Origin of the sequence: Pseudomonas morbosilactucae, assembly GCF_023241665.1 — a bacterium.
Classification (GTDB): Bacteria; Pseudomonadota; Gammaproteobacteria; order Pseudomonadales; family Pseudomonadaceae; genus Aquipseudomonas; species Aquipseudomonas morbosilactucae.
This window is the reverse complement of record NZ_JALQCX010000042.1, coordinates 1-57,671: the sequence shown is the minus strand read 5'-3', so window position 1 is coordinate 57,671 and position 57,671 is coordinate 1. Positions and strand designations below refer to the sequence as shown.

Sequence of the window (57,671 nt, the reverse complement as noted above, 5' to 3'; positions counted from 1 at the left end):
CGCTGCAGGTGCTGGTTCAGGGCATCGTTGAGGCGGCGCTGCTGTGTGGCGTTGAACAGGGCGCTGTGGGCCGGGTCCAGGTGCAGCAACCAGCTGTCGCCGTCCACGGCCATCAGGGTGCAGTTGGCGGCGATGCTGCCGGTCATGCCGGAAATCGGCAACTTCGGGAACAGCTCCAGCCACTCCAGGGCCAGGCCGGTTGCAGGCTGCGCAGCAGGCAAGGGTTCAGGCTCGGGCTCCGGATCCGCCGCATGCTCGCTGGCCAGTTCGTCCAGGTAGCTGTAGGCCGAGTCCATGTCCGGCTCGATGTAGTCCTCGTCCAGAGGCGGCTCGTCGTCCAGGTCGATGCCCGGGGTGGCGGCATCGACGTCGGCAACGCTCGGCTCTGGCACCGGCGCATTGACCCACTCCGGCGCGTCCGGCACCACGCTGTCCGGGGTCGGCGTCGGCATCGGCGTCAATTCGGGCTGCTCGGCGGTGGTCTCCAGCACTGGCTCGACCGCCGGCTGCTGCTCAACCACTGGCTCGACCGGGTCGTTCCAAGGCAGGTCGACCACGGCTTCGACCACCGGGGCCGGCTCGACCCGCTCTGGCTCGACCGGAGGCTCAGGGGCCACCGCAACCTGCGGCCGAGGCTCGGGCACAGATGCGGGTACCGGCTCAGCGGCAACAGGAGCCACAGGAACAGCAGGTGCGGCAACCGGCGCTGCGGCCGCCACCACTGGCGCAGCGGACGCTGCCCCCGCCACGGCTTGGGCGGAATCAACTGTGGCTTGGCTGATCCCCACTGGCTTTAGCGGCTGCCTCGGCGCGTCCGTGGCATCTGCCGGGCGGAACGCCAGCATGCGCAACAGGACCATCTCGAAACCGCCACGGGGGTCGGGTGCTAACGGCAAGTCGCGACGCCCGATCAAACCCATCTGGTAATAGAACTGCACATCCTCGGCCGGCAGCGCCTGGGCCAGGGCCAACACCCGATCACGATCGCCATGACCGTTATCCACGCCTTCAGGCAGCGCCTGGGCAATGGCCACCCGGTGCAGCACATTGAGAATTTCTGAAAGCACGCCATTCCAGTCCGGCCCCTGCTCCGCCAGGTGGCGCACGGCCTCCAGCAGGGCTTTGGCGTCGCCGTTGATCAACGCGTGCAACACATCGAAGACCTGACCATGGTCCAGGGTCCCGAGCATGGCCCGCACATCGGCCGCCATGACCTTGCCCTCACCGAAGGCAATCGCCTGGTCGGTGAGGCTCATGGCGTCGCGCATCGAACCGTCCGCTGCGCGCCCCAGCAACCACAGGGCGTCGTCTTCGAACGGTACGTTCTCCACCCCCAGCACGTGGGTCAAATGCTCGACCACACGCTCGGGCGTCATGTTCTTCAGAGAAAATTGCAGGCAGCGCGACAGAATGGTCGCCGGCAGCTTTTGCGGGTCGGTGGTCGCCAGGATGAATTTAACGTAGGGCGGCGGCTCTTCCAGGGTCTTCAACAGGGCGTTGAACGAGTGACTGGACAGCATGTGCACTTCGTCGATCAGGTAGACCTTGAAGCGCCCGCGGCTGGGGGCGTACTGCACGTTGTCCAGCAGCTCGCGGGTGTCCTCGACCTTGGTCCGGCTCGCGGCGTCGATCTCGATCAGGTCGACAAAACGCCCTTCATCGATCTCGCGACACACCGAGCACGTGCCACAAGGGGTGGACGTAATACCTGTTTCACAATTCAGGCATTTGGCAATGATCCGCGCAATGGTGGTCTTGCCCACCCCGCGGGTGCCGGTAAACAGATAGGCGTGGTGCAGCCGCTGGCTGTCCAAGGCATTGATCAGAGCCTTGAGCACATGGGTCTGGCCGACCATTTCGCGGAACGAGCGCGGACGCCATTTACGTGCAAGAACCTGATAACTCATCGAAAACCGTCGCAACTGGGAAGCGGAAGCCGGTAATGCTAGCGGAGCAAGGGGCAAATTGCATCCGGCGCGCTCGTCTAATCTGACTAAGCTGCACTTTGCACGGCAAGGATCGGTGCTTTTAACCACGGAGCGTGTATGCGTTTGACTTGGGGGGCTCTTTTACTGATCAGTGCCTGGACCTCGGCCGACGAAATGCCCCTGCGTTTCGTGATCTCGGACAGCTGGGCCATGCCGGTGGTGCAGATCGAGCAGGGCCAACCGACCCAGGGCATCCTGCACGACATGATGATCAGCCTAGCTCGCCAAGTCGGCATGTCGGCGCAGTTCCACGTCCTGGCCCGCGCCCGGGTGCAAAACGCCATGGAGCAGGGTGAGGTCGATGTGCGCTGCTATGCCGCGCAGTCCTGGCTGCCGAACCAGTCTGGCGACTACATCTGGAGCATCCCGCTGTTCATGCAGCGCAACTTGCTGGTCAGCCATGGCGCGCACCCGCAAAAGGTGAGCCTTGCCGGGCTGGAGCGACAGCGTATCGGCACAGTGCTCAGCTACACCTACACCACCCTGCAGCCGCTGTTCGACCGCGACCAATTGATCCGTGACGACGCGCGCAACGAGGAGCAGGTGCTGCAAAAACTCGAGATAGGCCGCTACGCCTATGCGGTCAGCAGCCTCTGGACCCTGGAGTGGTACAACCGCGGGCGCGCCCCTGACAAACAACTGCGCGGCGTGGCCCTGCTTCAGGAACAGGCGGTGGGCTGCTATGTGCGCAATGACCCGGCGCTGCCCGTGCAACGCCTGTTGCGCACGCTGCTGCGAATGAAAATGTCCGGGGAAATCGACGACATCGTCCAGCGCTACACCGGCCATCGCGAGCCTCCCCATTTCGCCCCTTGAGCCCGGGCCGCTGATGACTTGCGACTCCTGACAGGAACTGACAGGTCCGCCCCTTAAGCTGCCGACCTACCCACAAGCCACCTGGAACAGGCAGCCACCATGCTCAACCTCACTCACCTATTGCTCTACGTCGACAGCCCGGCCACCAGCGCCCACTTCTATAGCCGCCTGCTGGATCGGCCGCCGGTGGACCTGTCGCCGACCTTTGCCCTGTTCATCCTCGACTCCGGGCTCAAGCTTGGGTTGTGGTCACGCCATACCGTGCAACCTGCCGCCCAGGCCGCCGGGGGCGGGGGCGAACTGGCGTTGGCGTTGGACAGCCGCGAAGCGGTCGACACTCTGTATCAGCAATGGAAAGCCTTGGGCATGACCATCGCCCAGCCACCCAATACCCAGGACTTCGGCTACAGCCTGGTCGCCCTCGACCCCGACGGCCATCGCTTGCGTGCCATGTTCCTCACCCTCGACTGAAGCGCCTGCACAGGCCCATGGAGAACGCAGTGTTGCCCCCGACAACACTGCGCTGGCCCCTCCCCCAACGACCGCGCACAGAGCCAAAAAGGCCCTGCACCACGCCCTCCTGCATGCAATAAATGGAAACACATCATTGAGCCCCAGCGACGTCATCGTTATCCTTCCCGTCGACTTGTCACAAAATGTAAGGGAATACGATGAAATACCTACGCCTTTTTATGGTGATGGCGGCCCTGTTTTGCGCGCCGTTTTTTGCCCACGCTGCCAAGCCAGCCGAGAGCGACACCACCGAGACCCAGACTGAAGAACAGTTTTTGGCCTCACTCTCCCCCCGCCACGGCACCGTCAAACTGCCCGGCGATATTGCCAGCCTCGAGCTGAGCAAAGAGTTCTACTACCTCGCCCCCAAAGACACCGAACGCCTGCTGACCGAAGGCTGGGGCAACCCACCGGGCTTCACCACCCTGGGCATGATCGTGCCCAGCGGCGTCAGCCCACTGTCGGCAGAAGGCTGGGGCGTGATCATCAGCTACAAGAATGACGGCCATATCTCGGACGACGACGCCGCCAAGATCGACTACAACGACCTGCTCAAGCAGATGCAGGAAGAGGACGAGGAAGACAACAAACAGCGTCAGGAACAGGGCTACGGCGCCATCCACCTGCTGGGCTGGGCCGAACAGCCGAGCTATGACGCGCAGTCCCACAAGATGTACTGGGCCCGCGAACTCAAGGCCGAAGGCGCCGAGAACAACACCTTGAACTACAGCATCCGCGTGCTGGGTCGCGAGGGCGTGCTGGAGCTCAACGCCGTGGCGTCCATGGACGACCTGGCCACCATCAAGCGGGAAATTCCCAAGGTCCTGGCCTTCACCAACTTCACCGACGGCAACCGCTACGCCGACTACAACCCCAGCACCGACAAGCTCGCCTCCTACGGCCTGGCGGCCCTCGTAGCCGGCGGCATCGCCAGTAAGGCGGGGTTGTTTGCCAAGCTGGGTGTCCTGCTGCTGGCCGGCAAGAAGTTCATCATCATCGGCGTGGTCGCCATCGCCGCCTTCGTCGGCCGGCTGTTCAAGAAAAAGAGCTGAACCGCCCCGCCGCAACGACAACGCCCCGCCTATGCGGGGGCGTTGTTCATTCAGACCCTGGTGCTAACGCACCTCCAACGCCTCGGCCTCGCGAATGGCCCCCGGCAAGGTGCTCGAGACACCTGCAGCCCGCGGCCGCCCGAACCGGCTCCGCCGCCAGCGCCCCTCCAACTGCAGCGCCATCACACTGCCCAGCACCACCGCCGCCCCCAGCAGCACGCTGGATGACACCCGCTCTCCGAGGACCGTCGACGCCAGCGCCATCGCCATGGGCGGAATCAGGTACATGGCAATCGATGCCCGGCTGACCTCGACCCGCGCCAACACATAGGCCCAGGCGAGGTACGCCAGCGCACTGGGAAACACCCCCAGCAACAGCACCGCCAGGTTCACCCGCCAGGACGCCTGGGCCACCGCCTGGGTCAAGCCCGGCGCATACACGCTCAACAACAGCGTGCCGGACCAGACCATGTAGCAGACCGTGGTCAGCAGCCCATAGCGCCCGGAAAAACGCCGCTGCAAGACGAAGTACAGCCCCCAGGAAAACGCCGCCACCAACACCAGCAAGCCACGGGGTTCAATCGAGCCCAGGCCCCGATCCCCGGCGACCACCACCACGGCGCCCAACAGCCCAACCCCCACGCATACCCAGCGCCATACGCTGACTGACTCCTTGAGCCAGAAAAAAGCAATCACCGTGCTGAAGATCGGCGCCGACTGGGCCAACACGCTGGAGGCCCCGGCACTCAAGCCCTGCTGGCCGTAGTTGAGGCTGACGTGGTGCAAGGCAATGGCAAAGAACCCCAGCACCAGCAGCCAAGGCAGGTCGCGCCAAGCGGGCAGCGAGATGTTCGACAGCAGTGCAATGCCGCCCATCAACAGCGAAGCGATCAGAAAGCGCAGTAGCGCCAAGTGCCCGGGGCTGTAGCCCTCAAGGCCGATATGGATGCCCACCGGCGAATAGGCCCAACACAGGATCACCGCAGCGGTGGCCAGCAACAGCTTGAACAGGGGCGAGATCGTCACGACACAGGCATCCACAGGGCAGGAGAAGAACTGCAGTGTCCCGCCCTCCACAGCTCACCACAATTAACGGATACTGCGACCATTGATCACGAGAAATGAGCAATGGAACTGACCCAACTGAAAATGGTGAAAGCCGTTGCCCGCACCGGCAGCATCGCCCGCGCGGCAGAACACCTGCATTGCGTCCCCTCCAACATCACCAACCGCCTCAAGCAGTTGGAAAGCGAACTGGGCACCCCCCTGTTCACCCGGGTGGGCCGTGGGCTGAAAATCAGCCCCGCCGGGGAAATCTTCCTTGGCTACAGCGAACGCATCCTGGCCCTGGTGGATGAAGCCAAACGCGCCGTCGACAGCCAGGCCGAACCCAGTGGTCCGCTGCGCCTGGGCTCCATAGAATCCTGCGCGGGGGGGCGCCTGCCGCCCTTGTTGGCCGAATTCCACCGGCGTTACCCGCAGGTGACTGTGGAACTGGTCACCGGCACCTGGTCGCAACTCTTTGAAGAACTGCAACACCAGCGCATCGATGGCGCCCTGGTCGCCATCGACAGCTTGCCGGCAAAGCTGCAACAGACGGTGCTGTACCGCGAGCCGCTGGTGCTGATCTCCAGCACCAACGCTGCGCCGATCCGCACCCCCAGCGACCTGCAAGGGCAACACCTATTCATGTGGCCGGCGGGCTGCCCCTATCGCCGCGCCCTGGAGCAGTGGCTGGGCAAGCACGACCTGAACCTGCCGATCACCGGCTATGCCAGTTGGGGCACCATCATCGGCTGCGTCAGCGCGGGGGCCGGGGTTTCGCTGATCCCCGAAGGCGTGCTGGAGCGCTACTCGCAATCGGCGACCCTGACCGTGCAACGTTTCAACGACTTGCTGCCGGTGGATAACCGTTTTGTCTGGCATCGCGACGTGCAAGGGCACCGCGCCCGGGATGCCTTTGCCCAGTTATTGCGGGAAAAGCTCGAGGCCTGATCCAGCCCCAGCCTGCCATCAGAAGCAACTGAGCGTTTCGGCACAATGGTCGAGCGTACCGGCACAACGCGGGGTTTGCCCTCTCCATACACTCGTCTTTCCTCCTACCCCGCAAGACGAGTTCCTTATGAAAAACCGCCTTTTGCTCAGCGCGCTTCCCATGGTTTTGAGCCTCAGCGCTCATGCGGCCGACTTCACCCTGAGCAGCCGCGACATCCGCGATGGCCAGCCCTTGAGCAGCCGTGAAGTGTTCCAGGGGTTCGGCTGCGACGGCGCCAACACCTCCCCGCAACTGTCGTGGAACAACCCACCGCCCGGCACCCAAAGCTTCGCGATCACCGCCTACGACCCTGACGCCCCCACCGGCAGCGGCTGGTGGCACTGGACCGTGGTCAACCTGCCCGCCAGCACCTCGCAACTGCCCAGCGGCGCCGGCAATGTAAGCGGCGAACACCTGCCAGCCGGAGCCGTGCAAGGCCGCACCGATTACGGCCAGCCGGGCTTTGGCGGCGCCTGCCCGCCCGTGGGCGATAAGCCCCACCGCTATCAGTTCACCGTCTGGGCCTTGAAGGTCGATAAACTGCCCCTCGACGCCAACGCCAGCGGCGCGCTGGTGGGCTACATGCTCAACGCCAACGCACTGGCCAAGGCCACCCTCACCGCCACTTACGGACGCTAAACCCATGAACGCCCCGGTCGGACTGCTGCATCGTGAAAGCCGTATCGATGCCTGTGTCATACGGGCCCGACAGCCCCATGCACTGCAACGGGTGCCGATTTTCTCCAGCGCCCTGTGCCGCGTCCGCCAAGGTGAAAAATGCATGAACTGGGACGACCGCGAAATGCGGGTCGGGCATCAGCACCTGATCCTGCTACCGGCGGGGCGTGAAGTGGGCATCAGCAATTACCCGGGGCCGCAAGGCCACTACATCGCCGATGTGGTGGTCTTTCCCACCGCAGCCTTACGAGCGTTCAGCGCGCGCTACAGCCAGCAAATCATTCCACGGCCCGGGCAAACCGCCAGCGCGGACCTGTGCGTGCCGCTGGATCGGCACACCACCCTTGCCTGGGAAAACCTCCTACACGGCATCGCCGCCGACGCACCGGACGCCCTGCGCAGCCACTACGGCGAAGCGGTGCTGCTGGCCCTGGCCCTGGGCGGCTACGCCGGGCCGCTGCTGCTGGACCGCCACGACCCGCTGTGTGAGCGCGTGCAGCACATCATCCTGAGCAACCCCGCCCGAGACTGGACCGTGGCCAACGTCGCCGAACGCCTTAACCTCGGCGCTTCGACCCTGCGCCGCCAACTGACCAACGAGCACGCCAGCTTCAGCAGCATCCTGGAGAACGTCAGACTGGGCATGGCACTGCACTGGCTACAAACTACGCCACGCCCCATCGGCGACATCGCCGCCGCCAGCGGCTACGCCTCGGCGTCGAGGTTTGCCGTGCGTTTTCGCAAGCATTACGGACTGTCGCCAAGGGAGTTGCGGGCAGCGCTTTAAAGCCGGTGGGCTGCGAGGTTCGAACGAAGGAAATCAAAGGCCTATGCCTGAATGACAGGCACACAAAAACCGCACGCTGATGGGGATCAGGTACAGGGTTTTAAATTCAGAAAAGGAAATGTGTTGCTGATGGGCGTTATGGAGGCAACCCCACCAGCCACACCCCGGCACACAATGTTCCCGCTGTGGCTGCTTCCTTCCGGATCTGACCAGGTTCACGGGTAATCGTTGCGGGGGGACCGATGGGGTCACCATCCTAGAGCTTCCAAGCGATGCTCTGTACGATTCTTCACCATCACGCGGATTCGAATTTGGCGTAATTGTAAGGCTTGTGAAGGGATGCCGCGCAAGCCATTTGTATCACCAATTTGCCTCCCTTTTGTACCACCTGAAGGCGCCTACCAGGCCCAACTAAACGGCGTGCAGCCGTTTCGACCAATGAGGAACAAGCTATGAATACCCCAATGCTTGAGGAGCGTGACCAAGAAGCAGAGCAGCGGGAGAACAAGGAGGCGCGTGCAAGAGCTGAGCATTTCGCGGAGTTGCTGGCGCCCTACCTTGCCGCCCAGTTCGGTTATAAGCGCAACTATGTGACGCTGGGTCTGGGGACTACGGTAAACGCAAGGACGCTCAAATACGACCTCTACCTCCGAGTTACACCGCCGAGGGGCCAATGGACAGGACACAACTGCTTGGTCATAGCCCGGATAGGCTTCACACCTACTCGTAAAGGCCACGGGCGGCGCTTCATGGCGTTCCTGACGGAGTGCGCAGACCGCGTCGGCTACAGCAGTATCGGAATAGAGTCGACCAATGCCGAATCTGAGGCGTTTGGGGAAAGGTTTGGATTACAGCGGCATGGTCACGGCAACAATCTTCTGGGGACTGTGCAATCAGTCAAAACCCGACTAAGCAAACACGGCAGCTGACCCTGTATAGAGCCGCCGAGACGCCATTTCATATCCGAACTCTTTGCTCCAATGGCAACAGCGACGCGTAGAGACTGTACGAGTCACCCCTATTCGCCCCCATGAAAATAAGAACTCTCCGTCGACCTTCAGAGACTCGACCCGCCGCTACGCAGGTTCAATCTTGATGCCTTCCTTATAGTCTTTCGTTTCACGGTAGGCAATGACGTAGCCGGGAAGAGCTGTAATTTGCCATTCAGCACCAAGAGCAGTCTTCACCCTTCGCAGAATATTCAGGACGGTGTCGCTGCTTGGGAGGTGAACAGTCGCGGCGACGAGGTCTGGATGTGGACTTTTGGACTTTGGCGTCTCGCCCTCAAACCTGATGTTGTAGTCGAGCTGCCCTTTGAGTTGTGCCAGGACGTCTGCCGCTGAAGCCGAACCATCTTTAATGTCCAGCTCAACTATCAAGTCAAGGTCTATGGGGTAGTTTTTATCAAAGTGACCGTCTTTAAGTATCGTGTGGTCACGGTTACGGCCGGGGTCGTTGGATCCGAACCCACTCAAGTTCCATACTGGAGGAGTGGGGCTGGCCTTGTAGTACTTGATAAGAAGTTCTTCTAAGTCCATAGCCGTAAAAACAAAGACCCGGACGGCCTTGAACCCAATGGTGTCGTGAGCAAGGTTGCGGCGTGAGCGAATTCTCACGGCGTGACGCAACAGCCGTGCGCGGAGGCCTGCTTGTGCATCAGTCTTCCCGATATAAACCAGTGTCCCATTGAAGAACAGCTGGTATACCCCCTGGGCGTCGTCAATCCCTTGGACGGTGGCTGCATCTAATGGGCCTTCGGGCATTTCCTCAAACAGCTTGACTAGCTGGCTAAGGAGCGCCGACGGCAAGTCGAACTCCAGTTCTTCAAAACATTGACGCATCGGCATGAATCCTCCATTTGTTGGAAGATTATGCCGACTTTCTTAGTGGAAGGCAGACTCTCTTAACTTTTTCCCGCTAGTGCGGCCGCTACAGATGATGCAACTACCTCAGCTAGCTGGACGGGCACCGCATTGCCAAGTTGTTTCATGGTGTCCGACCAGGAGCCATGAAAAACATAGTCGTCCGGGAAGGTCTGTATCCTCGCCGCCTCACGGACAGTGAAGTACCGTACGGAGCCGTCAGTACGAACGAGCATATTCTCACCACCCGGAACACCGTGATTCCCCGCTTTCAGAGTCTTCGCAGGTTCATCTAATGGGCTGCCTGTATGCCCCGGATAAGACCGAGCGCCGGGGTTGAATGTGTGGTTGGGCACAGGAAGCAGTGTCGGCTGTTCTGGATCTGGAAGCCCCGCAATAGCGTCTCGTACAGTTGTCCATCGAAGCTGTCTCTGCCTAGTTTCCAGGGACGTCGATAGCTGAGCAATTCGTTTTGTAAGCTTTTCTGGTGGGCGGGGCCGGGCGCGCTTGGAGACTCGGTGCTCGTCCCAATATGTTCCAGTCACCCATTTAGCGATGAGAAGCTCATCTTCTGAATGAGTAGGTTCAGGGAAGGACCACTGAATCCCTAGATCGGCTCTGAACCCTACAAGAAATACCCTTTCTCGCTTTTGGGGGACGCCGTAATCCGCTGCGTTCAAGAGGCGAAACACCACATGGTAGGTAGGCTTTACCTTGCCAGAAGTATGCAGCCCTTCCAAGCGTGCTAGGTGCTCATTCCAGGTCTCGTCTTTTTTTCTTGCGATGTCCGGGTAGCTTAGCTGGAGGTAAACGTATTCAAAGTAACTAGCGAAGCTCTGACGCAAGAGCCCTTTTACGTTTTCAAAGATGAAAGCGCGGGGTTTGGTCTCGCGCACTGCCTGGACAGCGGTAGGGAACATGTCCCTTTCATCCAAGTTGCCTCCGTGCTTTCCCCCAAGGGAGAAAGGCTGACAAGGTGGGCCGCCGGAAATGACTTCCACTTCGCCAGCGTATGGAGTGAAATCAAAGTCTCGCGCATCTCCTTCAAAGAGTAGGAAGTCCTGACCAGCCTCGACATAGTGCGCCTGATTTTCGCGAATCGTTTGGCACGCATCGTCATTCCATTCAACAACAGCCGAGTGCTGGAATCCTGCCCGGGTCATGCCCATAGCCAGTCCGCCAGCCCCTGCAAATAATTCGATGCTACTCATTACGGTCCTCGTTATTCCGGGCTGAGAGAGAGGGGGGCTTGAGGGCTTCCGCCGAACTTGCCTTTTACCCCTGCCCCCCGTGGCCTCTTGGGCGCGATTTCAATACGTGACAGCGCTTTCTTGAAGTCGAGTCTATGTTCGGCCATCTCCGCCATTAAGGCCGCGATAACTGCTAGGTGGGATGGGATTTCCCCGCGTACAGAACAGTTTGTAATTGAGTTGCGGTTCATCTCCAGCAACCCGGCAAACTCCTTGACGCTGATACCTGCCTTCCCTAACTGGCGTTGAAATTCTTCATATGTCATGGCGGCGAAGAATACAGACACTGAGAGATTAGGCACACATTTATATTCTGCACACACATATATTAATGTGCAACCTATTTGATTGTACGCTGCTGGCCGACGCCAGGTAGCATCCACCTTCTGTCTGTGAGACTGGTCAATGATGGCGCCGGACACCCAGCAAAGAGCCGCCCTGAGTGTTAGGTGGTGGACCCTATCCGCCAACTAATCCATGCACCATCTAACGCTTTGTTGAGATCGAACGGCTCAGGCTCATTTTTTACCGAAAAATCTGTCCGGCCTTTAGTATAGTAAGCATTAGCGTCTTACCCCCCCCTCCCCCTCGCTGGCCCGTACCTCCAGCTTCTTAGCTGAAGCTACATTTATGTCGATAGACGAAAGCGGTAGCGTGGGATTCATCATCCTGTCGTCGTAGCCACATCAGAGCCCCCACCTTCAACCAGCGTGGCCGAGCTGGATCATTAAGTACACCCCATGAGCCAGGTCTAGGCCGCGAACGAACCTACGAAAAAATGCGGCTTTCAGTTGGCTCAGATGTGTTGCCATTAACTGATCCATCCCGTAGCATTCCGAGCCAACACATTGAGCCAGGACTGCATCGCCATGACCACAACCATCGCCTATGTCCGCGTCAGCACCGACGACCAATCCACCAAAGCGCAGCGCCATGACATAGAAAAGGTCTACACAATTGCGCAGTGGTTCAACGACGAGGCAACTAGCGGAGCGACCAAGGCGATGCAGCGACCTGGCTTTGAAGCTCTGTACAAGTACGTCAGGAAAGGTGACACAGTCGTTGTCGCGGCCATCGACCGCCTGGGTCGGGACACCATTGACGTACTGACTACTGTGGAGATGCTTAAAGAGAAAGGGGTGGCGCTGGTCTCGATACGCGAAGGCTTCGACTTATCGACGCCCATAGGAGACGCGATGCTGGCTATGCTTGCCGCAGTCGCGAAGTTGGAGCGCTCGAACATCAAGGCGCGGCAGATGGCGGGTATCGAGCGAGCCCGAGCCCAAGGCAAGAAGCTTGGGGCGGTCAAGAAAATCGACGACCACGCCGTCGCCACTTGGAGACGCGAAAACAAAGCCAGCATCGCGGACACAGCAAAACATTGGAACATTTCCACAGCTGGAGTGAAACGCGCCTGCGTGTCCACTAAGGCTGTCGAGGCAACACAGCCCTGACCCCGTGCAGTTAAGAACTCGCGCCGCCCCCTTAACCAACATTGAACAGCCCACCCTCCGACTGCAATAGGTAATTACGGCCAGTCTAGGAGAAACCAGAGGCGCCCCTCAGGAATTACGGCCCATCCTTGTATAAGTAAGGCCTGTTGCCACACCGAGGCGCATTACGGCCAGTCTATGTACAACCAAGCCGGCGTTTCGCCAGGCTGCGCATAACCATCCCCATTCCCTGCGAACTATCAACCCTGCCTGGGCAACCACGGCGGGGCGTTTGCATTTGCTATCACAGGACATCCATCCCATGAAACACCCATCACCCCTGGTGCGCCTCAATCTGCACCTGCGCAAAGACCATCTCAACCGATTGACTCGCTTGGCTGCTGCCATCAGCAAACGGAAAGGGCGCGATACACGGCTCGCAGAATCCCTAGAGCTGGCCCTGGTTAGCGGCCTGACATGGACCGATCAAGATCTATTGGACTTGCTTCAGCCTGACCGGGAGGTACGCCATTGGTTTGCCCTTGGCCCTATCGTACGAGGGCGGTGAACCATGCCAGTGAAGAAAACACCTAAACGCACCGAAATGCTGAGTGCTGACGAGCTTCACGAGCTATCACGTCGAATAGAAGCCAACGCTGACGGAATAATCAATAAGCGACTTGCGAGCCGGCCGACCGCTTCGAAACGCTCACCGACGCTTATTGTCGCCGAAAAGAACCCGACAGAGCGGAGAGGCCGACCTTCAAAGCATATTCAAAATCCCTTTTATGGCTTTCTCGGCCCCACAACAATATATGGGCGTTATCCATTTTTCGTTCAGGACATCATGGAGGGCATTGCCCGTCTCGACTGGCACGACCGACGCATAGGTAAAGGTGGCTCCTCCAAGCCGCTCTCAGTGCGGAAGCTAATGGTCATCATCGAAGTATTGGAAGTCATCACTACCAATGACGTTTGTGAAGTTCTCGAGATTCAGACCCGGCATGCACAGCGTTACGTAAAGGCCATCGAATTAGCACTCCCGTTCCTTATGAAATCCCGACCACGCTCGCTTAAATACGAGATGGACCTCCCAGGCGATGCATTAGAGAACGCTGAGTATTGGGAGAAGCGCTGCGAATCCCATTCAGTAATAGACTGCCAAACTGTCATGCCCTCACCCGCTGAGTTGGCGAAACTGCGGCACGACCTGGGTGACGACGCCTTCGACCCATACTACTTAATTAACGCCGCATACTATAAGGAGAGGCAACAAGACCTCCTCATGGTAAGCCGTTCGGCAGAAGTGATTCCGTTAACCAACCTCCTTTCAGGGGCAGGCGTGGCACAGGCAGCAGCGTAGCGCTGCGTGGGGCCGTAGAGCCTGACCAACAATCCCGTCCAACCTAAGAAGGCAGGGTTAGTAGTCCAACTACGAAGAAAACAGCTTTAAGTCCCCTTTCTTGTTGGTCGACCTCGCTGAGCACCTGACAGCAGCTTCGCTACTGCCAGCTACCACGGTCGCCCTTGGGTCTTTCCCGCAATAGCCTGATAGCGGCCAACGTCCATTTCCTTTCAAACCTACACCAGCAGTGTCGGCAACCATCCGGTCTGCCTTGCTAAACACCACACCATCTACAGGACATCAATCCATGACCACGTACACCATCTACGTCGACGGCGCTTGCCCGAACAACGGTAAACCTAACGCCAAAGCCGGTTGGGGCGCCTACCTCACCAACCCGCATGGCGATACCTTGGAGCTAGCTGGTCCGGTCCCTGCTAACCAACCTCAGACCAATGGTCGAGCCGAACTGCTGGCACCATTAATGGCGCTCCGCCGATGCAAGCCGGGGGCAGCTATCAACATCGTTTCCGACAGCCAATACGTCGTCAAGGGAGCAATGGAATGGCTACAGGGCTGGAAGGCTAGAGGCTGGCGAAAAGCCGACAAGAAGGAGGTCGAACACCGCGACCTATGGGAACTCATTGACCAAGAAATGCAGAAGCGTGAGATACGCTTCCAGTGGGTCCGAGGTCATAGCGGCGACACAGGCAACGAACGCGCCGACACTCTCGCTTGTCGAGGAGCCAGCGGCGAGTGCATTTCGGAACTGACCAAGGCTGCTGCAACAACGTGACCACAGCCGGGATGGCAGGCCCTCGTGTCTCCATCCCCCTGACGTTTTAACCCATATTCACTTCTGACTAGCTATTTTCGCAAGGATTCGCCCCCCGCGTGGTTACCATGGGCCGGCAGAGAGCAGCGCATAAATGCCGCTGGCAACAGGCTGGAATTTGGCAAAATAGCAGTCGTTCATCAATGGCCGCTTTCGACCCAAGCTGCCGTTCGCCAGAGCCAGAAATTGGCCAAAACCAGTGCGAGGAGGACAACGGTAAAATTTCGAAACAGTGGCACCGACATGTGTATAGGAATGCAGTAACAATTGCGATTTCAAACCGAATCGGTGTAGACCTCCCCTTGTTGAACAAGCTTTCAACACTATCAATGGATGTTGACCAAGAACAAAATAAAGATAGATGCAAAAAACGGAAGCGTGATTTCTTGTAATCACGCCCCTATAAATTGCAGATTAGGAAATCCTAAGTAGTTTAAGTTGCGCAGCAGTTGGCTTCGTCTGTGTAAAGGCAAGTTCTTTGGTGAAAAGATCCTTCCAAAAATTTAACAATTTTTCAGGGAGGTATTTAATATTTCGTTCCAGCTCATAAAGTCCATCACCAATAGAGATTGCAGCTGCCGCTTCGATAAGCGCACTACAAACTTCAGGCGCAGAGGTCTGCCGCTGACCTTCCTGGCTCGAGACTATTGATCCTTTGAGCTTTACTAAGATGTCTCGCGCGACTGGATATTTGCCTTCTTTTACTAGTATTTTGGCTTTTAGAAGCTGAACTGGGGTGGATTCAGGCATGGCCGCAAGTATGCCTTTCACGGTTGCCATATCACCGGTAACAAAATGTAGTTCTGCTCTCATCATTGATGCTGCAGCGGCGCCCCGACGCGTTCGGTTACTCTCCAACTGACTAATCAATTCCAATATGAATTGCTCTTCATGTGCAACATAAGATTTTCCTTTTGCAAGGAGCACACGAATTAGCATCTGCATGATATAAGAATTGTTATCAGTATTTCGATGAGCAACTTTAATGAGCCGCTCAGCTACGTCTAAGTCTCCAGATGTATAGTGGAGAAAACTTAGCTCCCTGAGAATATGGATATCACCTTCGCCTTTGGAGTTGTATGCGACGGTTAGTTCCGCCAAAGCTTTATCAAACTCACCAGACAGCCGATAATTGAAGCCTTGAATGAAAGCATGTAGCCGTCTGGATTTTACAGAATTTTTATGCTGGGAAAAGGAACCTAGAACATCTGCCAATTCAAGTTGTTTATTTAGTCGTGCAGCAGACAGCCCCTTGAACCGGAGGACTTCAAGTGATGACTCGTCGGTGAGTGCAAGTCTATTCTTATAAGCAGTTTCGCATAGCATGTACGCAGTATCGTAATCTTGTTTGTCATAATATTCCCTAGCGAGTCTAAAGCACTGGGAAGGCAAGATCAGACTTTCTACCCCGACGATTGAATGCTCGCCTTTTCGAAGCCTAGCAATACAAAACTCTTCAATTGTAGAAACACTTGTTTTTTCATGCAGGTCTATATCTTTATTTGCATTTATGAGGTACGCAACGGCGGGTTTTAACGTATCCTTATATGCTTGGCTATTCAGTAAATCCCTCGCCGCTCGATTAAGATAGCCAGGTAGCTTTATAGAAATCGAATCTTGCAAGATGAATCCATAGGAAATCAATAAGCTAAGAGCGTTGTTTATTCCCTCCTCGGTTTCATCAGATATTGATTTCAATGACTCGATCAAGTCAACTTCCGATATGTAACCACTATATGCGATTATAGCAAGAGCCATGTTAGCCGTGCGGTTATCTGCAAGCGCCTTGAGCAGTTCAGCGGCTTGCGCCTGAATATCATTTGCTATATTAATCCGCTGCCGTGACAACTGACTTGGCTCAACCGTAGCAAGAGTTCTTGCAGCTATCTCAATTGATTTTGGCCGCCCTTCTACATATTCAATAAAGTTATCAACAACTTCTTGTGAGTCGTTGATTTTTAGATTACCGAGCCACCATGAGAATAGTAATTCTGACTCCTCTCGCGGTAGAGGTTCTATTTTTTGCAGACATATGACCTCCGCGGACTGAGGCGACAAAAACACGGGTCTCCTAGCGGAAATTAAAACTAACCTTGGGTAAGTATTACGTGGGAGCTCATGCACGACACCCTCAAGCCAGCTTGAAATTTTTCCGCTATCATCCAATCCGGCGGTGCCCACATCAACATACAGTGCTTGGCCAGCGTTTGTAGCCTCAACTATGTGATCCGCGACTAGCTTGTACCGATCTTGTGGCGTTAGATCTAAGAATTCTTTGGTCTTATGAGATAGTTCAATTGGCGATAACAGGGAGGTCACGCCTAAAACATGCCTATAGAGGTTGACTTCCGAGTCATGATTTTCCAGCGAGAACATTAGTTTTCGCTTGGAAACTCCAGGAAAACGCCTTTTGAAAAGTTCATTAACCAGTTGCTTTCTACCGTAGCCATCAATTCCACAAAGCATCAATGTAGTAGGCATCTTGCTCGGCTCTACTGAAACTTTCTTTTCCAGCTGCATCGCGTCTTGGTATCGGTAAAATGGCGGCTCATTCCCACTCTGACTTTCCCAGTCATCAAATGCACTTAGTATTCGACAGGATATATGATGAGCAGATGGATGCTCGATTATTACGTAGTCTTGAAGCCATTGAGGGACTTCTGAGCGCTCTCCCTCATCAATTATAAATACCATCGCGTGCCGAATCTTTGCCTTCATCCACTGACTGAAAGCAACCCGCAGCTCTCCCCTTACCCAATCAGAACTAAGTGCTTTCTTTGATGCAAAAAGAATGAAATGAGTACTTTCATTCAGAGCTTCAAAGATCTGCTCAGGCAGAAAAGATGTGTTATCAAAAGTAGCGACATCATAGTGGCATAAAGAAGCCCCAAGCTGCTCATAAACCTTGCCAACGATGTGTTTATCTGCAGAGCTGTGAGATAAGAAAAATTTCATTTTGGACTCCATTCTCTTGCCAGTGCTGTATTTTGTTTTTTGGAATTGGCAAATAATAGTGAACTGTGATGCCTTTTAGCTACTATTTAATGCACGTATTTGTCTTCAGCGCATACAAGGTGTGTTTCCCATTAGTGGAATTTACTAAGCGGGCGGAAGCTTTCTACCTGGCTCAGCCTGTGCCTCATGGACCGAGCCTGAGCACCTCCGATAGCTGGGTTGCCGTCGTCACTGTGAGCTGTAACACATCGGAAACACCTGTAAGCTGCTAGCCACTTCGTGAGTGACCGCTTTTAGCAGAACTCTGTTGGTCGTCACTGCGACGCCCGTTGGCCAAGGCGAATGCTACCGGTTAGTCAGCATGGATGCGATTGGCCTGCCAGGGGCAAGTCAGTGGTCAGGTGGAATTCAACTTCTCAGTATCCAAAGAATCCCATTTTTCCCGTATTAATCGGGACTCGTTCAGAACAGAGCGGCAGCGGGCCGTTAGATAATGCCTACAAATGCCGTAGCCGCATGATGGCATCTGTGATGCCTTTAGCATTCGTGTCCAGCGTTTCCATGGCCGCAATTGCGTTAGCGGCGACACTTCCCACTCCATTGTCAGAGAGCCACATGGTCACCTCCTCAATAGCCGCGCATATGGAGTGCTGGTTGTGGAGGAGTAGTGTGAGAGCGTCCGCTGTGACTATGTTGGCTTCAGAGTTATCTGGCATGTGTATCGTCCTTGATTAACTGGTGCAGGAAGACTAGCTGAACTCGCCGCTAGCTGGAGCCAATTCTCCAGATCCGCTGACACTAGGGTAATTGCACTTACTTGACCACCCATTTGCAATCGACCTCACCAGCCATAGGCACCGGATGTTACCGGCCGACGTAGTGCACGCCTTGGGCATCACCAATACATCAATCGCTGTCGCCCGCCTTCCCGACGCAGATAAATATCAGTTGGACCTTGGTTTGCGCCCCCCCCCCTTTCCCCCACGTCTCCAATGAATTCGGCCTCTACAGCCTCATCATGCACAGTGATAAGCCCCAGGCAAAGAAGGCAAAGGCTTTCCAGGATTGGGTAACACGCGCCGCTCTCCCGGCTATCCGCAAGGACGGTGCCTATATCATGGGAGAGGAGAAAGTAGCGGCCGGCAAACTGTCTGATGACGAGTTGGTCATGCGGGCCATGTCGATTATTTCCCGGAAGGTCGAACGTCTTACCTTGGAGCGTGACCGCCTGCCCCTCGACAATCAGCTACTGACCACCCATATGCAAATCCAGGCGCACGCCATCTTCAATGTAACCAGCGGCGCTATCGGCAAGGCAGTCGGAGCCCTTCGAAGCACCACCGTTACGGACTTAGCCAGGAAGCTGGACGGTGCGGACCTGCAGCAAATCCAGAAGACCCTGGGGTCCATCAACTACCAGTACCGCCATGCCGGCTCATGGGCGGTAAACGCCAAGTATCGGGACGTCTACTTCGCTGAGAAGGCCGCACCAGATGGCCGGAGCGTCATCGGTGCGCTGGAACGCGGGAAGCAAATGCTGACCCAGCTCTATCACGACGGCGACCGACACCCTGCTGACACCGGAGCCCCTAAGTTTTGGGACAGGGGAAACCGTCTATCTCCCCTTTCGGGCCAGCGACGCCATTGTCGCAGGGAGAACACAGTAAAAAAGTGGCTCATTTCCCCGCATTACCACCAACGGCTCTCCGTTGCACGCCTGCACCACAGCAGCGGGGTTTAATGTGAAGTTCTCCAGACTAACGGATAGAGCCGCATGTAGACGGGTAGGTGACACCCGAAGCTGTGCAGCTACCTCCAACACCCCATCAACCCCATCCGACAAAACATCACCCCCAATCCCGCACACCGAAGCTCCCTCCAGGCTCTCACGTCTCAACAGATCCAATTCTTCAACGTGGTGAGGCAAAGTATCTATCTCGTCCTCATCATCAACATCCGGGGGATAACTACATGAATCGCAGGGAAACTCTGCACGCATACGCTTCAAATAATCGTTACGGCTGTAAAGTTGCAACGTACCTCCGCATTGCACACACTTGCTGGTAGTCAATTTTGCACTACTAAATTGCCGGATACGATTCAGTAAGCCTTCAGGACTAAGGTCCACCTCTCGACACAACGTTTCAACAGCCTCTTCAAAAACGCTGCGCTCGCCCTGAGTCCAGTATCGAGTGGCGATGTCGCGAGTTTTCTCATCCGCACCACTGTAAAACCCAAGAGTAATACCTTCAGTTCGCATTCTTCAGCACCTTCCATTCATGTTCGTCAACACGGAAAACAGTGCCTCTACAAAGTAGCCGAACCGTCCCGAACCGCCACTGTCGTATTCACAATGATTCGAGGGTCACCAGCTCCATTACGGGCGCCAATACATCCGGCCTGAAGTCTTTGCCATATCGTCCAAACGTGATGCCTCCAGTCTGATGCCCCAGCAAACCACCGACCAGTGACTCAGCAACACCTTTCTGTTTGAGGTGGTCAGCCAACGTGTGACGGAAGCTGTGAAAGTCTTTCTTAGCGGCGTCATCGCGAAAGCCCAATTGCTCACGTACCCGAGTGAACCACTTCGACGGCGACGCACTATAGCCATGCTTCTTATGGCAGGTCAGTTCCGGGAATATACGCTCGCTCCCCGTCGCTTTGACCTTCGTTACGTACTCCAAAAAACCCAACGCCAGAATCCTAGAATGTATCGGCACAAGCCTTTCAGAGGACGCCGTCTTGAGCTTCTGGTCCGGCCTTGTAGCTCGTATGTGGATGCAGGCAATTCCGTCGATGGTCACTACGTCGTCAGTGTAAAGCTGGCACAGTTCGTTCAGCCTGGCCCCCGTGTAAAGCCCCAGGAGGGGCAGCCAGTATTGATTTGGCTTACGACCATGAGCCGGCGCATATGTGGCAGTGTTAAACAACGCCTTCAGGTCATCAGCACTGAAAGCGCTTCGCTCCTCGCTCACCTTGCGTCGTATACGCACACGTAGGCCATCGAACGGATTGCGGCTGCAGTAACCCTCCCTCACCGCATACGAAAAGAACGTCGTCAAGTTCTTCACGTAGTTGTTGAAGGTCGTGACGCTGATGGTGGTCGTCGCCTCCGCAATCGACTGTTCAAGGGGCTGGTCGGGCAACTGGTGCAGGCGCGGGGGAAGCTTCAACGCAGTCTCCCGGAACAGGTGGGCGTCCTTCCGGGTTATCTGGTCGATGGGCATGTCACCGATGATGCGGGTTAATAGCACTGCTACCGCACGCTTGTCGTCCAGCGACTTGACCGCAACACCCTCACGGCGCTGCTGGACTAGTTGTTCGTCGACCACCGCAAGGAAGCCAGGTGATTGTTGGACTGGCACCGTTGCTATCACGGAGGGGACAACTGTACTGGCCTGTACGTCGACTGGTGGCGCCTCACGCAAGACTTGAGGCAAAGGCATAGCAGCGCCAAGCAATTGCTGCTGACGCAACCACGACGCCCAGCAAGCAAGTCGCTTACCCCCAGCCTCCCACGCCCCGCGAAGAAGCTCAACAGAGGGTCTACTACCCTGGAACGCTTGCGTGAAAAGGCCTTGGACCTGAGTCAAAATGTCCCGCCCACGAATCAACGCCTCCCTCTTGCAGCGTGTCTGCAGGGAGCGGCGGATTTCTCTTTGGGGGAATAACGGACGAATGACATCCGGCACCACGATTCGGAAGTAATAGACCGAGTGGCGGGACAACATTAGGTAGGACGGGACGTTCGACACGGATGTATCACTCCTTGTACCACCACGTGGCAAAGGGTGAAAAACCGTTAAGAATCAGCTACTTAGGTAACTGGAGGCAACCCCACCAGCCACACCCCGGCACACAATGTTCCCGCTGTGGCTGCTTCCTTCCGGATCTGACCAGGTTCACGGGTAATCGTTGCGGGGGGACCGATGGGGTCACCATAACGACGCCCGCCTGACGGCGAGCCGCGCCATTGTACCTATCTGAGTTGAAGTTACAACCGCTGCTTGCAGATTAAAAAATCCGAGGGTGGTCAAGCACTTGGCCACTTCCCTTGGAACACCCCGCGATGCAGGGGCCAGCACCGGACAAGGGGGGCTGGCGCGGCTCCCCTTGTAGGGAAAGCACCTGAGGCACGGTGGAGTTTTCGCTTTGTTTTGTAGGGCGCTTCCGAGAGAATGCAAACCGCCTTTGAGCGCCTTGAACCCCTCTATTCGATCAGGCAGTCTCCCTGGGCCGCTGCACAATCAGCGGCCCGGATGTGGAAGTTCGGAACTGAGTAAGCATGAGCGCTCTTGAGCATTCTCTGACGATTTCTCGTCAGCGTCGCTTTATGGCGGTTGTGCGCGGGACACCTTCGGGTGTGCTGGGTTACTCAGTCCCGGTCTTCCACACCCTCGCACAACTGCCACCCCTCATGTGGAAGTGAGCTCGGCAGTCCTTTAATACTGAGTGAGTGACACACATGAAAAAGCTTGTCCCCGACCCACCCTTCTCCCTCCCTGCTCATCGTCGCGACCCCGAGCTGGACAGCGCCAATGCCATCTTGCTGCACACCCTCAAAGCCACCCGCGAGCGCCCTTTTGGCCTGCGTGACGCCCACGGCCAGGCGCTGTACACGGTGCAGCCGGGCATAAGTGCCGAAGATGCCTTGGCCCACGTGTCGCTGCTGCTCAAGTGCGCCGAGGAGGTGTCCGATGAAATTACCGAGCAGGCCAGCGGCATCGAGCGCGGCCTGATCTGGTCCATGGTGCATTCCGTGGAAATGGCCCGCGCCGTGGTGGATGCCTTGCTGGACAGCAACCGCCCCAACGGCTAAGCGCAGCACCCAGCACAGGAGCCGGCTTGCCCTTTCCGGCAGACCGGCCCCTTTGCTGCGCCTTCAGACCTGGGCCAATACCTCATCGGCCTTGCCGCCTTCGCCCTGGATCACCAGGTGAATAAAGTGCAGTTTGGCGATCACCGCCGACGGCAGCACAAAGGGGTAAAAGTCCGGCTGGCCCATGCTGCGGGACAGCTCGTTGAGCATCCCGGCCAGCTCGATCCAGGCATTGACGAACGACAGGAACGCCGGCCCGCCTGGGTGCTGCGGGTCGTAGAGGGTGCTCAAGGGAAAGGGCTGATAGTCGAAGTCCATTTCCCGGGCGCTCATGCCAAAGCCCAGGGCGGTGTCCACCGCATCCATCATGTGCAGATAGTGGGCCCAGGTTTCCGCCCAGTCTTCCCAGGGGTGCATGGTGGCGTAGGCACTGACGTAGCCCTGCTGCCAATCGCTCGGCGCGCCTTGTTGGTAATGCCGGTCGAGGGCTTCGGCGTAGCTTTGCCGCTCATCGCCGAACAGGTTGCGAAAGGGCTCCAGCCAATAGCCGTTGGCAATCAGCCGATCCCAGTAGTAATGCCCGACCTCGTGCCGGAAGTGCCCCAGCAGTGTGCGGTAAGGCTCACGCATCGCCACCCGCACTTGCTCGCGATGGGCGTCGTCGGCTTCCTTGATGTCCAGGGTGATCAGGCCGTTGGCGTGCCCGGTCATGGGCGCCTTGCCCTCCAGGTCGATGCCGACAAAGTCGAAGGCCAACCCGGTGTCTTCATCCTGGGTCTTGGGGACCACCTGCAGGCCGAGGCTAACCAGTTGCGCCACCAGGCGCCGCTTGGCGATTTCCACTTTGCGCCAGCGCTCGGGGTTTTCCGCCACTGACAGGTCGGGGATGGTTCGATTCAGGCTGCACGCCACGCACAAGCTGTCGCTGCCATGGGCTGGCAACAGCCAATTGCAGGCGGCCGGGGTATCGAGGTTGGCGCAACGGCGAAACAGGCCGGCCTCGGGGTCGGCATCCAGCCACCAGGTGCCAACCTCGGGCCCGGGCTGCAACGATGACAGTCGGCTCTGTTCCGGCTGATAGCCCAACAGCGCCGAACAGGCCAGGCACTGGCTGTTGCGAAAGAACAGCGACTGCCCGCAACGGCACTGCCAGATCTTGCTGTTACGCGAACTTTCGCCCATGAAGGGCGCGGCGATACGGGAACTGAGCTGCTCGAAAAAACGGTACATGGCGATCCCTCTCTGAGGCTTGCGAAGACTAGATCATCCCGACTGCCCCATCGTTCCATCGCGCTTGCCGGCGAAAGGTTTCGCCGGCAAGCCGCTGCCAGCAGATCACGCCGAGAGGGAGATCCCATGGTCGCCAAGGAAGGCAACAAAGGCCTCTTCATCCAGGACCTTGAGGCCCAGTTCATTGGCCTTGGCCAGCTTGGAGCCAGCACCTGGGCCAGCGACCACGCAATGGGTTTTTGCCGACACCGAACCCGCAACCTTGGCCCCCAGGCTCTCCAGCTTGTCCTTGGCCACGTCGCGGCTCATCAGTTCCAGGGAGCCGGTCAGCACCCAGGTCTGGCCCGCCAACGGCAGCCCTTCGACGACCTTTTTCTCGCTGCGCCAGTGCATGCCAAACGCCTGCAACTGCGCCTCGATGGCCAGGGCGTGGGAGGCATTGGCTTCGACGTCAAAGTAGTCACGCACGGCCTTGGCCTGCTTCTCGGGCAAGGTCTGGCGCATGTCCAGCCAGTCGGCAGCGATCACCCCTTGCAGAGTGCCGAACTTGTCCGCCAGCTTCTGAGCGGCGCCCGGGCCCACCGACGGAATGTTCAACTTGTCGAGCATGCCGCCCAGGGTGGCGCTGGCCGCAAAATCGGCGCCCAGCTCACCCTGGTCCTGCAACTCCAGCCCGCACTGCTCCTTGTCGAGCAAGGCCCCGATTACCTCTTGGTTATGGCTGTCTTCGAAGAAGCTGTGGATCTCATGAGCCACTTCCAGACCGACGTCCGGCAGGTAGGTCAACACTTCAGGCAACGCCTGCTGCACACGCTCCAGCGACGCCAGGGAGCGCGCCAGGACCTTGGCCGTTTCTTCGCCCACATCAGGAATGCCCAAGGCGTAGATAAAGCGCGCCAGGGTCGGCTTGCGGCTGTCGGCAATGGCCTTGAGCAGCTTGTTGCTGGAGACCTCGGCGAAGCCCTCCAGATCGATGATTTGCTCGTACTTGAGCCGGTAGAGGTCTGCGGGCGAGGCGATAAGCTTCTCGTCCACCAGTTGCTCGATGGTCTTGTCGCCCAGGCCTTCGATGTCCATGGCACGCCGGGACACAAAGTGAATGATCGCCTGCTTCAACTGGGCACCACAGGCCAGGCGCCCGACGCAGCGGTACACGGCGCCTTCGCTGACGGTTTCCTTGCCCTTGCTGCGTTTCACCAATTGGGTGCGTTCGACGTGGGAGCCGCACACCGGGCAGGTTTCCGGGGTCGGGACCGGCCGGGCGTCAGCAGGACGACGCTCGGGCACCACCTGCACCACCTTGGGAATCACATCGCCGGCGCGGCGGATGATCACCGTGTCGCCGATCATCAGGCCCAGGCGCGCCACTTCATCCATGTTGTGCAGGGTGGCGTTGGAAACGGTGACGCCGGCCACCTTGACCGGCTTCAAGCGCGCCACCGGGGTCACCGCGCCGGTACGCCCGACCTGGAATTCCACGTCCAGCAACTCGGTCATTTCTTCCATGGCCGGGAATTTGTGGGCAATCGCCCAACGTGGCTCGCGGGCGCGGAAGCCCAGTTCGCGCTGGGATGCCAGGCTGTTGACCTTGAACACCACACCGTCGATTTCATAGGGCAACGCGTTACGCCGCTCGCCGATGTCGCGGTAGTAATCCAGGCACTCGTCCACGCCCTTGGCCAGCTTCAGCTCACGGCTGACGGGCATGCCCCAGGCCTTTAACTGCTCCAGGTTGCCGATGTGGGTGTCGGCAATGTCTGCCGACACCTGGCCCAGGCCGTAGCAGCAGAACTCCAGAGGACGGCTGGCGGTGATCTTTGAATCCAGCTGGCGCAGGCTACCGGCGGCAGCGTTGCGCGGGTTGGCGAAGGTCTTGCCGCCCACTTCCAGTTGCGAGGCGTTCAGGCGCTCGAAACCGGCCTTGGACATGTAGACTTCGCCGCGCACTTCCAGGGTGGCCGGCCAGCCGCTGCCTTGCAGCTTGAGGGGAATGTTGCGCACGGTGCGCACGTTGACGCTGATGTCTTCGCCGGTGGTGCCATCGCCACGGGTGGCACCGCGCACCAGGGCGCCGTCCTGGTAGAGCAAGCTCACGGCCAGGCCATCGAGCTTGGGTTCACAGCTGTATTCCACCGCCGCGCCACCGCCAAACAAGTCGCCCGCCGGCAGGTCCAGCCCTTCGTTGACCCGGCGATCGAACTCGCGCATGTCCACTTCTTCGAAGGCGTTGCCCAGGCTGAGCATGGGCACTTCGTGGCGCACTTGAGTGAACGCCGAAAGCGCAGCGCTGCCGACACGCTGGGTGGGCGAATCGCTACTGACCAACTCGGGGTGCTCGGCCTCCAAGGCCTTGAGCTCATGGAACAACCGGTCGTACTCGGCGTCCGGAATGCTCGGCTCGTCCAGCACGTGGTAGCGGTAGTTGTGTTGGTCCAGCTCAGCGCGCAGCTCAAGAATGCGGGTTTCAGCGGCGGTCATGGGGTTCTCTCATAAAGCAAAAGAGCAGCCATGGCTGCTCGATTTGAAGATGGGGCAAAGGCTTCGCTGGCGAGCCAGTTCCTACACAAGCCAGCTCCTACAGGAGGCGCTGGCTGTGGAAGCTTAGCGCTTCTGGGTCAGGGCGCGGCGCTCGAATTCGACGATGCGCTGGCGGTAATGCTCGATGGTCTGCGCAGTCAGCACGCTGCGCTGGTCGTCCTTGAGCTCGCCATTGAGTTCCTGGGACAGCTTGCGCGCTGCGGCCACCATCACGTCGAAGGCTTGCTTCGGGTGACGCGGGCCCGGCAGGCCGAGGAAGAAACTCACGGCCGGGGTGCTGAAGTGGTCGATGTCGTCCAGGTCGAAGACGCCCGGCTTGACCGCGTTGGCCATGGAGAACAGGACTTCCCCATTGCCGGCCATGCTTTCGTGGCGGTGGAAGATGTCCATCTCGCCAAAACGCAGGCCGCTTTCGAGGATGTTCTGCAACAGCGCCGGGCCTTTGAAACCGGCGGCGTCGCGGCAGATCACGCTGATCACCAACACTTCTTCGGCTTGCGGCTGATCTTTCTCGGCGTGGCTTGACGCCTTGCCTTCGTCCGGGAAGTCATCGTCACGGCTGCTGAAGCTCGGGCCGTTGTCCAGATCCAGGTCCAGGTTCAGGTCACCCTGATGCGGCTCGCCACCCCGCTTGCCGCGCTTGGACGAAGACTCACGCGGCTCGCGGGCCGGCATGCTCACAGACGGCAAGTCATGCTCGTCGAGTTGCGGTTCCTTGTGGGTATCCAGCACGCGAGGCGGCCCCAGCAATTCGGCGCTGGTGTCCTCGTCCGGCAGGTTGGACAGGCTTCGGTCAAGACGGAATTTCAACTTGCCTTTGCCGCCGCGCATACGGCGCCAGCCATCAAAAAGAATACCGGCAATGACAATAATGCCGATGACGATCAGCCACTCGCGCAGACCGATTTCCATGTAATCCCGTGCCTCTATAAAAAATGCTGATAAATAAGGGGCTTAGCAAACTGCAAACCGCTTTAAAACGTGGCGCCAACTCTATGTTCTGAATGGCATTTTGCCCACGCATAGGAAAAATTGACATTAAACTAGCACGACCAAAGGCAACTTTACACCGTCTGTCACAACGGTTAAGGCCAATATGTCGATTGGCCAGCAATCCGGGCGGGTAAAAACTCCAGGCTGACCGTCCCCTCGCTCCCCCGGCCCTTTGGACTCAAGCGTCCACCATCGCCATCGCCTCCTCGACATCAACTGCTACAAGGCGCGAACAACCGGGCTCGTGCATCGTGACCCCCATCAACTGATCGGCCATTTCCATGGCGATCTTGTTGTGGGTGATATAGATGAACTGCACCGTTTGCGACATTTCTTTGACCAGTCGGGCATAACGTCCAACGTTAGCGTCATCCAGCGGCGCGTCAACTTCGTCGAGCATACAGAACGGCGCCGGGTTCAATTTGAAAATGGCAAATACCAGGGCCAATGCGGTCAGGGCCTTTTCGCCACCCGAGAGCAAATGAATGGTGCTGTTCTTCTTGCCTGGAGGACGCGCCATGATTGTTACCCCTGTATCGAGTAAATCTTCGCCCGTCAGTTCCAAATAAGCGCTGCCACCGCCGAAAACTTTTGGAAAGAGCGCCTGCAAACCGCCGTTAATCTGATCAAAGGTATCTTTGAAACGATTACGGGTTTCCTTGTCGATCTTGCGGATAACATTTTCCAGGGTCTCCAGGGCTTCCACCAGGTCAGCGTTCTGCGCGTCCAGGTAGCGCTTGCGCTCGGACTGCTGCTGATACTCGTCGATGGCCGCCAGGTTGATCGCGCCCAGGCGCTGGATGCGTGCAGCGATGCGTTCCAGTTCTTCCTCGGCGGCCTTTTCATTGGCCTCGGCGGTCAGGGTCGCAAGCACGCCTTCAAGGTCATAGCCGTCTTCCAGCAACTGGTCCTGCAAGGTCTTGCGGCGCACGCTCAGGGCTTGCCATTCCATGCGCTGCTGTTCGAGCTGGCCACGGATCAGTTGCGACTGCTGCTCGGCCTGATTGCGGCGCTTCTCGGCGTCGCGCAGTTCGCGGTCGGCGTCTTCCAGGGCGATTTGCGCGGTCTTGAGCTCGACGTCCACCGTCATGCGCTTTTCCAGCAGTTCTTCCAGCTTGAGGCGCAGCTCTTCCAGGGGCGCTTCGCCCTCTTCCAGGTTGAGGCTGAGCTGCTCGCGCTTCTCGGTCAGGCGTTCGGATTGCAGTTCAAGGCGTTCCAGGGCCTGGCGCGTGGAGTCGTGCTGGGCTTTGAGCGAACCCAAACGCACCGCCAGTTGATGGGCGTGATCCTTGTGTTGCCGGGCTTCCTGGCGCACCCGGTCCAGGCGCTCGCGCAGGCTGTCGCGCTGGGCCAGCAGCAGTTCGCGCTGCTCGGTGTCCAGGGCCATGCTGTCCAAGGCTTCCTGCAACTGCAGCCGAGCCTCGCCTATTTGTTCGTGTTCCAGGGCCCGCTGTTCGCCCAACTCGGTGAGTTCTTCATCCAGGCGGGTACGACGCAAACTCAGTTGCTCAGCCTTGGCCTTGCCGGCGGACAGCTTGGCCTTCAATTCACCCTGCTGACGGGCTTCGTCCTGCAGCAGGCGGCGCAAATGTTCGCGGCCGTTTTCCTGCTGACGTTGCTGCGCCCGCAGGTTTTGCAATTGGCTTTCCAGGGCTTCGACGCTGGCTTCGCGCTCATCGCGCTCCAGGCCCAGTTGCTGGATTTCCTGACCACGGGCCAGCACGCCGCTTTCCGCTTCACTGGCACGGCGCACCCGCAAAAAGTGCCGGCCGACCCAGAAGCCATCGCGACTGATCAGGCTCTCGCCCGCCGCCAGTTGCCCGCGCAAGGCCAGGGCCTGTTCCAAACTGTCCACCGGTTTGACCTGGCCCAGCCAGGGCGCCAGGTCCACCGGCGCATCGACCTTGTCCAGCAGGCTACCGGGGATGCGCGCGCCCTCCCCGGCCAGCGTCAGCAAGCGCAGATCGCCCTGCTCGAAACCGGCCAGGTCGATCCCGGCGAAGTCATCCACCAGCACCGCTTGCAGATCGGCACCGAGCACGGTTTCCACCGCCAGCTCCCAGCCGGCTTCGACCTGCATGCCATCGGCCAGGCGCGGGCGCTCGGACAACTGCTGGTCCTTCAACCATTGGGCAGTGCCGGTGCCCGGATCGAGCGCCGCCTGCTGCAACGCTTCAAGGGAGGCCAAGCGACCGTTGAGGCGTTGCAGTTCGCCCTGGGCCTGCTGCTGGGCCTGGGTGGCCCGCTGCAGTTCCTGGCGCAGCTGTTCCAGCCGCTCGACCTGGGCTTCTTCACTGGCTTGCAGGTCTTCCAGGGTCGCCTCGCTGGCGGCCAGCTCTTCATTGAGTTCGAGGATCGCCGCGTCTTCCGGGTCGGCGGACAGCAGGTCACGCTCTTCGGCGAGACGTCGCTGGCGTTCGGCCAGGCGCTCCATGCTGCCTTCCAGTTGCTGGATGCGCGATTGCTGCACCTGGGCCTGGCGCTGCGGTTCGGCGGAGCTGAGGTTGAAACTGTCCCACTGCTCCTGCCAGCCGTGCATGGTGGTTTCGGCTTCTTCCAGGGCGGCCGCGGCTTCTTCGGCCGCGGCGCTGGTGACTTCCTGTTCCGGCTCGAGCATTTCCAGCTCTTCGCCCAGGGTCGCCAGCAAAGTACGGTCATGGCCCAGGTGGGATTCGGTTTCCTGGCGCGCGCGCTCGGCTTCGCGCAGGTCGTCCTGCAACTGGCGCAAACGCTGCTGGCCGTGCTGGATGCTCTGCTCGACCCGGGCGATATCACCGCCCACCGAATAGAAGCGCCCCTGCACCAGATTGAAGCGTTCGGACAGTTCATGGTGCCCGTCACGAAAGCGTTCGATGGCGGCATCGGCGTTGCGCTGCTCGGCCACCAGGGCTTCGAAACTGACTTCCTGGTTGCCGATGATCGACTCGCGCTGCCCCACCTGTTCATTCAGCGCCTGCCAGCGCAGCGCCGACAGTTGGGCCTTGAGCTGACGCTCCTCGCCCTTGTATTCCTGGTACTTCTCGGCGGCCTGGGCCTGGCGATGCAGGCGCTCCAACTGGCGCTCCAGCTCTTCACGCAGGTCGGTCAGGCGCGCCAGGTTTTCATGGGTGCGGCGAATACGGTTCTCGGTTTCGCGGCGGCGCTCCTTGTACTTGGAGATGCCTGCGGCTTCCTCGATAAAGTTGCGCAAGTCCTCGGGCTTGGCTTCGATCAGCTTGGAGATCATGCCCTGCTCGATGATCGAGTAACTGCGCGGCCCCAGGCCGGTGCCGAGGAAAATATCGGTAATGTCACGACGCCGGCACTTGGTGCCGTTGAGGAAGTAGCTGTTCTGGCTGTCGCGGGTGACCTTGCGGCGGATGGAGATTTCCGCGTAGGCCGCGTACTCGCCGATCAGGGTACCGTCGGAGTTGTCGAACACCAGCTCGATGCTGGCCTGGCTCACCGGCTTGCGGCTGGTGGAGCCATTGAAGATGACGTCGGTCATCGACTCGCCGCGCAAATTCTTGGCCGAGCTCTCGCCCATCACCCAACGGACGGCGTCGATGATGTTCGACTTGCCGCAACCATTGGGCCCGACCACCGCCGCCATGTTACTGGGGAAGTTCACCGTGGTCGGGTCGACGAAGGACTTGAACCCCGCCAGCTTGATGCACTTGAGCCGCACGTTTAGGCGCCCGTCAACGCAGACACCACCAGATCGCAGCTGCGCTGGGCGTAGGCCGTGAGCACCTGGCGGATCTGCGGCAAATCACGGGCCATCACCGCGGCCAGCAGCTGTTCGAACAGCGCCAGGTACTCGCTCATCGAGGCCTTGCGCTGCTCCAGTGCCAGGTAATAGGCACGGCTCATGGCCGGCTGCAGGTTCTCGACGGTTTCCTGCAGATAAGGGTTGTTGGCGAAGGGATAGGCGGCGCGCATGACGTTGAAGCTGTCTTCGACGAACACCCGGATATCCTGGCGCTCGTAGGCCGCGATCAGGCGCTGCTGGATCTGCAGGAACGGCGTCATGTCCGCCTGCTGCACCCAACCGCTGGCCACCGAATTGCCCAGCAGGATGTACAGCTCGCTCATCAGCGCGCACAGGCTGCGCACCTTGTGCTCGGTGAGCTCGGTCACGTGGGCGCCACGGCGCGGCAGGATGGCGATCAGATGGCGGCGCTCGAGAATCAGCAAGGCTTCACGCACCGAGCCACGGCTGACATTGAGCGCCAGGGTGACCTTCTGTTCCTGGATGCGCTCCCCGGGCTTGAGATCGCCACGAATGATACGTTCGGCGAGGTGGTGGGCAATTTGCTCGGCGAGACTGTCCGGCGCCTTGAACGTCATGGTTTTCCTTGAAAATCTTCGATCAACACAAGCGGCGCAGTGTAGCGCAATTGATACCTGATGGCGGAGTGCCCGAAGCGCGTAAATTGGCATGGAATAAGCAAAAACATTCCATCCCGAGAGGGTCAATACTCTTTGCATGGAACCGTTGACCGACAAAATCAAATTTCCTGACCTTTGGGTCAGAAAACAATTGACCGAAAAGTCAGACCTGACTAAATTCGGCTCCAGTCGGTTAACAACAATAATGAGTCTGCGAGGCCTTCCGTGATCCAGTTTTTACTCAACCAGGAACTCCGTAGCGAGCACGCCCTGGACCCCAACCTGACCGTGCTCAATTACCTGCGCGAGCACTTGGGAAAATCCGGCACCAAAGAAGGCTGCGCCAGCGGTGACTGTGGCGCCTGCACCGTGGTGGTGGGCGAACTGCAAACGGACGCCGACGGCGCCGAGCACATCCGCTACCGCAGCCTCAACTCATGCCTGACCTTTGTCTCGGCCTTGCATGGCAAGCAACTGATCAGTGTCGAAGACCTCAAGCACCAGGGCCAACTGCACAGCGTGCAGCAGGCCATGGTGGAGTGCCACGGCTCGCAGTGCGGCTTCTGCACCCCGGGCTTTGTCATGTCGCTGTTCGCCCTGCAGAAAAACAGCGAGGCCCCGGACCGCCACAAAGCCCACGAGGCCCTGGCCGGCAACCTCTGCCGTTGTACGGGCTACCGGCCGATTCTCGACGCCGCCGAGCAGGCCTGCTGCGGCCGGCAACCGGACCAGTTCGACGCCCGCGAAGCCCAGACCATCGCCCGCCTCAAAGCCATCGCGCCCAAGGATACCGGCGAGCTCAACAGCGGCGACAAGCGCTGCCTGGTGCCGCTGACCGTGGCCGACCTGGCCGACCTGTATGACGCCTACCCCCAAGCCCGCCTGCTGGCCGGCGGCACCGACCTGGCCCTGGAAGTCACCCAGTTCCACCGCACCCTGCCGGTGATGATCTACGTCGGCAATATCGAAGAAATGAAGCGCGTCGAACGCTTTGACGACCGCCTGGAAATCGGCGCCGCCACGGCCCTGTCCGACTGCTACGAAGCCCTCAAGGCCGAGTACCCGGACTTCGGCGAACTGCTGCAACGCTTTGCCTCGCTGCAAATCCGCAACCAGGGCACCCTGGGCGGCAATATCGGCAACGCGTCCCCCATCGGTGACTCGCCGCCCCTGCTGATCGCCCTCGGCGCGCAGATCGTCCTGTGCAAGGGCGAGACCCGCCGCACCCTGGCCCTGGAAGACTATTTCATCGACTACCGGGTGACCGCACGCCAAGACAGCGAGTTTATCGAGAAGATCATCGTGCCCCGGGCCAGCGCCGAGCAGCTGTTCCGCGCCTACAAAGTGTCCAAGCGCCTGGATGATGATATTTCAGCGGTCTGCGCAGCCTTTAACCTGCGCCTCGAAGACGGCGTGATCGCCGATGCCCGGGTGGCGTTCGGCGGCATGGCGGCCACCCCCAAGCGTGCCCAGGCCTGCGAAGCCGTGCTGCGTGGCGCACCCTGGAACCACGCCACGGTAGAGCGCGCCTGTGCCGCCCTGGCCGAGGACTTCACACCGCTGTCGGACTTCCGCGCCAGCAAGGAATACCGCCTGCTCAGCGCCCAGAACCTGCTGCGCAAATACTTCATCGAACTGCAGACTCCGCACATCGAGACCCGGGTGACCGCTTATGTCTAATCATCACAAGGTCGAAAAGACCCAGGCCGAGCTGACCGCGCTGTTTCACCAGGACCTGACCACCGGCGTGGGCCGCAGCGTCAAGCACGACAGCGCCGACAAACACGTGTCCGGCGAAGCGGTGTACATCGATGACCGCCTGGAATTTCCCAACCAGTTGCACGTGTATGCGCGCTTGTCGGACCGGGCCCACGCGAAAATCCTCAGCATCGACACCGCGCCCTGCTACGCCTTCGATGGCGTGCGCATCGTCATCACCCACGAGGACATTCCCGGCCTGAAAGACATCGGCCCGCTGTTGCCCGGCGACCCGCTGCTGGCCATCGACACGGTGCAGTTCGTCGGCCAACCGGTGCTGGCCGTCGCCGCCAGGGACCTGGACACCGCACGCCAGGCCGCCATGGCCGCGGTCATCGAATACGAAGACCTGGAGCCCGTGCTGGACGTGGTCGAAGCGCTGCGCAAGCGCCATTTCGTGCTCGACAGCCACACCCACCAGCGCGGCGACTCCACCACCGCCCTGGCCAACGCTGCACACCGCCTCCAGGGCACGCTGCACATCGGCGGCCAGGAGCACTTCTACCTGGAGACGCAGATCTCCTCGGTGATGCCCACCGAAGACGGCGGCATGATCGTCTACTGCTCGACCCAGAACCCCACCGAAGTGCAGAAGCTGGTGGCGGAAGTGCTGGACGTGTCGATGAACAAAATCGTGGTCGACATGCGGCGCATGGGCGGCGGTTTCGGTGGCAAGGAAACCCAGGCCGCCAGCCCGGCCTGCCTGTGTGCGGTGATTGCCCGCCTCACCGGCCAACCGACCAAAATGCGCCTGCCGCGGGTCGAAGACATGCTAATGACCGGCAAGCGCCACCCCTTCTACATCGAGTACGACGTGGGCTTCGACAGCAACGGGCGCCTGCACGGGATCCAGCTGGAACTGGCCGGCAACTGCGGATGCTCGCCGGACCTGTCGGCCTCCATCGTCGACCGGGCGATGTTTCACGCCGACAACGCCTACTACCTGGGCGACGCCACCATCAACGGCCATCGCTGCAAGACCAACACCGCATCCAACACCGCCTATCGCGGCTTCGGCGGGCCCCAGGGCATGGTCGCCATCGAGGAGGTCATGGACGCCATCGCCCGGCATCTGCACCTCGACCCGCTGGCGGTGCGCAAGGCCAACTACTACGGCAAGACCGAGCGCAACGTTACCCACTACTACCAGACGGTGGAGCACAACATGCTCGAGGAAATGACCGCCGAGCTGGAGGCCAGCAGCCAGTACGCCGAGCGCCGAGAGGCGATCCGCCTGTACAACGCCCACAGCCCGATCCTGAAAAAGGGCCTGGCGCTGACGCCGGTCAAGTTCGGGATTTCCTTCACCGCCAGCTTCCTCAACCAGGCCGGGGCGCTGATCCACATCTACACCGACGGCAGCATCCACCTGAACCACGGCGGCACCGAGATGGGCCAGGGCCTGAACGTCAAGGTCGCGCAGGTGGTGGCCGAGGTGTTCCAGGTGGATATCGAGCGGGTGCAGATCACCGCCACCAACACCGACAAGGTGCCCAACACCTCGCCTACGGCGGCGTCCAGCGGTGCCGACCTGAACGGCAAGGCCGCGCAGAATGCTGCCGAAATCATCAAGCAGCGCCTGGTGGAATTTGCCGCGCGCAAATACGACGTCAGCGAGGCAGACGTCGAATTCCACAACGGCCATGTGCGGGTGCGCGAGCAGATCCTGACCTTCGAGGCGCTGATCCAGCAGGCGTATTTCGCCCAGGTGTCGCTGTCCAGCACCGGCTTCTACAAAACCCCGAAAATCTACTACGACCGCTCCCAGGCCCGTGGTCGGCCGTTCTACTACTTCGCCTACGGCGCAGCCTGTGCCGAGGTCGTCGTCGACACCCTGACCGGCGAATACAAAATGCTCCGCACCGACATCCTGCATGACGTCGGCGCCTCGCTGAACCCGGCCATCGACATCGGCCAGGTAGAGGGCGGGTTTATCCAGGGCATGGGCTGGCTGACCACCGAAGAGCTGGTGTGGAACGCCAAGGGCAAGCTGATGACCAACGGTCCGGCCAGCTACAAAATCCCGGCCGTGGCGGACATGCCCCTGGACCTGCGCGTCAAGCTGGTGGAAAACCGCAAGAACCCGGAAGACACGGTGTTCCATTCCAAGGCCGTGGGTGAGCCGCCCTTTATGCTCGGCATCGCCGCCTGGTGTGCGATCAAGGACGCGGTGGCCAGCCTGGGCGACTACCGACATCAACCACAGATCGATGCACCGGCGACACCGGAACGGGTGTTGTGGGGCTGTGAGCAGATGCGCCGCCTGCAGGTGGCCAAGGTTGCAGATACGCAAGTCGAGCTGGCTTCGCTGTAACGGCTATCGCCGGCTCCTAACTGTAGGAGCCGGCTTGCCGGCGAACAGGCCGTCATCAACACCCAAGATCCCGAGGTGAACATGTACAACTGGATCAGCGCCCTCGCCGACCTGCAGACCCGCGGTGAACCCTGCGTATTGGTGACCATCATCGAAGAGCTGGGCTCCACGCCACGCAACGCCGGCTCGAAGATGGTCATCAGCGCCACCCAGGCCTTCGACACCATCGGCGGCGGCCACCTGGAATACAAAGCCATGCAACTGGCCCGCGAGATGCTCGCCAGTGGCCGGCAAGACACTCACCTGGAGCGCTTCAGCCTGGGCGCCAGCCTCGGCCAGTGCTGCGGCGGGGCCACGGTGCTGCTGTTCGAACCCATGGGCCAGGTACAGGCGCAAATCGCCGTGTTCGGCGCCGGCCATGTCGGCCGCGCCCTGGTGCCGCTGCTGGCCAGCCTGCCCTGCCGGGTGCGCTGGATCGACTCGCGGGAGCAGGAGTTCCCCGAGCAGATACCCCACGGCGTCAGCAAGCGGGTCAGCGAAGACCCGCTGGATGAAATCGACGACTTGCCCCCCGGCAGCTACTGCATCGTCATGACCCACAATCACCAACTGGACCTGGAACTCACCGCGGCGATCCTCAAGCGCAACGACTTCGCCTACTTCGGCCTGATCGGTTCCAAGACCAAACGGGTGAAGTTCGAACACCGCCTGCGCGATCGCGGCTTCGACAGCGCCACCTTGCAACGCATGCGCTGCCCGATGGGTCTGAGCGAGGTCAAAGGCAAGCTGCCTGTGGAAATCGCCATCTCCATCGCTGGCGAAATCATCGCCACCTACAACGCCCATTTCGGCCAAAACAGCACCCGCGCCGAACCCATTGCCAAGCTGCTGCCAGTGTCGCGCCGCAGCCAAGCCACCCTCTGAGAACACCCCATGCCTTTGACTCGCAAAGCCTACCGCGCCGCCATTCTGCACAGCATCGCCGACCCCGCCGAGGTGGGCATCGACGCCTCCTATGAGTATTTCGAGGACGGCTTGCTGGTGGTCGAAAACGGCCGGATCAGCGCCCTCGGCCACGCCAGCGAACTGCTGGCCAGCCTGCCGGCAGACATCGACATCACCCACTACCCGGACGCACTGATTACCCCGGGCTTTATCGACACCCATATCCACCTGCCGCAAACCGGCATGGTCGGCGCCTACGGCGAGCAATTGCTGGATTGGCTCAACACTTACACCTTCCCCTGCGAAAGCCAGTTCGCCGACTCGGCACACGCCGAGCAGGTGGCAGACATCTTCATCAAAGAACTGCTGCGCAATGGCACCACCACCGCCCTGGTGTTCGGCAGCGTGCACCCGCAGTCGGTCAACGCCTTCTTCGAAGCCGCCGAGAAGCTCGACCTGCGCATGATCGCCGGCAAGGTGATGATGGATCGCAATGCTCCGGACTACCTGACCGACACCGCTGAAACCAGCTACCGCGACAGCAAGGCGCTGATTGAACGCTGGCACGGCAAGGGCCGCCTGCATTACGCCGTGACCCCACGCTTCGCCCCCACCAGCACCCCGGAGCAACTGACCCTGGCCGGCCAGTTGCTGGGGGAATACCCCGACCTGTACATGCAGACCCACATCAGCGAGAACCTCCAGGAAGTGGAATGGGTCAAGGAGCTGTTCCCGGAGCGCAAGGGCTACCTGGACGTGTACGACCACTACCAACTGCTGGGCGAGCGCTCGGTGTTCGCCCACGGTGTGCACCTGTGCGACGACGAGTGCGCGCGCCTGGCCGAGACCGGTTCGGCCATCGCCTTTTGCCCCACCTCGAACTTCTTCCTGGGCAGCGGCCTGTTCAACCTGCCCATGGCCGAAAAGCACAAGGTCAATGTGGGCTTGGGCACCGATGTCGGCGGCGGCACCAGCTTCTCGCTACTGCAAACCCTGAACGAGGCGTACAAGGTCATGCAGTTGCAAGGCGTGCGTCTGAGCCCGTTCAAGTCGCTGTACCTGGCCACCCTCGGCGGCGCCCGGGCGCTGCGCCTGGAAGACAAGGTCGGCACCCTGCAGCCGGGCACCGACGCCGACTTCCTGGTGCTCGACTACCACGCCACGCCGCTGCTCAGCTACCGCCTGCAACAGGCCAAGAGCATCGACGAGACCCTGTTCGTGCTAATGACCCTGGGCGACGACCGCAGCGTTCTGCAAACCTACGCCGCCGGCGTGAAAGTGCACCAGCGCTAGGCCCTGAAACGAAAAATCCCCCGCCCTGTGGATAACCCGGGGCGGGGGATTTTTTATGGGCCAAGGTTTAAACGCGTTGGCCGCTACCGAGTGCCTAGAAGGTCACTTCCATGTTCAACGTGGGCGCCGACGTACGGGTGCCTCGCCCGCCATCGACCCCGAACTTGTTGTGCCAATACTCGTAGCCCACGCCGAGGTAGAGGTTGGGCTTGACGTTTTTCCCCGGCATCACGGCAACCATCAACGCGGTGCGCACCAGGGTTTCGGCGGCGGTGTCACGGTCGTTGTAGTCGTGGCCTTTTTCACCGGTGTAGTTGATGAAACCCTGGAACTTGGCGCCGTGGCTGCCCACCTCGAACGGCCGCATCCAGGCCAGGTTGATCAGGTAGCTGCCGTCGAAGGTATGGTCGGGATCCTTGGCACCGGGGATGCCGGAATGGTTGTTTTCCTTGTAGTACAACAGGCTCAAGTCGAGCACGCCGACGGTGTTGAACTTCAGGGTCGGCCCCACCACCAAGGCACGTTTTTTTGCAGAGCCCAAGTTGTTGTTGCGGCTGGCATCGAACCCCAGGGTCAGGGCGTAATCCTTGACCAGCCCGGTGCCCAGGGGCGTGTCGAACACCCGGGAAGCGAAGAGTTGATGGCGATACACGCCATACACTTCGCTGCTGCCACGGTCGGTGCCTTTGCGCGGGTCGTCGCTGTCGGACAGCAGGACGTCGAGGTGCAGGTAGTTGCTGCCGTACTGGTAACCACTGGCGTGGGTGAAGCTGTAGATGCGCTTGCTGATGAACTCCGGGTTGTTCGGGTTGGTGAACTCCTTGCCGTACCTGAAGCCCACGCTATTGCTCATCCATTCCACGGCGGCCGCCTCCCCTGCGCCCACGAGTGTCATCAGCAGGGCTGCGCCTTGTAATGCCTTTTTCATTTTTATTATGTCCTGTGGCGGTGTGGCTTATGGCAGCTTCGCTGGCTGCCGACCGGACGCAGTATCGGCACAAGCGCCACTGGCCCCAAAGAACAGAATATCGACCAGGGCGCTGCCGAAACGGCAGCAGGTAAAGGGCGCAGCCACTCACACCACAGGCTGGCTGGCGCCTCGTTGCGCACGCTCACGCAGGGTGATTTCCTCACCCAGCAAGTGCGCCAGCGCCGCTACCGCGCTGGGCAGGTCACGACCACTGCGGGCATATAACCCCAGGTCGCTGTAGATGCCGCCCCGGTCGCTCAAGGGGATGTGCACCAGTTCGCCACGGGCCAGGTCGGACTCCACACCGATCCGCGTCTGGAACGCCACCCCCATGTTGTGCCGGGCCATTTGCCGGGCCAGTTCCAGGGAGTTGCTTTGCAACGGGGGCTTGCCCACCAGGCTCGAACGCGGGTGCAGCGGCGCCAGCAGGTGATGGATCGACAACTCGCTCTTGGCCAGGATCAGGCCGTGCTCGGCACAGGTGGCGAAGCTGACACTGCCTCGCTGCGCCAACGGGTGGTCGGGGCTGACCAGGGCCCCCAGGCAGAAATGACCGACGCTGAGCTGGCGAATCTCCACTGCTCGCGGCAAGGCAAAAGCCAGCCCCAGGTCCGCCCGGCTGTTGGTCAACGACTCGGGAATCGACTGCGACCCCTGCACCGTGACGCCGATGGTCACGTGCGGGTAGAGATCGCGCATGCGCTTGAGCACCGATGGCAGAAGGTCCACCGTCGCGCCCTCCACGGCAGCGATCTCCACATGCCCGCTCTTGAGCCCCTGCAAGGCATCGAACTCCAGGCGCACCCGCTCCAGGTCCTGCAGCACCAGGCTGACATGGCGGCTGAAAATCTCCCCGGCCAGGGTCAAGCGCAAACCGCCGGGCAAGCGCTCGAACAGCGAGGAGCCGATTTCGTCTTCGATCTTAAGGATCTGCCGGTTCACTGCCGAAGAGGCGACGTTCAACCGCCGCGCCGCCTCACGAATGGAATGGCAGCGCTGAACCATATCGAAGTAATGAATGGCCGAAGAATGGATGCGTAATTTTCTGTTAGACATGCCGCACGCTCCTTGCACAGGGCGCACTGCAGGGTGGTGCGCCCTGAAGAGCAGCACCGGTGAGTGGTCAAGCGCCCGGAAGCGACAACTGTATACAATCCACCGCACCAAACCGCAAGCCAATGCATACAACCTACCGAACAGCCCAGCCGGCCTGGGTTTCAGGGGGCTGACGACCTGGGCGGGGCACGTTATCAGCCCCCTGAAAACACAATCCCCCGCGACAGCAAACGCCATGGCGGGGGATGTTCAAGGGGAGAACTGGCAGCAAACGCCGCCGGCGCGGCCTTACAGCTTGAGGGTAGGACGACCCGGCTTCTTGGTTTGCAGCAGGTGGGAGAACACCGCATGCAGGTCATCGGAAGCGCTTTCTTCGTCGAGGTTGAGCTTGCTGTCGATGTGATCCATGTGATGCATCATCAGGGTCACTGCCAGGTCGCCGTCACGGGCTTCGATGGCATCGATCAGCTGGGTGTGCTCGTCGTAGGAACAGTGGGAACGGTTGCCACTTTCATACTGGGCGATGATCAGCGAAGTCTGGGACACCAGGCTGCGCTGGAAACTGATCAAGGGTGCATTTTTCGCGGCTTCGGCCAGCTTCAAGTGGAACTCCCCGGACAAGCGAATCCCGGCGCCCCGATCGCCCCGGGAAAAGCTGTCGCGCTCCTCATTGACCATCTGCCGCAATTCGAGCAATTGCTCGGCTGTTGCGTGCTGGACGGCCAACTCGGTGATCGCCCGCTCCACCAGACGGCGGGCGAGAAAGACCTGGCGGGCTTCCTCGACACTCGGGCTGGCAACCACAGCGCCACGATTGGGGCGCAACAGCACCACGCCTTCATGGGCCAGGCGCGACAAGGCGCGACGAATGATGGTCCGACTGACTCCGAATATCTCCCCCAGCGCCTCTTCACTCAACTTGGTGCCGGGCGCCAGACGCTGCTCGAGGATGGCCTCAAAGATGTGCGCGTAGACAATATCGTCCTGGGTTCCGCTGCGACCGGCTTTGCCTGCTCGCGGTTGTTTCTTGAGAGGTTGCAACTGTTCGTTCATGGGCACTCGGGTCGGGAGGACTGCAGCGAATTCACGGAGACTTTAATACGCACGGGTAGGTCGCTGGCAAGTATCGCGTTAAAACAATGGCACATTGTACACAACCCCTGGGGATCATTCGCAATAAGTGTGCGTGGCCCGGCACTTATTTAACGACTGTACGGCTACATGGAGCCCTGGCTGTATTGCAATGCACAGCGCCATTTGAGTTTAGGCTTGCGCGGGAAAGACCGTGGCAGACCGCAGCGCCTTTTCCCGCCCCGCAACACCGGCCAGCCACACGCTGGCGCTTGATCAAGAACAAGGATCCGCTCAGATGTCCGACGCAACACCTTTGCCGTTACGCCCCCTGGCGGACACCTCACCGTCCGCCATCGTTGCCGGTTTCATTGCCATGATGACCGGCTACACCAGTTCGCTGGTGCTGATGTTCCAGGCCGGCCAGTCCGCCGGGCTGACCAACGGTCAGATTTCTTCGTGGATCTGGGCCATTTCGATCGGCATGGCCATCTGCAGCATCGGCCTGTCGCTGCGTTACCGCACCCCCATCACCATTGCCTGGTCGACCCCGGGCGCGGCGCTGTTGATCACCAGCCTCTCCGGCGTGAGTTACGGCGAAGCCATCGGCGCCTACATCACCTGCGCCGTGCTGGTGACGATTTGCGGGCTCACCGGAAGTTTCGAACGCCTGGTCAAGCGCATCCCGGCATCCCTGGCGGCGGCGTTGCTGGCGGGGATCCTGTTCAAGATCGGCAGTGAGATTTTCGTCGCCGCCCAACACCGCACTGGCCTGGTACTGGGGATGTTTTTCACCTACCTGCTGGTCAAGCGCCTGTCGCCCCGTTACGCGGTGCTGGCGGCGCTGCTGATCGGCACGGCGCTGTCGGGGTTGATGGGCCTGCTGGACTTCAGCGGCTTCCACCTGGAAGTGGCGACCCCGGTCTGGACCACGCCGCACTTCTCCCTGGCGGCGACCATCAGCATCGGCATTCCGCTGTTTGTGGTGGCCATGACCTCGCAGAACATGCCCGGGGTCGCCGTGCTGCGTGCCGACGGCTACAACGTGCCAGCATCGCCGTTGATCACCGCCACCGGCATCGCCTCGCTGCTGCTGGCGCCGTTCGGCTCCCACGGGATCAACTTGGCGGCCATCAGCGCCGCCATCTGCACCGGCCCCCACGCCCATGAAGACCGCAACAAGCGCTACACGGCGGCGGTCTGGTGCGGCATTTTCTACGGCATTGCCGGTGTCTTTGGCGCGACCCTGGCTGCGCTGTTCGCCGCCTTGCCCAAGGAACTGGTGCTGTCGATTGCCGCGCTGGCGCTGTTCGGCTCGATCATCAACGGCCTGAGCATTGCGATGAGCGAAGTGAAGGAACGCGAAGCGGCGCTGATCACCTTTATGGTCACGGCCTCGGGGCTGACGCTGTTTTCCATCGGCTCGGCGTTCTGGGGCATCGTCGCCGGCGTGGTCACCCTGATGATTCTAAATTGGCGCAACGCCTGACACCCCTAGGCGCCGGCTCGCCGGCGATTGGCGGATGGCGGATGGCGGATGGCGCCCACGGCAAAACCCCGGACAAGCCCGCGGCAGAAATAGCAAACAGGGAAAATTCGACATGTTGCTGCATTAGGGCAGCAACGCATAAGCGCCCGAACGGGCCGCTTATGCATGACATCACGCGACTGGGTTGATCGCGTTGTCCGGGTACCAAACGTCCAGCAGCGGGCTGACTTCAACGCTGGTCAGCTCGGTGCGGCCTTTGAGCCAGGCTTCAACAGCGGCACGTTGTGCTTCGCTGACGGAACCGCGCTTGCTCAGGCAAACCAGACCGAAGTCATCGCCGCCTACATAGCCCAGACCGTTGGCTTCCATCGCTTCTTTGAGGAACGCGTCGAGGAAAGCGTCAATAGCTTCTTCAGCCAGATCTTCTTTGAAATCCAGGTTCAGCTCAAAACCCAGCTCCTGAAATTCATCTACGCAGAGTTTTTTGCGCAGACGGCGGGAACGGTTAGTGGCCATGGAACAATCCTCATAAGTAATAACGGGCGGCACTTTAACAGTTTAGCCGGGCGATTGCCTGACTCTATGAGGACGCCCGCTAGCCATTGGCAAAAAAAATACCGGATTAGCCACGCCAGGCAAGGCACAAGCCGCTATACCTTGGGGCATAATGCCGACACTTTCTTGACCACTGAGGGATTTTATCTTTATGCCCTCGTCTTTTTTCCCCTCGACTGCAGGGTTTTAGTTCATATGATCAAATCTTTACGCCCTCTATTACTCGCCAGCTTTCTTCTGCCCCTGGCACTCCCGGTTTCTGCGAACCCCGTCAACACCACCCTGTCCCCCAAAGTCCAACAAGCCCTGAAGGCCAGCAAGCTGCAAGACAACGCCTTGTCGCTGGTCATGCTGCCGCTCAACGGCCCTGGCACCCCGACCATTTTCAACGCGGACGTGTCGGTCAACCCGGCCTCCACCATGAAGCTGGTGACCACTTACGCGGCCCTGGAAATGCTCGGCCCGACCTATCAATGGAAGACCGAGTTCTACACCGACGGCACCCTCAGCGGCGGCATCCTTAACGGCAACCTGTACCTCAAAGGTGGCGGCGACCCGAAGCTGAACATGGAGAAACTCTGGTTGCTGATGCGTGATCTGCGGGCCAACGGCGTGCGCCAAGTCACCGGCGATCTGGTGCTGGACCGCAACTACTTCCTGCAACCGCAACTGCCGGAGTTCAACGACGACGGCAACGACGAGAACAAGCCATTTCTGGTCAAGCCTGACTCGCTGATGGTCAACCTCAAGGCACTGCGCTTTGTGGCGCGCAATGATTCCGGGCGGGTGCTGGTTTCGGTGGAGCCGCCGATCGCCAAGATCCGTATCGACAACCAGGTCAAAGCCCTGCCCGGCAAGCAATGCTCCGGGGATGTGCGCTACAACCCGGTGCCGCAAGCCGATGGCAGCGTCAGCGTGACGGTCAGCGGTCAGTTGGGCGACGGTTGCAGCTCCCAGACCTACCTGTCCCTGCTCGACCACGCCACCTACACCGCCGGCGCCGTTCGCGCGATCTGGGACGAGCTGGGCGGTAGCATCCAGGGCCAGGATCGCCTGGCCACAGTGCCCAAAGACGCCAAAGTGCTGGCCCGGGCATTCTCCCCCGACCTCGCGGAAATCATCCGCGACATCAACAAATACAGTAACAACACCATGGCCCAGCAGCTGTTCCTGAGCCTGGGGGCCAAGTACCGCAACGAGGCCGATGGCGATGACGCCAAGGCGGCCCAGCGCGTGGTCCGCCAATGGCTGGCGAAGAAAGGCATCACCGCACCGCACCTGGTGATGGAGAACGGCTCCGGCCTGTCCCGTGCCGAGCGGGTCAGCGCGCGGGAAATGGCCGGCCTGCTGCAGGCGGCCTGGAGAAGCCCGTATTCCGCGGAGTTCATCAGCTCGATGCCGATTGCCGGCATGGACGGCACCATGCGTAAACGCCTGAAGCGCACCGCCATGTCCGGCGAAGCACACGTCAAGACCGGCACCCTGAACACCGTACGCGCCATCGCCGGCTATAGCCGCGACAGCAACGGCAACACCTGGGCCGTGGTGGCGATCCTCAATGACCCGAAACCGTTCGGCGCCTCTTCGGTGCTCGACCAGGTGCTACTGGACCTGTACCGCCAGCCACGCCTGGCCGCCACGGCTTCGGCGCTGTAATACGGGCGCGCAGGAGGCAGCGCCCGACGCTGCCTCCTGTGCCTAGCGCAACTCCGACTCGACCCGATCACGCCCGGCCAGCTTGGCCGCGTACACCCCCGAGTCCGCCCGCAACAACAGCCCGTCGGCACCCTCGCCCTCACGCCAACTGGCGATGCCGAAACTGGCCGTGACCACGCCCACGCCGTCGATCGGCGAGCTGCGCAGGCCCTGCCACAGCTCCTGCGCCAGGCTGAAGGCCTGCTGACCGTCGGTGTCAGGGCACAGCACCATGAACTCCTCACCGCCCAGGCGACAGAACACATCGGTGCGCCGCAGGCGATGGCTGATGCGTTCACACACGCCCTTGAGCACCTGATCGCCGACACCGTGGCCATGCTGATCATTGATGCGCTTGAAGTGGTCGATGTCGAGCATGATGATCGCCATCTCCCCACCCCCGCGCTCCAGGCGGGCCATCTCGGCTTGCAGGCGCTCCTGGAAATAGCGCCGGTTGTGAATCCCGGTCAGGGCGTCCGTCACCGACAAGGCCCGTAACTCTTCCTCCACCCGCTTGAGGTCGGAGATGTCCGAGATGTAGCCGTGCCAGAGCGCGCCGCCGCCCGGCAGGTGTTCCGGAGTCGCCGCGCCGCGCATCCAGCGCAGGCCACGCTGGGGCAAGAGCACCCGGTATTCCTCGCGCCAGGGGCTGAGCAGCTTGGCCGACAACTGGATCGAGGCGCGCACCCGTTGCAGGTCATCCGGGTGAATACGCTCGAATACCGCACTGGCATCGGTCTGCAGCAGTTCGGGTTCGATCTCATAGATCTCGCGGATGCCATCGCTGGCGTAGGTAAAGCTGGCATGCCCCTCGCTGTCGAGCTTGAACTGGTAGATACCGCCGGGAACGTGGGCCGTGAGCTTTTTCAGCAGTTGATCCCGGGCCGCCAGGGCTTCGTGCACCCGCTTGCGCTCGGTGATGTCGATGCAGATTGCCAGGTGCCCGACCCACAGCCCCTGATCGTCCAGCACCGGGGTCGCCAGCATGTTCACCGTCAGGTGGCTGCTGTCACGCCGTACCAGGGTCCACTCCAGGGTTTGATGGTTGCCCTCCTCGCCCTCGCTCACCAGCATCGCCTGGCACAGCGGAATCGACTTGCCCAGGCGTCGACTCAGCACTTGGGCCCGCACCTCCAGTTCCCTGGGCACGTGCAGGCTTTCCAGGGTCAGGCGGCCCAGCACTTCAGCGGCGCTGTAGCCCAGCATCTGCTCGGCGCCGGCATTGAAGGTGCTGATCACCCCGCGCAAGTCGGTGGCGATGATTGCCACCTGGGTGGCGGCATTCAACACACTGCGCAGTTGCCCATGGGTGCCGCGCAACTCCAGCTCCCTGAGACGCAGTTCCTCGGTGCGCTGCTCCACCAGTTTCAAGGCGCGCTGGCGCTGGCTGACCAGCACGTACAGCAAGGCGCTGAGTAACAGGCTGAGCAAACCGCCGAGCACCACCAGGCTGCTCAGGGATGAATGGTTGGCCTGCAGGAACGCCTGGCTGGGCTGCACATCGACCTGATAATCACGGTCCGCCAGGCGCAGCAGGCGGGTGGCCGCCAAGCTGCTGTCGACCGGCTGGTTGCTCGATTCATAGAGCACTTCATGCTGGCCATCGGTGGACAAGTCGAGAATGCGCACTGCGAGGTTGTCATTGAGCTGCTGGGACAAACCATCCGCCACCAACTGGCGCAAGCTGATCACCGCCAGGACATAGCCATAGGGCTCGTCAGGACGACCCTCGGCCGCCGGCGCGCTGACCGGCGCCACCAACAACACGCCCAAGGCATAGGCTGGGTCCACACCCACCAGGTGCAAGGGCTGGGATACCGCCTGAGCATTGAGGCGCCGAGCGCGCTCCAGGGTGGCACGGCGCAAGGGTTGGGCCAGCAGGTCATAACCCAAGGGCGAGCCAAGGGGGCTTTGGGTCTGGCTGTACAGGACGGGCACGTACTGATCGCGCTCATCGGCCAGTTCCAACTGGCCCGCAGCGTTCAACTGACGGATGGTGAAATCGGTAATGCCCTGCTCACGCACCGTCTGCTCAAGCAGCGGGCGTTGCTCACGGGTAATCAATGGGGCCCAGGAATAGGCTTGGGTTCGACGCAACAAGGCCTTGGTATAGCCGTCGAAATCCTGGCGGGTGACGAAATCGGAATTGGTAAAGAAACGCCGCAGGCTGTCCAGGCGTTGCTCCTGGTCCTGAAAACGTTCTTCGATACGGCTGTAGCGCTCATTGGCGAGCAATTGAAAACGCTGGCGCAATTGCTGGTGATACAGCTCGGAGGTCGACCAGGCCAATAGCCCGGTAAGCACGCCGCCGGCCAGCAATACCAGCACCGCGACCAACCAGGCCGAGACCTCTTCGCTAATGAAACCCAGTATTTTCGGGCGCATCACGTGCAGCGGCATAGGCAGAACTCACAACGCCAGAGAGTTTGGGCATCACTTTAGCTTTGTGTGAGTTATAGCTATTGGCCATTAATTTGACCAGCTCAAACAGGCCACGGAGCCTTGAAAAATCAAGGCTCCGTGGTTGCAGCCCCACTCAGCGCGGGGTGATTTTCCAGGCACGGTGGATCTTGCCATTGCGGGCAAAGTCCGGGTCGATGGTTTTTGCAGTGATCTCCTCAACGGCGTAACGGGCCTCGAGGTTTTCATCCAACTGGAACTTGCGGAAGTTGTTGGAGAAGTACAGCACGCCGCCCGGCGCCAGGCGCGCCATGGCCAGGTCGAGCAATTGCACATGGTCGCGCTGCACGTCGAACACACCTTCCATGCGCTTGGAGTTGGAGAAGGTCGGCGGGTCGATGAAGATCAGCTCGAACTCGTCGCGGCAGTTGTCCAGCCACGTCATCACATCGCCCTGCTCCAGGCGGTTCTTGTCAGAGAAGCCGTTCAGGGAGAAGTTTCGCCGCGCCCAGTCCAGGTAGGTTTTCGACAGGTCGACGCTGGTGGTGCTGCGCGCCCCGCCCTTGGCCGCGTGCACACTGGCGGTAGCGGTGTAGCAATAGAGGTTGAGGAAGCGCTTGCCGGCCGCCTCTTTCTGAATGCGCATGCGCATTGGCCGGTGGTCGAGGAACAACCCGGTGTCCAGGTAGTCAGTCAGGTTGACCAGCAGCTTGACCCCGCCTTCCGTGACCTCGGTGAACTTGCCCTGGGCACTCTGGCGCTCGTACTGCTTGGTGCCGCTCTGGCGCTCGCGGCGTTTGATCACCACGCGGCTCTTGTCGACGTTCAGGGCCTGGGGGATGGCAGCCAGGGCATCGAACAGACGGGCCTGGGCCTTCTCCGGGTCCACCGACTTGGGCGCAGCGTATTCCTGGACATGCACCCAATCGTGATACAGGTCGATGGCCAGGGAGTACTCAGGCATGTCGGCGTCGTAGACGCGGTAGCACTCGACACCTTCGCGCTTGGCCCACTTGCCCAGCAGCTTGAGGTTCTTCTGCAGGCGGTTGGCGAACATCTGGCCGCCCTCGCTCAGGCGCGCCTGCTCCACCACCGGTGCCGGCACCGACGCGGGTTTGATCGGGTTGCCGTTCTTGTTGTACTGGCGCTCTTGCGGGGCGGCCTGGATCTCAGCGTCGGCCTGGGCCTGCTCGCGCTCGATCTGCCGCTGTTCCGGGGTGCGACGCTCGCCGGTGACGAACTGATCGGGCAGCACTTTGATCAACAGCAGCTTGCAAGGCAAGGCGCCGTTCCAGAACGAATACTGTTTGTGGCTGCGGATGCCCATGCGCTTGCCCAGGTCCGGGGCGCCGGTGAACACCGCGGCTTCCCAGTTCAGGCAGGCCTGGCGCAGGCGCTCGCCGAGGTTCTGGTAGAGGTACAGCAGGCTGGCCTCGTCACCCAGACGCTCGCCGTACGGAGGGTTGCAGATGACCAGGCCTTTCTGGTTCTGGTCAGGGCGCGGCTCGAAGGTCGCCACTTCGCCCTGGTAGATCTTGATCCACTCGCTCAAGCCGGCACGTTCGACGTTGTTGCGGCCCGGCTGGATCAGCCGCGGGTCGGCCTCGTAACCACGAATCCACAGCGGTGGCTTGGCCAGTCCGGCCTGGGCCCGGGCCGAAGCCTCGTCGTGCAGCTTGCGCCACAAGGCCGGCACGTGGCCGAGCCAGGCGGTGAAGCCCCACTGTTCGCGCTTGAGGTTGGGGGCCATGTCGGCCGCGATCATCGCTGCTTCCACCAGGAAGGTGCCCACACCGCACATCGGGTCAGCCAGTGCGCCACCATCGGCCGCAATACGCGGCCAGCCGGCGCGAATCAGAATTGCCGCCGCCAGGTTTTCCTTCAACGGCGCCGCGCCTTGCTGCAGGCGGTAACCGCGCTGGTGCAGGCTGTGGCCGGAGAGGTCGAGGGACAGGATGGCTTCGCCACGGTCCAGGCGCAGGTGAATGCGCAGGTCCGGGTTGAGCTTGTCCACGGACGGGCGCTCGCCGGACGGCGTGCGCAGTTTGTCGACAATGGCGTCCTTGACCTTCAAGGCGCCGAAGTGGGTGTTATCGATGCCCGAGCCGTGGCCGCTGAACTCCACCGCCAGGCTGCCATCGGACAGCATGTGATCCTGCCATTCCACGTCCAGTACGCCGTGGTAGAGGTCCTCGGCATCCTTCATCGGGAAGCGTTTAAGCACCAGCAGCACGCGGTTGGCCAGGCGCGACCAGAGACACAGGCGATAAGCGGTCTCCATGTCGGCCATGCCGCGCACAGCGGAGGTGTGCTCGCGCGCTTCCTCAAGGCCAAGCCCGACGGCTTCCTCGATCAGCAGGCCTTCGAGGCCTTTGGGGCAAGTGAGGAAGAGTTCGTAACGATCCGACATGGGAATTCCAGGGCCTTTGGCAATAAATGAACGGGCAACGCATCGCCCGTTCGGTTTTCAATCAAGCGCTTTTCTGCAAGAGCGCTCGCGTGGCACGAAACTGTGCCGTCCCACCCCGGCCAACTCACGACCGCACGGGTCAAAAGAGCTTAGAGGCCGGGACAGATAAAAAAAGTCAGCGCAACAAATGGTCATAACTCGACCCTTCGTCGAATAGTACTCGAGTGCAGGCGGTCGCCATTCTCACTAAAGCATTAACCCTACCATCCCAGCGAGAGGCTGATGATAGCGGGGTTTGGGCAAAAAACACGGTGCCGGGGCACGCCATTCTTATGGCCTTACCACGCAAATCGTGACGTCCTTATGACAAAACGATCATTCACTTGCTGTGACCTATTGGTTAGAACTCACCTCAGGTTGACGCCGCAATGACGTCAACGATCAGGCTCGCGACGCCGGCAGCGAGCACCAACGGCAGAAGCAATCTGCCCGACCTCAGCGAAGGTCGACAGGACATAAGACAGTCAACAAGTGAGGGAAACACCCTATGAGAAGACTAAAGCGTGATCCGTTGGAAAGAGCATTTTTACGCGGATATCAGTATGGCGTTAACGGCAAGTCCCGTGAGCTTTGCCCATTTACTCTACCGTCGGTACGCCAAGCCTGGATTAACGGCTGGCGAGAAGGACGCGGCGACAACTGGGACGGTATGACAGGCACTGCGGGCATCCACAGACTCAACGAACTTCGTGCTGTCGGCTAATCAGGGCAACAATCCCGACACCTACCTCTGAAGCGTTACAACGATCAACCATGCGCGTCCTATCCGGGCGGCGGGCTTCGGCCCAGGGGCTCCTTCAAGGAGCCCTTTTTAATGCCTGCGATTCAAGCCGCCCTTCCGAGCCTCAGCGCATCGCCGCAATGGCGTCCACCGACTCGCGAATCAGCGCCGGGCCCTTGTAGATAAAACCCGAATACAGCTGCACCAGGCTGGCACCGGCGGCGATCTTCTCAGCCGCGTGCTTGCCTTCGGTGATGCCGCCCACGGCAATGATCGGCAAACGCCCGCCCAGCTCCGCCGCCAGGACCTTGACCGTGTGGGTGCTTTTGTCGCGCACCGGCGCGCCGGACAGGCCGCCCGCCTCGTCACCATGCTCCATGCCTTCGACGCCCACCCGGCTCAACGTGGTGTTGGTGGCAATGACCGCGTCCATGCCGGTTTCGATCAGGGCCTGGGCCACTTGAACGGTTTCTTCATCGGTCATGTCCGGGGCGATCTTGATCGCCAGGGGCACGTGTTTGCCATGTTGCAGGGCCAGGACCTTCTGCCGCTCGCTCAAGGCCGCCAGCAATTGCTTCAGCGACTCACCGAACTGCAGGCTGCGCAGGCCCGGGGTGTTGGGCGAGCTGACGTTGACCGTCACGTAACTGGCGTGGGCATAGACCTTGTCCAGGCAGATCAGGTAGTCGTCCACTGCACGCTCCACCGGCGTGTCGAAGTTCTTGCCGATGTTGATCCCCAGCACGCCCTTGTATTTGGCGGCGGCAACACGGGCCAGCAAGTGATCCACACCGAGGTTGTTGAAGCCCATGCGGTTGATGATGGCTTCAGCCTGGGGCAAGCGGAAAATCCGCGGCTTGGGGTTGCCCGGCTGCGGACGCGGGGTGATGGTGCCGATCTCGACAAAGCCGAAACCCAACTGGGCGAAACCGTCGATGGCCGCACCGTTCTTGTCCAGGCCGGCCGCCAAGCCCACCGGGTTGGGAAACTCCAGGCCCATGACCTTCACCGGCACCTGCGCCGGCGCCTTGCACAGCAAACCGTTAAGCCCCAGGCGCCCGCCCGCACCGATCAGGTCCAGGGACAGGTCGTGGGAAGTTTCCGGGGAGAGTTTGAACAACAGCTGGCGGGCCAGGGTATACATGGGCGGGATTGACTCGGTAGGCGGCGAAATGAGGCGGCGATTATAGCCGGGCCCGAGGGCTCCAGGCGAGGCGCCGGGTGAAATCAGCGTTGAATGGCATATGCCTTGCACCAACCTTGCTCATCAACACTCATGCCAACGACGGCATGAGTCTCTCGCTGTACGAAAGAGGACAATGGCGTCGTCACCGGCTTGGGATTACCCAATGCCCGGCTGCGGCGCTTTTTTTTGCAAGGTGCCTACCCCATGAATGAACTACCCGTCAGCCCACTGGCTTGGGTCAATGGCAGCGATGCCCCGGAAAAGACCGAGATCAATCTCGGTTTCATGGCCCTGAGCGACTGCGCCTCGGTGGTGGTCGCCGCAACTCAGGGGTTCGCCCAGCCTTACGGCCTGACCCTGAACCTCAAGCGCCAGGCCTCGTGGGCCACCCTGCGGGACAAACTGGTGAGCGGTGAACTGGACGCCGCACACAGCCTGTACGGCCTGATCTACGCGGTGCACCTGGGCATCGGCGGGGTCAACCCCTGCGACATGGCCGTGCTGATGGGGCTGAATCAGAACGGCCAAAGCATCAACCTGTCCCGGGAGCTGCAGGGCCGGAACGTGACCAGTCCTGAAGCACTGGATCGCCATGTGCGCCAAAGCAGGGCAAAGCTGACGTTCGCCCAGACCTTCCCCACCGGCACCCACGCCATGTGGCTGTATTACTGGCTCGCCGCCCAGGGCATTCACCCGCTGCAGGATGTCGACAGCGTGGTGGTGCCGCCGCCGCAAATGGTCGCCCACCTGCAAGCGGGACGCATCGACGGCTTTTGCGTGGGCGAGCCCTGGAGCGCCAGCGCGGTGAACCAGGAGCTGGGCTTTACTTTGGCCACCAGCCAGGCCATCTGGCCCGATCACCCGGAAAAGGTCCTGGGCTGCACCCGCGCCTTTGTCGAGCAATACCCCAACACCGCCCGAGCCTTGGTGATGGCGATTCTGGAGGCCAGTCGGTTTATCGAAGAAAACCAGGAAAACCGCCGGAGCACCGCCCAGTTGCTGAGTGCCAGCCAATACCTGGATGCACCGCTGGAGAGCATTGAGCCACGACTGCTCGGGCACTACCTCGACGGCCTCGGCAACCAGTGGCAAGACCCTCACGCCCTGCGCTTTCATAACGACGGCGCGGTGAACCTGCCGTACCTGTCCGACGGGATGTGGTTCATGACCCAGTTCCGGCGCTGGGGTCTGTTGCGCGAGGACCCGGATTACCTGGCCGTGGCCCGGCAGGTGCAGCAATTACCACTGTATCGGGAAGCCGCCACGGCGGTAGGCGTCGCCTCGGGCAGCCAAGACCTGCGCAGCAGCCAATTGATCGACGGCAAGGTCTGGGACGGCAGCGACCCCGCCGCCTATGCCCGCAGCTTCAAGCTCCACGCTTTAAACGACAGCACCCCGCTGCTCGCCAGCCGCTGACAGGAGCCTGTGACCATGTTGCGTATCCTGCTGATCAACGACACCGCGAAGAAAGTCGGCCGTCTCAAGGCCGCCTTGGTGGAAGCCGGTTTTGAAGTGATCGACGAGTCAGGCCTGACCATCGACCTGCCGGCGCGAGTCGAAACGGTGCGTCCGGACGTGATCCTGATCGATACCGAGTCACCCAGCCGCGATGTGCTGGAACAAGTGGTGCTGGTCAGCCGCGACCAACCGCACCCAATCGTGATGTTCACCGACGAGCACGACCCCGGCGTCATGCGCCAAGCCATCAAGTCCGGGGTCAGCGCTTATATAGTCGAAGGCATCCAGGCCGACCGCCTGCAACCCATTCTCGACGTGGCCATGGCCCGCTTCGAAAGCGACCAGGCCCTGCGCGCCCAGCTGCAGGCCCGCGACCAGCAACTGGCCGAGCGCAAGCGCATCGAGCTGGCCAAGGGGCTGCTGATGAAAATGAAAGACTGCAACGAAGAACAGGCCTACACCCTGATGCGTCGCCAGGCCATGAGCCGGCAGCAGAAGCTGATCCAGGTGGCGGAGCAGATCATTGCCATGAGCGAGCTGCTCGGCTAACCAACGCTGTTGGCTCAGCTCTTGCTAAGTAAACCTCACAGGTAACCAACGGCGGTTGCCCCACCTACGACAAAGACGTCGCACACCCTTCTCGCCCAGGCGAATCGGGTTGCGGCGTTTTTTTTGTTTTGGCCCCAGAGAACGGGGCCGGTGGTGCGGCCGCCAAGGCGCTCCACCTGAAAGCTCATGACTCCCTACGAGACTTTTATCAGCTGAGGTGCGCGATGAATTCAAGCTTCTGGAAATCCGGCCATACCCCGACCCTGTTCGCGGCCTTTCTGTACTTCGACCTGAGCTTCATGGTCTGGTACCTGCTCGGCCCGCTGGCCGTACAAATTGCCACCGACCTGCAACTGACCACCCAGCAACGCGGGCTGATGGTGGCCACGCCGATCCTCGCCGGCGCCATCCTGCGCTTCGCCATGGGCCTGCTGGCCGATCGTCTGTCGCCGAAGACCGCCGGCCTGATCGGCCAGGTGATTGTCATCTGCGCCCTGTTCGGCGCCTGGAAACTGGGGATCCACAGCTACGAGCAAGCGTTGCTGCTGGGGGTATTCCTCGGCATGGCCGGTGCCTCCTTCGCCGTGGCCCTGCCCCTGGCGTCGCAATGGTACCCGCCACAGCACCAGGGCAAGGCCATGGGCATCGCCGGCGCCGGTAACTCGGGCACCGTGCTGGCCGCGCTGATCGCCCCGGTGCTGGCGGCCGCCTTCGGCTGGAGCAACGTGTTCGGTTTCGCCCTGATCCCGCTGATCCTGACCCTGATCGTGTTTGCCTGGCTGGCCAAGAATGCCCCGGAACGCCCCAAGGCCAAATCCATGGCTGATTACTTCAAGGCCCTGGGCGACCGCGACAGCTGGTGGTTCATGTTCTTCTACTGCGTGACCTTCGGCGGCTTTATCGGCCTGGCCAGCGCCCTGCCCGGCTACTTTAACGACCAATACGGCCTGAGCCCGGTGACCGCCGGCTATTACACCGCTGCCTGTGTCTTTGGTGGCAGCCTGATGCGCCCGCTGGGCGGCGCCCTGGCGGATCGTTTCGGTGGCATCCGCACCTTGCTGGCGATGTACAGCGTGGCCGTGATCTGCATTGCCGCAGTGGGTTTCAACCTGCCGAGTTCCTACGCGGCCCTGGCCTTGTTCGTCTGCACCATGCTCGGCCTGGGTGCCGGCAACGGTGCGGTGTTCCAACTGGTACCGCAGCGCTTCCGCCGGGAAATCGGGGTAATGACCGGGCTGATCGGCATGGCTGGCGGCATCGGTGGCTTCGCCCTGGCAGCGGGCATGGGTGCGATCAAACAAAGCACCGGCAGCTACCAAGTGGCGCTGTGGCTGTTCGCCGCCCTGGGCATCCTGGCCTGGTTCGGCCTGCACGGGGTGAAACGTCGCTGGAGAACCACTTGGGGCTCGGCCGCCGTCACCGCAGCGCGGGTCTGAACCTTCGATGAGCCTGCAACTGCGTCATGCCCAGGCCAGTGCCATTGGCCCCCGTACGGAAAACCAGGACGCCCTGCGCCTGGTGACCCCCGAGCCGGGGCTGGCGGCCAGCAAAGGGCTGCTGTTTGCCATCGCCGATGGCGTCAGCCAATGCGCCGATGGCGGCCTGGCCGCCCGTTCGACCTTGCAAGCCCTGGCCCTGGATTACTACGCCACCCCGGAAACCTGGGGCGTGGCCCAAGCCTTGGAACGCCTGCTGCTCGCGCAGAATCGCTGGCTCCAGGCCAATGGCGGCGGCCAGCCTCTGCTGACCACCGTCAGCGCCCTGATCCTGCGTGGCCGGCGCTTTACCCTGGCCCACGTAGGCGACTGTCGGGTTTACCGCTGGCATGCCGACCAGTTGCAACGGATCAGCGTGGACCACGTCTGGGAGCAACAGGGCATGCAGCATGTGCTCAAGCGCGCCCTGGGCCTGGATCAGCATCTGGTGGTGGACTTCCTCGACGGCGAACTGCGCCAGGATGAGAGCTTCCTGATGCTCAGCGACGGTGTCTGGGCCACCCTGGGCGACACCGCCATCGCCGCCATTCTGCGGGACCAGCCCGACCTCGACAGCGCAGTGCAGACCCTGGTCAACGCCGCCCACCTGGCCGGCAGCCAGGACAATGCCAGCGCGCTGCTGATACAGGTCGACGCCCTCGGCGAGGGCACCATCGGCGACGCCCTGATCCACCTGCAACAATGGCCATTGCCACCCGCGCTGAAACCGGGCCAGGACTTTGAGGGCTGGCAGGTCGAAAGCCTGCTGGGCCAGAGCCAGCAATCGCTGCTGTACCGGGTACGTGATGCCCAGCAACAGCCCTGGCTGCTGAAGACCCTGCCCGAACACCTGCACGACGACCCACACGCCGGGCAAAGCCTGCTGTCAGAAGAGTGGTTTTTACGGCGGGTCGCAGGGCGCCATTTTCCCGAGGTGCATTCGGCCCTCACGCGCCAGCACCTGTACTACGTGATGCGCGAATACCCGGGCACCACCCTGGCCGATATTTTCAAGCAAAGCGGGCCACTGCCCTTGCCGCAATGGCAGAACGTGGCCGAGCGCCTGCTGCGCGCAGTGGGCCTGCTGCACCGACGGCAAATCCTCCACCGCGACATCAAGCCGGACAACCTGCTGCTGGGCGACGACGGTGAATTGCGCCTGCTGGATTTCGGCCTCGCCTACTGCCCGGGGCTGTCGGAAGACCAGGCCCATCTGCTGCCCGGCACTCCCAGTTACATTGCACCCGAAGCCTTTAACGGCGAGGCGCCAACCGCACAGCAAGACCTCTTCAGCGTGGGCGTGACCCTGTATTACCTGCTGACCGGGCATTACCCTTTTGGCGAGATCGAAGCCTTCCAACGCCCGCGCTTTGCCCAACCCATCAGCCCTAGCCGCTATCGGCCGGACCTGCCGGACTGGCTGGAACGCAGCCTGGAGCGGGCCGTCAACGCCGACCCAGGGCAGCGCTTTGAAACGTCGGAAGAGTGGTTGCTGGTACTGGAGAAAGGCGAGCGCCACAGCCTCAGCGTGCGCCCCCGGCCGCTGCTGGAACGGGAACCGCTGAAAGTCTGGCGCACCCTGGCCCTGGGCTCGCTGCTGATCAACCTGCTGTTGCTGTACGCGCTGCTGCATCAAGGCTAACGGCAACTCGGAGCCTCGCTCGATAACCAGGCAGCGCGCGTCAAAACGGTGCAAAACCGTTCCTTTAACCTGAGTAAAACCTGGCCAATACACAGAAAAACCCTGCCCTGTGCAGGTTGGCACAAGCGCTGCATCTGCATTACCAACACACATAAAGCCCGGCCTTCAACGACGAAGGACGGGCGTTCCCGAACACGGGACCGGACAAAGGCGTCCTCGCTAGATTACTGGCGGGACGCCTTTTTTGTTTGTGCGCCAACAGCACCCGGCCCGGAATACACCGTCGAGAGGACCTGAACATGAGTGCAAAAGTCTGGTTGGTGGGCGCAGGCCCGGGTGACCCCGAACTGCTGACCCTCAAAGCGGTACGCGCCCTGAACGAAGCCGACGTGGTGCTGGTAGACGACCTGGTGAACACCGAGGTGCTGAGCCATTGCCAGGGCGCGCGGATCATTCCTGTGGGCAAGCGCGGAGGCTGCCGTTCCACGCCCCAGGCGTTCATCCATCGCCTGATGCTGCGTTATGCCCGCCAGGGTAAGTCGGTGGTGCGTCTCAAGGGCGGCGACCCGTGCATCTTCGGCCGCGGCGGTGAAGAGGCCCAGTGGCTGAAAGCCCAAGGCATCGAGGTAGAACTGGTCAACGGCATCACTGCCGGGTTGGCGGGCGCCACCCGCTGCGATATTCCCCTGACCCTGCGCGGGGTCGCTCGCGGGGTGACCCTGGTCACCGCCCACACCCAGGACGACAGCAGCCTGAATTGGCAAGCACTGGCGCAAAGCGGCACGACGCTGGTGATCTACATGGGGGTGGCGAAACTCGCGGAGATTCGTCAGGAACTGCTTAAAGGCGGCCTGGCGGCCGATACCCCGGTGGCGATGATCGAGAACGCCTCGTTGCCCCACCAGCGGGAATGCCGCAGCGACCTGACAGCCATGGAGCAGGATGCGCTGCACTTCCAACTCAAGAGCCCGGCCATCCTGGTGATCGGTGCCGTAGCGGCCGAGACCGCGAGCCAGGCACTGCCGCTGACCGAGGCGATGCAGTCCGCCTGAGCCGCCCAGCGTCGCACCCGCAGCACCCTGGAGACCAAATTCCAGGCAAAGAAAAACCCGGCCTAGGCCGGG

44 protein-coding genes and 2 other RNA genes (1 of these 46 running past the window's edge) are annotated in these 57,671 nt (G+C 60.6%); 24 read left to right on the top strand and 22 right to left on the bottom strand.

Annotated features, from left to right (window positions below):
- Positions 1 to 1,907: the 5' portion of a DNA polymerase III subunit gamma/tau gene (dnaX, locus tag M1B35_RS22310; protein WP_268263094.1), read on the bottom strand. It extends 205 nt beyond the left edge of the window; 1,907 of the gene's 2,112 nt are visible here — the first part of the coding sequence; its start codon is at positions 1,905 to 1,907; its stop codon lies beyond the left edge, outside the window.
- 138 nt (positions 1,908 to 2,045) lie between these two features.
- Here dnaX and M1B35_RS22305 point away from each other — a divergent pair, with 138 nt between their 5' ends.
- The 3 genes from M1B35_RS22305 to M1B35_RS22295 all read left to right on the top strand — a co-directional run bounded on the left by M1B35_RS22305 (position 2,046) and on the right by M1B35_RS22295 (position 4,369).
- Entirely contained in the window at positions 2,046 to 2,804 is a 759-nt protein-coding gene (locus M1B35_RS22305) for a substrate-binding periplasmic protein (RefSeq protein ID WP_268263093.1), read from the top strand.
- 99 nt (positions 2,805 to 2,903) lie between these two features.
- The gene (locus tag M1B35_RS22300; protein ID WP_123330598.1) at positions 2,904 to 3,275 is read left to right on the top strand and encodes a VOC family protein; all 372 of its coding nucleotides are present in this window, start codon (positions 2,904 to 2,906) and stop codon (positions 3,273 to 3,275) included.
- A 200-nt stretch (positions 3,276 to 3,475) separates the two neighbouring features.
- Positions 3,476 to 4,369 (top strand): DUF2167 domain-containing protein, encoded by an 894-nt coding sequence (locus tag M1B35_RS22295; RefSeq protein ID WP_268263092.1) that lies wholly within the window; start codon positions 3,476 to 3,478, stop codon positions 4,367 to 4,369.
- Between the two features lie 63 nt (positions 4,370 to 4,432).
- On the opposite strand, the gene M1B35_RS22290 is transcribed toward M1B35_RS22295, so the two are convergent.
- A complete protein-coding gene (locus M1B35_RS22290; protein ID WP_268263091.1) occupies positions 4,433 to 5,395 on the bottom strand; it encodes a DMT family transporter in 963 nt (320 codons plus the stop codon).
- Positions 5,396 to 5,497: 102 nt separating this feature from the next.
- Between M1B35_RS22290 and M1B35_RS22285 the strand changes: the two genes are divergently transcribed.
- The 3 genes from M1B35_RS22285 to M1B35_RS22275 all read left to right on the top strand — a co-directional run bounded on the left by M1B35_RS22285 (position 5,498) and on the right by M1B35_RS22275 (position 7,869).
- Positions 5,498 to 6,364, top strand: coding sequence for a LysR family transcriptional regulator (locus M1B35_RS22285; protein WP_268263090.1), 867 nt, complete (start codon positions 5,498 to 5,500; stop codon positions 6,362 to 6,364).
- A 127-nt stretch (positions 6,365 to 6,491) separates the two neighbouring features.
- On the top strand, positions 6,492 to 7,043 hold the full coding sequence (locus M1B35_RS22280) for a kinase inhibitor (RefSeq protein WP_268263089.1): 552 nt from the start codon (positions 6,492 to 6,494) through the stop codon (positions 7,041 to 7,043).
- A 4-nt stretch (positions 7,044 to 7,047) separates the two neighbouring features.
- Complete coding sequence (locus M1B35_RS22275; protein WP_123330590.1) at positions 7,048 to 7,869, top strand: helix-turn-helix transcriptional regulator; 822 nt, start codon at positions 7,048 to 7,050, stop codon at positions 7,867 to 7,869.
- A 148-nt stretch (positions 7,870 to 8,017) separates the two neighbouring features.
- Here M1B35_RS22275 and ffs (M1B35_RS22270) read toward each other — a convergent pair.
- Positions 8,018 to 8,114: signal recognition particle sRNA small type (gene ffs / locus M1B35_RS22270), an RNA gene on the bottom strand.
- 207 nt (positions 8,115 to 8,321) lie between these two features.
- Here ffs (M1B35_RS22270) and M1B35_RS22265 point away from each other — a divergent pair.
- Positions 8,322 to 8,798 (top strand): GNAT family N-acetyltransferase, encoded by a 477-nt coding sequence (locus M1B35_RS22265; protein WP_268263088.1) that lies wholly within the window; start codon positions 8,322 to 8,324, stop codon positions 8,796 to 8,798.
- Between the two features lie 147 nt (positions 8,799 to 8,945).
- Here M1B35_RS22265 and M1B35_RS22260 read toward each other — a convergent pair whose 3' ends face one another.
- Genes M1B35_RS22260 through M1B35_RS22250 form a run of 3 tightly spaced genes read right to left on the bottom strand, consistent with a single transcriptional unit; the run spans position 8,946 to position 11,283 of the window.
- Positions 8,946 to 9,716, bottom strand: a complete 771-nt coding sequence (locus tag M1B35_RS22260) for a GIY-YIG nuclease family protein (protein ID WP_268263087.1) — start codon at positions 9,714 to 9,716, stop codon at positions 8,946 to 8,948.
- A gap of 56 nt (positions 9,717 to 9,772) precedes the next feature.
- Positions 9,773 to 10,942 (bottom strand): DNA cytosine methyltransferase, encoded by a 1,170-nt coding sequence (locus M1B35_RS22255; protein ID WP_268263086.1) that lies wholly within the window; start codon positions 10,940 to 10,942, stop codon positions 9,773 to 9,775.
- A gap of 11 nt (positions 10,943 to 10,953) precedes the next feature.
- Complete coding sequence (locus M1B35_RS22250; RefSeq protein WP_268263085.1) at positions 10,954 to 11,283, bottom strand: hypothetical protein; 330 nt, start codon at positions 11,281 to 11,283, stop codon at positions 10,954 to 10,956.
- Between the two features lie 567 nt (positions 11,284 to 11,850).
- On the opposite strand from M1B35_RS22250, the gene M1B35_RS22245 reads away from it, so the two are divergent.
- The 3 genes from M1B35_RS22245 to M1B35_RS22235 all read left to right on the top strand — a co-directional run bounded on the left by M1B35_RS22245 (position 11,851) and on the right by M1B35_RS22235 (position 14,555).
- The gene (locus M1B35_RS22245) at positions 11,851 to 12,435 is read left to right on the top strand and encodes a recombinase family protein (RefSeq protein WP_268263084.1); all 585 of its coding nucleotides are present in this window, start codon (positions 11,851 to 11,853) and stop codon (positions 12,433 to 12,435) included.
- Between the two features lie 550 nt (positions 12,436 to 12,985).
- Entirely contained in the window at positions 12,986 to 13,777 is a 792-nt protein-coding gene (locus M1B35_RS22240) for a helix-turn-helix domain-containing protein (protein WP_268263083.1), read from the top strand.
- A gap of 289 nt (positions 13,778 to 14,066) precedes the next feature.
- Entirely contained in the window at positions 14,067 to 14,555 is a 489-nt protein-coding gene (locus M1B35_RS22235; protein WP_268263082.1) for a ribonuclease H family protein, read from the top strand.
- 453 nt (positions 14,556 to 15,008) lie between these two features.
- Here M1B35_RS22235 and M1B35_RS22230 read toward each other — a convergent pair whose 3' ends face one another.
- Both M1B35_RS22230 and M1B35_RS22225 read right to left on the bottom strand, forming a co-directional pair.
- On the bottom strand, positions 15,009 to 17,549 hold the full coding sequence (locus M1B35_RS22230) for a toll/interleukin-1 receptor domain-containing protein (protein ID WP_268263081.1): 2,541 nt from the start codon (positions 17,547 to 17,549) through the stop codon (positions 15,009 to 15,011).
- Between the two features lie 497 nt (positions 17,550 to 18,046).
- Positions 18,047 to 18,265 carry a hypothetical protein gene (locus M1B35_RS22225; RefSeq protein ID WP_268263080.1) on the bottom strand — a complete coding sequence of 73 codons (219 nt, stop codon included), beginning with the start codon at positions 18,263 to 18,265 and terminating at the stop codon, positions 18,047 to 18,049.
- Between the two features lie 239 nt (positions 18,266 to 18,504).
- On the opposite strand from M1B35_RS22225, the gene M1B35_RS22220 reads away from it, so the two are divergent.
- Positions 18,505 to 19,290 carry a BRO-N domain-containing protein gene (locus M1B35_RS22220; RefSeq protein WP_268263079.1) on the top strand — a complete coding sequence of 262 codons (786 nt, stop codon included), beginning with the start codon at positions 18,505 to 18,507 and terminating at the stop codon, positions 19,288 to 19,290.
- A 607-nt stretch (positions 19,291 to 19,897) separates the two neighbouring features.
- Here M1B35_RS22220 and M1B35_RS22215 read toward each other — a convergent pair.
- Positions 19,898 to 21,280: a tyrosine-type recombinase/integrase gene (locus tag M1B35_RS22215; RefSeq protein ID WP_341870160.1), complete on the bottom strand. Its 1,383-nt coding sequence runs from the start codon at positions 21,278 to 21,280 to the stop codon at positions 19,898 to 19,900.
- A gap of 104 nt (positions 21,281 to 21,384) precedes the next feature.
- An RNA gene (ffs, locus tag M1B35_RS22210) (signal recognition particle sRNA small type) lies at positions 21,385 to 21,481 on the bottom strand.
- A gap of 533 nt (positions 21,482 to 22,014) precedes the next feature.
- On the opposite strand from ffs (M1B35_RS22210), the gene M1B35_RS22205 reads away from it, so the two are divergent.
- Positions 22,015 to 22,368, top strand: coding sequence for a DUF6124 family protein (locus tag M1B35_RS22205; protein ID WP_268263077.1), 354 nt, complete (start codon positions 22,015 to 22,017; stop codon positions 22,366 to 22,368).
- Positions 22,369 to 22,431: 63 nt separating this feature from the next.
- On the opposite strand, the gene M1B35_RS22200 is transcribed toward M1B35_RS22205, so the two are convergent.
- From M1B35_RS22200 to M1B35_RS22180, 5 genes are all read right to left on the bottom strand, one after another.
- Complete coding sequence (locus M1B35_RS22200; RefSeq protein WP_268263076.1) at positions 22,432 to 23,598, bottom strand: zinc-binding metallopeptidase family protein; 1,167 nt, start codon at positions 23,596 to 23,598, stop codon at positions 22,432 to 22,434.
- A 105-nt stretch (positions 23,599 to 23,703) separates the two neighbouring features.
- Complete coding sequence (gene ligA, locus M1B35_RS22195) at positions 23,704 to 26,076, bottom strand: NAD-dependent DNA ligase LigA (protein WP_268263075.1); 2,373 nt, start codon at positions 26,074 to 26,076, stop codon at positions 23,704 to 23,706.
- A 123-nt stretch (positions 26,077 to 26,199) separates the two neighbouring features.
- Positions 26,200 to 27,048 carry a cell division protein ZipA gene (zipA, locus tag M1B35_RS22190; protein WP_123330582.1) on the bottom strand — a complete coding sequence of 283 codons (849 nt, stop codon included), beginning with the start codon at positions 27,046 to 27,048 and terminating at the stop codon, positions 26,200 to 26,202.
- A gap of 259 nt (positions 27,049 to 27,307) precedes the next feature.
- A complete protein-coding gene (smc, locus tag M1B35_RS22185) occupies positions 27,308 to 30,796 on the bottom strand; it encodes a chromosome segregation protein SMC (protein ID WP_268263074.1) in 3,489 nt (1,162 codons plus the stop codon).
- A 2-nt stretch (positions 30,797 to 30,798) separates the two neighbouring features.
- Positions 30,799 to 31,458: a GntR family transcriptional regulator gene (locus tag M1B35_RS22180; RefSeq protein WP_123330578.1), complete on the bottom strand. Its 660-nt coding sequence runs from the start codon at positions 31,456 to 31,458 to the stop codon at positions 30,799 to 30,801.
- A gap of 267 nt (positions 31,459 to 31,725) precedes the next feature.
- Here M1B35_RS22180 and xdhA point away from each other — a divergent pair, with 267 nt between their 5' ends.
- The 4 genes from xdhA to guaD all read left to right on the top strand — a co-directional run bounded on the left by xdhA (position 31,726) and on the right by guaD (position 37,810).
- Positions 31,726 to 33,180, top strand: a complete 1,455-nt coding sequence (gene xdhA, locus M1B35_RS22175) for a xanthine dehydrogenase small subunit (RefSeq protein WP_123330576.1) — start codon at positions 31,726 to 31,728, stop codon at positions 33,178 to 33,180.
- Positions 33,173 to 35,572, top strand: coding sequence for a xanthine dehydrogenase molybdopterin binding subunit (xdhB, locus tag M1B35_RS22170; RefSeq protein ID WP_268263073.1), 2,400 nt, complete (start codon positions 33,173 to 33,175; stop codon positions 35,570 to 35,572). The genes xdhA and xdhB overlap by 8 nt, the downstream gene beginning before the upstream one ends.
- 81 nt (positions 35,573 to 35,653) lie before the next feature.
- Complete coding sequence (xdhC, locus tag M1B35_RS22165) at positions 35,654 to 36,496, top strand: xanthine dehydrogenase accessory protein XdhC (protein ID WP_268263072.1); 843 nt, start codon at positions 35,654 to 35,656, stop codon at positions 36,494 to 36,496.
- Between the two features lie 9 nt (positions 36,497 to 36,505).
- Positions 36,506 to 37,810: a guanine deaminase gene (guaD, locus tag M1B35_RS22160; protein WP_123330570.1), complete on the top strand. Its 1,305-nt coding sequence runs from the start codon at positions 36,506 to 36,508 to the stop codon at positions 37,808 to 37,810.
- Positions 37,811 to 37,904: 94 nt separating this feature from the next.
- On the opposite strand, the gene M1B35_RS22155 is transcribed toward guaD, so the two are convergent.
- The 3 genes from M1B35_RS22155 to M1B35_RS22145 all read right to left on the bottom strand — a co-directional run bounded on the left by M1B35_RS22155 (position 37,905) and on the right by M1B35_RS22145 (position 40,889).
- The gene (locus M1B35_RS22155) at positions 37,905 to 38,738 is read right to left on the bottom strand and encodes a nucleoside-binding protein (protein WP_268263071.1); all 834 of its coding nucleotides are present in this window, start codon (positions 38,736 to 38,738) and stop codon (positions 37,905 to 37,907) included.
- Between the two features lie 147 nt (positions 38,739 to 38,885).
- Positions 38,886 to 39,836, bottom strand: coding sequence for a LysR family transcriptional regulator (locus M1B35_RS22150; RefSeq protein WP_268263070.1), 951 nt, complete (start codon positions 39,834 to 39,836; stop codon positions 38,886 to 38,888).
- A 288-nt stretch (positions 39,837 to 40,124) separates the two neighbouring features.
- Positions 40,125 to 40,889, bottom strand: a complete 765-nt coding sequence (locus M1B35_RS22145; RefSeq protein WP_123330564.1) for a GntR family transcriptional regulator — start codon at positions 40,887 to 40,889, stop codon at positions 40,125 to 40,127.
- Between the two features lie 316 nt (positions 40,890 to 41,205).
- Here M1B35_RS22145 and M1B35_RS22140 point away from each other — a divergent pair, with 316 nt between their 5' ends.
- A complete protein-coding gene (locus tag M1B35_RS22140; protein WP_268263069.1) occupies positions 41,206 to 42,396 on the top strand; it encodes a benzoate/H(+) symporter BenE family transporter in 1,191 nt (396 codons plus the stop codon).
- Positions 42,397 to 42,567: 171 nt separating this feature from the next.
- On the opposite strand, the gene M1B35_RS22135 is transcribed toward M1B35_RS22140, so the two are convergent.
- On the bottom strand, positions 42,568 to 42,912 hold the full coding sequence (locus M1B35_RS22135) for a YggL family protein (RefSeq protein ID WP_102863834.1): 345 nt from the start codon (positions 42,910 to 42,912) through the stop codon (positions 42,568 to 42,570).
- 234 nt (positions 42,913 to 43,146) lie between these two features.
- Between M1B35_RS22135 and dacB the strand changes: the two genes are divergently transcribed.
- A complete protein-coding gene (gene dacB / locus M1B35_RS22130) occupies positions 43,147 to 44,607 on the top strand; it encodes a D-alanyl-D-alanine carboxypeptidase/D-alanyl-D-alanine endopeptidase (RefSeq protein ID WP_123330560.1) in 1,461 nt (486 codons plus the stop codon).
- A 42-nt stretch (positions 44,608 to 44,649) separates the two neighbouring features.
- Here the strand turns inward: dacB and M1B35_RS22125 are convergent, their stop codons facing one another.
- Together M1B35_RS22125 and rlmKL are read right to left on the bottom strand one after the other, a co-directional pair.
- On the bottom strand, positions 44,650 to 47,046 hold the full coding sequence (locus tag M1B35_RS22125) for a sensor domain-containing diguanylate cyclase (RefSeq protein ID WP_268263068.1): 2,397 nt from the start codon (positions 47,044 to 47,046) through the stop codon (positions 44,650 to 44,652).
- 136 nt (positions 47,047 to 47,182) lie between these two features.
- Positions 47,183 to 49,456 (bottom strand): bifunctional 23S rRNA (guanine(2069)-N(7))-methyltransferase RlmK/23S rRNA (guanine(2445)-N(2))-methyltransferase RlmL, encoded by a 2,274-nt coding sequence (rlmKL, locus tag M1B35_RS22120; protein WP_268263067.1) that lies wholly within the window; start codon positions 49,454 to 49,456, stop codon positions 47,183 to 47,185.
- A gap of 547 nt (positions 49,457 to 50,003) precedes the next feature.
- Between rlmKL and rmf the strand changes: the two genes are divergently transcribed.
- On the top strand, positions 50,004 to 50,219 hold the full coding sequence (rmf, locus tag M1B35_RS22115; RefSeq protein ID WP_016965693.1) for a ribosome modulation factor: 216 nt from the start codon (positions 50,004 to 50,006) through the stop codon (positions 50,217 to 50,219).
- Between the two features lie 142 nt (positions 50,220 to 50,361).
- Here rmf and M1B35_RS22110 read toward each other — a convergent pair whose 3' ends face one another.
- Positions 50,362 to 51,381 carry a quinone-dependent dihydroorotate dehydrogenase gene (locus tag M1B35_RS22110; RefSeq protein ID WP_268263066.1) on the bottom strand — a complete coding sequence of 340 codons (1,020 nt, stop codon included), beginning with the start codon at positions 51,379 to 51,381 and terminating at the stop codon, positions 50,362 to 50,364.
- Between the two features lie 246 nt (positions 51,382 to 51,627).
- On the opposite strand from M1B35_RS22110, the gene M1B35_RS22105 reads away from it, so the two are divergent.
- The 5 genes from M1B35_RS22105 (at position 51,628) to cobA (ending at position 57,599) form a co-directional block, all read left to right on the top strand.
- Positions 51,628 to 52,839, top strand: coding sequence for a CmpA/NrtA family ABC transporter substrate-binding protein (locus tag M1B35_RS22105; protein ID WP_123330551.1), 1,212 nt, complete (start codon positions 51,628 to 51,630; stop codon positions 52,837 to 52,839).
- Between the two features lie 15 nt (positions 52,840 to 52,854).
- Entirely contained in the window at positions 52,855 to 53,430 is a 576-nt protein-coding gene (locus M1B35_RS22100) for an ANTAR domain-containing response regulator (RefSeq protein WP_123330549.1), read from the top strand.
- A 224-nt stretch (positions 53,431 to 53,654) separates the two neighbouring features.
- Entirely contained in the window at positions 53,655 to 54,866 is a 1,212-nt protein-coding gene (locus tag M1B35_RS22095) for a nitrate/nitrite transporter (protein WP_123330547.1), read from the top strand.
- Between the two features lie 7 nt (positions 54,867 to 54,873).
- A complete protein-coding gene (locus M1B35_RS22090; RefSeq protein WP_268263065.1) occupies positions 54,874 to 56,547 on the top strand; it encodes a bifunctional protein-serine/threonine kinase/phosphatase in 1,674 nt (557 codons plus the stop codon).
- Between the two features lie 299 nt (positions 56,548 to 56,846).
- Entirely contained in the window at positions 56,847 to 57,599 is a 753-nt protein-coding gene (cobA, locus tag M1B35_RS22085; RefSeq protein ID WP_268263064.1) for a uroporphyrinogen-III C-methyltransferase, read from the top strand.
- The last annotated feature ends 72 nt before the right edge of the window (positions 57,600 to 57,671 follow it).

Excerpts from the sequence above, each read along its gene's own strand:
- M1B35_RS22090 (WP_268263065.1), top strand. The coding sequence starts at position 54,874 with ATGAGCCTGCAACTGCGTCATGCCCAGGCCAGTGCCATTGGCCCCCGT.
- M1B35_RS22245 (WP_268263084.1), top strand. The coding sequence starts at position 11,851 with ATGACCACAACCATCGCCTATGTCCGCGTCAGCACCGACGACCAATCC.
- xdhB (WP_268263073.1), top strand. The coding sequence starts at position 33,173 with ATGTCTAATCATCACAAGGTCGAAAAGACCCAGGCCGAGCTGACCGCG.
- rmf (WP_016965693.1), top strand. The coding sequence starts at position 50,004 with ATGAGAAGACTAAAGCGTGATCCGTTGGAAAGAGCATTTTTACGCGGA.
- ligA (WP_268263075.1), bottom strand. The coding sequence starts at position 26,076 with ATGACCGCCGCTGAAACCCGCATTCTTGAGCTGCGCGCTGAGCTGGAC.
- M1B35_RS22100 (WP_123330549.1), top strand. The coding sequence starts at position 52,855 with ATGTTGCGTATCCTGCTGATCAACGACACCGCGAAGAAAGTCGGCCGT.
- M1B35_RS22305 (WP_268263093.1), top strand. The coding sequence starts at position 2,046 with ATGCGTTTGACTTGGGGGGCTCTTTTACTGATCAGTGCCTGGACCTCG.
- M1B35_RS22260 (WP_268263087.1), bottom strand. The coding sequence starts at position 9,716 with ATGCCGATGCGTCAATGTTTTGAAGAACTGGAGTTCGACTTGCCGTCG.
- M1B35_RS22150 (WP_268263070.1), bottom strand. The coding sequence starts at position 39,836 with ATGTCTAACAGAAAATTACGCATCCATTCTTCGGCCATTCATTACTTC.
- M1B35_RS22230 (WP_268263081.1), bottom strand. The coding sequence starts at position 17,549 with ATGAAATTTTTCTTATCTCACAGCTCTGCAGATAAACACATCGTTGGC.
- M1B35_RS22255 (WP_268263086.1), bottom strand. The coding sequence starts at position 10,942 with ATGAGTAGCATCGAATTATTTGCAGGGGCTGGCGGACTGGCTATGGGC.
- M1B35_RS22265 (WP_268263088.1), top strand. The coding sequence starts at position 8,322 with ATGAATACCCCAATGCTTGAGGAGCGTGACCAAGAAGCAGAGCAGCGG.
- M1B35_RS22275 (WP_123330590.1), top strand. The coding sequence starts at position 7,048 with ATGAACGCCCCGGTCGGACTGCTGCATCGTGAAAGCCGTATCGATGCC.
- M1B35_RS22200 (WP_268263076.1), bottom strand. The coding sequence starts at position 23,598 with ATGTACCGTTTTTTCGAGCAGCTCAGTTCCCGTATCGCCGCGCCCTTC.
- M1B35_RS22105 (WP_123330551.1), top strand. The coding sequence starts at position 51,628 with ATGAATGAACTACCCGTCAGCCCACTGGCTTGGGTCAATGGCAGCGAT.
- M1B35_RS22135 (WP_102863834.1), bottom strand. The coding sequence starts at position 42,912 with ATGGCCACTAACCGTTCCCGCCGTCTGCGCAAAAAACTCTGCGTAGAT.
- dacB (WP_123330560.1), top strand. The coding sequence starts at position 43,147 with ATGATCAAATCTTTACGCCCTCTATTACTCGCCAGCTTTCTTCTGCCC.
- M1B35_RS22300 (WP_123330598.1), top strand. The coding sequence starts at position 2,904 with ATGCTCAACCTCACTCACCTATTGCTCTACGTCGACAGCCCGGCCACC.
- guaD (WP_123330570.1), top strand. The coding sequence starts at position 36,506 with ATGCCTTTGACTCGCAAAGCCTACCGCGCCGCCATTCTGCACAGCATC.
- M1B35_RS22215 (WP_341870160.1), bottom strand. The coding sequence starts at position 21,280 with ATGTTGTCCCGCCACTCGGTCTATTACTTCCGAATCGTGGTGCCGGAT.
- M1B35_RS22095 (WP_123330547.1), top strand. The coding sequence starts at position 53,655 with ATGAATTCAAGCTTCTGGAAATCCGGCCATACCCCGACCCTGTTCGCG.
- cobA (WP_268263064.1), top strand. The coding sequence starts at position 56,847 with ATGAGTGCAAAAGTCTGGTTGGTGGGCGCAGGCCCGGGTGACCCCGAA.
- M1B35_RS22225 (WP_268263080.1), bottom strand. The coding sequence starts at position 18,265 with ATGCCAGATAACTCTGAAGCCAACATAGTCACAGCGGACGCTCTCACA.
- M1B35_RS22110 (WP_268263066.1), bottom strand. The coding sequence starts at position 51,381 with ATGTATACCCTGGCCCGCCAGCTGTTGTTCAAACTCTCCCCGGAAACT.
- xdhC (WP_268263072.1), top strand. The coding sequence starts at position 35,654 with ATGTACAACTGGATCAGCGCCCTCGCCGACCTGCAGACCCGCGGTGAA.
- M1B35_RS22125 (WP_268263068.1), bottom strand. The coding sequence starts at position 47,046 with ATGCCGCTGCACGTGATGCGCCCGAAAATACTGGGTTTCATTAGCGAA.
- M1B35_RS22285 (WP_268263090.1), top strand. The coding sequence starts at position 5,498 with ATGGAACTGACCCAACTGAAAATGGTGAAAGCCGTTGCCCGCACCGGC.
- M1B35_RS22205 (WP_268263077.1), top strand. The coding sequence starts at position 22,015 with ATGAAAAAGCTTGTCCCCGACCCACCCTTCTCCCTCCCTGCTCATCGT.
- M1B35_RS22235 (WP_268263082.1), top strand. The coding sequence starts at position 14,067 with ATGACCACGTACACCATCTACGTCGACGGCGCTTGCCCGAACAACGGT.
- rlmKL (WP_268263067.1), bottom strand. The coding sequence starts at position 49,456 with ATGTCGGATCGTTACGAACTCTTCCTCACTTGCCCCAAAGGCCTCGAA.
- M1B35_RS22295 (WP_268263092.1), top strand. The coding sequence starts at position 3,476 with ATGAAATACCTACGCCTTTTTATGGTGATGGCGGCCCTGTTTTGCGCG.
- M1B35_RS22180 (WP_123330578.1), bottom strand. The coding sequence starts at position 31,458 with ATGACGTTCAAGGCGCCGGACAGTCTCGCCGAGCAAATTGCCCACCAC.
- M1B35_RS22155 (WP_268263071.1), bottom strand. The coding sequence starts at position 38,738 with ATGAAAAAGGCATTACAAGGCGCAGCCCTGCTGATGACACTCGTGGGC.
- M1B35_RS22145 (WP_123330564.1), bottom strand. The coding sequence starts at position 40,889 with ATGAACGAACAGTTGCAACCTCTCAAGAAACAACCGCGAGCAGGCAAA.
- M1B35_RS22240 (WP_268263083.1), top strand. The coding sequence starts at position 12,986 with ATGCCAGTGAAGAAAACACCTAAACGCACCGAAATGCTGAGTGCTGAC.
- zipA (WP_123330582.1), bottom strand. The coding sequence starts at position 27,048 with ATGGAAATCGGTCTGCGCGAGTGGCTGATCGTCATCGGCATTATTGTC.
- M1B35_RS22280 (WP_268263089.1), top strand. The coding sequence starts at position 6,492 with ATGAAAAACCGCCTTTTGCTCAGCGCGCTTCCCATGGTTTTGAGCCTC.
- M1B35_RS22140 (WP_268263069.1), top strand. The coding sequence starts at position 41,206 with ATGTCCGACGCAACACCTTTGCCGTTACGCCCCCTGGCGGACACCTCA.